This is a genomic window from Nonomuraea spiralis (assembly GCF_014648435.1).
Lineage (GTDB): Bacteria > Actinomycetota > Actinomycetes > Streptosporangiales > Streptosporangiaceae > Nonomuraea > Nonomuraea spiralis.
Window position 1 is genome coordinate 179,661 of sequence record NZ_BMRC01000001.1, and the last position, 56,056, is coordinate 235,716.

A 56,056-nucleotide genomic window follows, 5' to 3' on the forward strand; every position below is an offset into this window, starting at 1 on the left:
CTGACCGTCGCCGTGGCCAGCCGCCGGTAGCCGGTGCCGTCGCGGGCGGTGAACCGTTCCGGCAGCTCGCGCGCCGCCTTCACGGCCGAGGTCGCCGCCTCCTGCGGGGGCGCGGCGTCCCCCGGCAGCAGGGAGAACACGGTCACGGCCGCCGCCACCGCCGCGGCGGCGGCCGTCAGGCCCCTGCGCCGCCGGGTCCGGCGCACGCGGCGGCGGATGTGCTCGTGGCGGGCCGGGTTCGCCGGCGCGGGACCCTCGGCCCGCTCCCGCAGCACGTCACGCAGGTCCTGCACGCTCATCGGTACTCCTTCACGATCGACTCGTCCACGCGCAGCTTGGCCAGCGCCTTGGCGGTCTGGCTCTTGACCGTCCCGTCCTGGCACCCGAGGATCCGCGCCACCTCCTGCACCGTCAGGTCCTCGTAGAAACGCAGCACGATCACCGCGCGCTGCCTGGCGGGCAGCCTGCCCACCGCCTCCCACAGCTCGTCGGGCCCGTGCCGATCGGCCTTGGCGCCCTTCTCGGGCAGGGCGTCGCTCGGCAGCTCCGTACGCCAGCGCCGCCGCCACCACGACGTGTACGTCGTCACGAGCACGCGCCGCACGTACGCCTCGGGCTCGTCGATGCGCGGCCAGGCGAACCACGCCTTGGCCAGGGACTCCTGCAGCAGGTCCTCGGCCGTCCCCCAGTCATGGGTCAGCAGGTACGCGGTCCGCAGCAACCGCTCGGACCGGGAGGCCACGAAGTCGTGGAAGAGCTTTCTGTCAGGCACACCGGTACTGACGCATCGTCGGCGACGTCAGGTTGCCCCGGCGCGCATGATCGTGAAGGGCGCCAGCTCGCCCAGGCCGCGCACCGACAGCCGGTCGACCGCGCGCAGCAGGAAGGCCCGATCGCCCTCCAGCTCCTCGGCCAGCTCGGGGTCGGCCAGGATCGTTCCAGGGAGGGAGAGCGCGGTGAGCCGGCTGGCCAGGTTGACGGTGGTGCCGAACACGTCGCCCATACGCCAGATCACCGGACCGGCGGCCAGGCCGACCCGCAGCTCCGGCATGTCCCGGCCGCGGTGGGTCTCCACCAGGCGCAGCGCGATCTCGGCCGCCACGTGCGACTTGTCGGCCACGAACAACACCGAGTCGCCGAGCGTCTTGACCACCCGCCCGCCCGAGGAGGTCACGATGTCGGCCGAACGCCCCTCGAACCTGTCGACCAGCCTGGCCAGCTCGGTCGCCGTGATCTGCCTGCTGAGCCGGGTGAAGGCCACCAGGTCGGCGAAGCCCACGGCCATGCGTACGGAGCTCATGTCCTGGTCGGCGAGGCGGCCGGCGGCGGCGGCGAGCTGGCGCCGCCAGGCGTAGACCAGCAGCCGCGCCAGGTCGGGCACCACCAGCTCGGCCCGCCGGCGCCAGGCCCGCGGACGTTCGGCCAGCGGCACGCCCGACTGGTCGAGCGCCTCGGCGCCGAGCTCGGCCTGCGACTCGGCGAGCCGGGCCGTCGCCCGCCCGATCGAGCGGGCCATCAGCAGCATGTGCTCCTCGTCGTAGGCGCCGGAGCTGACCATCGAGAGCATGGTCCGCAGCGCCTCGACGTCGGAGTCGGTGAACTCGACCGCGTCGTCGGCCACGTTGGCGAACCCCAGCGCGCGCCACAACCGGCGCGCGCGGTAGACCGGCACGCCCGCCATGTGGGCCACCTGGCTGCTGGTGTAGCGGCGCGGCTCGCGCAGGAACGCCTCCGCAACCCCGTCCCCATCCTCGCGCGACACGCGTGCAACATAACACCCTGTGGCGGGCGTCACTCCAGGAGGGCGCGCAGGGCGGAGCGTTCGGCGTCGGGCAGGTGGACGGCGTAGTAGTCGTACATGGACCGGCGGAGCAGGCGCGCGGCGGCGGCGCCGTCGCCCTCGCGCACGGCGGCCAGCACCTCCTCGTGGTGCCGGATGCTGCGCCGCATCAGCGACCCGCGGTCGGGCGCGTCGGCGATCTTCCCGGCGATCAGGTCCAGCACGACCGAACGGACCACGTCGGTGCAGACCTGGATCAGCTTGTTGCCGCCGGCCGCCACGATCACGTCGTGGAAGGCCACGTCGGCGGCGCTGAAGGCGTCGTGGTCGGAGGCCAGGGCCGCGCGCATGCCGGCGATGGCCGCCTCCATCTCCGCGACCTGCTCCTCGGTGCGCAGCCGCGCGGCCAGCAGCACGGCCGAGGAGTCGAGCACCATCCTGAACTGCACCAGCTCGGCCAGCGACAACTCGGCCACCCGCGCCAGCGTGGTCATCGACTTGTGTAATGCGGCGGGGGAGAACGGCAGCACCTCGGCGCCGTTGGGATCGCCCGGCCGGGAACGTACCAGGCCGCGCGCCTGGAGCACCCGCAGCGCCTCCCGTACCGTGGAGCGCCCCACCGAGAACTGCACCATCAGCTCGCGCTCGCTCGGCAGCCGCGCCCCCGGGCCGAGGGCCCCGCTCTCGATGGCCTCCTCGACCTGTTCCACGACCCGCTCGTAGGCGCGTACGGCCCGCACCGGCTCGAACCGTGCACCCATGGGAAGCCCCCTTGACCCGAGCCGTCACCGACTGGCAATGTGCGTAGCCTACTGGTCAGACCAGTGCACTAGCCAGGAGGCTGTAAGACATGAGGCGAATCGGAATCTGGATCGCCGTGGGCGGTCTCCTGCTGGTCACAGCCGCCTGCGGCGGCGGTTCCGGCGGTTCCGGCACCGGAGGCACCCCCAAGGCGCAGTCCTTGTCCGTCGGATTCGTGGCCGAGCCGGCCAACCTCGACTTCACCGCCACCGAGGGCGCGGCCATCCCGCAGGCGCTGCTCGTCAACGTCTACGAGGGCCTGGTCAAGCTCGACCAGGACGGCACGATCAAGCCGCTGCTCGCCGAGAAGTGGACGGTCTCCGACGACCGCAGGACCTACACCTTCACCCTGCGCAAGGGCGTCACGTTCAACGGCGGCGCGCCGTTCACGGCCGACGACGTCGTGTTCTCCCTCGACCGGGTCAGGACGGACTGGAAGCTCAAGATCAAGGCCCAGTTCGACGTCATCGACAAGGTGGCCAAGACCGACGACACCACGGCCGTCGTCACGCTCAAGCAGCCGAGCAACGGCTTCCTCTACGCCCTCGCCACCCGCCTCGGCGCGATGTTCAGCCGTACCGGGGTGGCCGACCTGGCCAACAAGCCGGTCGGCACGGGGCCGTACACGCTGGGGGCGTGGAAGCGCGGCGAGTCGATCCGGCTCGACGCCAATCCCTCGTACTGGGGCACCAAGCCCGCGTTGTCGGCGATCACGCTGAAGTACTTCAAGGACGCCACGGCGATGAACAACGCGCTGCTGACCGGCGGCATCGACGTGATCTCCAGCGTGCAGGCGCCCGAGTCGCTGCAGCAGTTCGCCGACCCCAACCGGTTCCAGACGGTCGAGGGCACCACCAACGGCGAGGTCGTGTTGTCGATGAACAACGCCCGGCCGCCGTTCGACGACGTCAAGGCCCGCCAGGCGGTCCGGTACGCGATCGACCACAAGGCCCTGCTGGACACCGCCTGGGCCGGACGCGGGCAGCTCATCGGCTCGATGGTGCCGCCCACCGACCCCTGGTACGAGGACCGCACCGGCGACTACCCGTACGACCCGGCCAAGGCCAAGGAACTGCTGGGCGGCAAGACGCTCACCGTCAAGATGCGCATCCCCAACCTGCCGTACGCGGTGGCGAGCGCGCAGGTGGTGAAGTCGCAGCTCGCCCAGGTGGGCATCACGGCCGACATCGAGCCCCTGGAGTTCCCGGCCCGCTGGCTGGATGTGGTCTTCAAGCAGGGCGACTATGACCTTTCCATCATCAACCACGTCGAGCCCCGCGACTTGGGGATTTTTGCCGATAAGTCGTATTACTTCCATTACGACAACCCCGAGTTCGCCAAGCTCCTCGCCTCCGCCGACTCCGGCACCGAGCAGCAGCAGACCGACGACCTCAAGAAGGCCGCCAAACTGCTGTCCGACGACGCCGCCGCCGACTGGCTGTTCCTGTTCCCCAACCTGATCGTGGCGAAGAAGGGCGTCACCGGGCTGCCGAAGAACGCCATCGCGGAGTCCTTCGACTTCACCGGTCTCGCCAAGCAGTGACGCTCTACCTGCTCAAACGGCTGGCGGTGCTGATCGCGAGCACCGCCGTGGCCGCCGTCGCGGTGTTCGCGTTCATGGCCCTGCTGCCCGGCGACCCGGCCGAGATCGCGCTCGGCGTCAACGCCACCCCCGACGCGGTCGCCGCGCTGCGCGCGCAGTACGGCACCGACCGGCCGCCGGTCACGCAGTTCCTCGACTGGTTCGGCGGCCTGGCCCACGGCGACTTCGGCACCTCCTACGTCACCAGCTCGCCGATCGGCCCGCAGATCGGCGACCGGCTCGGCGTGACGGCCGTGCTGGTGCTCGGCGGCATGGTGCTGGCGCTGGTCGTCGCGGTGCCGCTCGGCACGTTCGCCGCCGTGCGCCACCGCAACCCGCTCGGCGCCGCCGTCAGCGCGCTCAGCCAGGCCGGCATCGCCGTCCCCGCCTTCCTCGCGGGCATCCTGCTGGTGTACGTGTTCGCGGTGAAGGCGCAGGCGCTGCCGTCCGGCGGGTACGTCCCGATCGCCGACAGCCCGCAGGAGTGGCTGCGCTCGCTGCTGCTGCCGTGGCTCTCGCTCGGGCTCGTCCAGGGCGCCGTGCTGACCCGCTACGTGCGCAGCGCCGTGCTCGACGTCATGCGCGAGGACTACCTGCGCACCGCCCGCGCCAAGGGCCGCGGCAGCACCGGCGCCCTGTGGCGGCACGGCCTGCGCAACGCCTCGATCCCCGTCGTCACCGTGCTCGGCCTGCAACTGGCCACCCTGCTGATCGGGGCGGTCGTGGTCGAGCGCGTCTTCGTCCTGCCGGGGCTCGGCGACCTGCTGCTCAACGGCGTGGCCGGGCGCGACCTGCTGCTCGTCCAGGGTGTGGTGATGGTGCTGGTGGCCGCCGTCCTGCTGATCAACTTCGTGGTGGACGTGACCTACCACCTGCTCGACCCGAGGCTGCGATGAGAGGCCGGCCGAACGCCTCGCTCCTGACCGGCGGCGTGCTGGTCGGGCTGGTGGCGCTGGCCGCGCTCGTCTCGTTCGTCTGGACGCCGCACGACCCGACCCTCGTCGACGCCGCCCGCAAGCTGCGCGACCCCGGCGGCGGCTACCTGCTCGGGGCCGACAAGTTCGGCCGCGACACCCTCAGCCAGCTCATGGTCGGCGCCCGCACCACCCTCTACGTCGGCGTCGTGGCCGTCGGCATCGCCGCCGTGCTCGGCGTGCCGCTCGGCGTGGTCGCCGGGATGACGCCGCGCGGCTGGCTGTCGGAGCTGATCATGCGGGTCAACGACCTGGTGTTCGCCTTCCCGGCGCTGCTGCTGGCCGTCATGCTGGGCGCGGTCTACGGGGCGGGCACGCTCACCGCGATGATCGCGATCGGGGTGGCCACCGTGCCGGCGTTCGCGCGGGTGGCCCGCGCCGCGACGCTCCAGGTCATGGTGACCGACTACGTCCTCGCCGCGCGCGCCGCCGGCCGCCGCCGTCCGGCGATCGCCGTACGGCACGTGTTGCCGAACATCGCGTCCGTGCTGATCGTGCAGGCGTCGGTGTCGTTCGCGATCGCGATCCTGGCCGAGGCGGCGCTGTCGTTCCTCGGGTTCGGCACCCGGCCGCCGACCCCGTCGTGGGGGCGGATGTTGCAGGAGTCGCAGGAACTGCTCTTCTCGACCCCGCGTCTCGCGCTCTGGCCCGGCCTGGCGATCGCGCTGGCCGTCCTCGGGTTCAACCTGCTCGGCGACGGGCTGCGCGACCACCTCGACCCCAAGCTCAGGAGGCTGCGTGCTGACGGTTGAGGGACTGACCGTACGGGCCGACGGGGTGGAGCTCGTCCACGACGTGTCGTTCGCGATCGCGCCCGGCGAGCGGGTCGGGCTGATCGGCGAGTCCGGGTCCGGCAAGTCGCTGACCGCGTTGTCGCTCATGGGCCTGCTGCCCGAGGGCGTCACCGCCTCGGGCGCGGCCCGGCTCGGCGCGCGCGACCTGGTCGGCGTACCCGAGAAGCGGCTGAAGGACCTGCGAGGGCGCGAGTTGTCGATGGTCTTCCAGGAGCCGATGACCGCGCTCAACCCGCTCATGCGCGTCGGCGCCCAGGTCGCCGAGGTCATGACCCTGCACGGCGTCTCCCGCGCGGAGGCCGGGCGGCGAGCGCTCGCCCTCCTCGAACGCGTCCGGCTGCCCGAGCCGGCCCAGATCGCCCGCGCGTACCCCCACCAGCTCTCCGGCGGCCAGCGGCAGCGCGTCATGCTCGCCATCGCCCTGGCCAACGAGCCCGGCCTGCTCATCTGCGACGAGCCCACCACCGCGCTCGACGTCACCGTGCAGAAGCAGATGCTGGAGCTGATCGCCGAGGTCGCGCCCGCGCTGCTGTTCATCACCCACGACCTGGCGGTCGTCGCCTCCGTCTGCGAACGGGTCATCGTCATGTACGGCGGCCGCGTCGTCGAGACCGGCCCCATCCGCGAGGTCTTCACCCACCCCCGCCACCGCTACACCGAGGGCCTGCTGGCCGCCTCCCGGCTCACCCCGCGCGGCACCAGGCTCCCCACCATCAAGGGCAGCGTGCCGCCCGCGGGCGCCTTCCCCGAGGGCTGCGTGTTCGGCAACCGCTGCCCGCACGCCACCCCGCGATGCGACACCCCGCCGGCGCTGACAGGAGACGGCCATGCCCACGCATGCTGGCACCCCGCCGATTGAACCGCCGTTCGAGCCGCCGGGGGTGGCGCCGGGCGGGCCGCTGATCGAGGCCCGCGCCCTCAGCCGCGTCTACCGCCGCCCCCGCACCTCGCTCACCAGGTCGGGCGCGGCCGTCCACGCGCTGCGGGAGGTGTCGCTGACCGTCCACCGCGGCGAGCGGTTCGGCATCGTCGGCGAGTCCGGCTCCGGCAAGTCCACGCTGCTGCGTCTGCTGTGCGGCCTCGACCGGCCCACCTCCGGCACCGTCGCCTTCGACGGGCGGGAGATCACCGGCCTGCCGGAGCGGCGGCTGCGTTTCCTGCGGGAGAACCTGCAGATCGTCTTCCAGGACCCGATGAGCTCGCTCGACCCCCGCATGCGGGTGCGCGACCTGGTGGCCGAGCCGCTGGTCGCGCTCGGCCTGCCGGTCGGTACGCGGGTGGCCGAGCTGCTGGAGGAGGTCGGCCTGCCCGCCTCGGCCGCCGACCGGTACCCGCACCAGTTCTCCGGCGGGCAGCGGCAGCGCATCGCCATCGCCCGCGCCCTCGCGCCCCGGCCGAAGGTGCTGGTCGCCGACGAGCCCGTGAGCGCCCTGGACGTGTCCGTACGCGGCCAGATCCTCAACCTGCTCGCCGACCTGGTGGACGAGCTGGGCCTCACCCTCGTGTTCGTCTCGCACGACCTGTCGGTGGTACGGCACGTGTGCGAGACCGTGGCCGTCATGAGCGGCGGCGAGATCGTCGAGACCGGCCCGGTGGACGACGTCTGGGCCGCGCCACGCCACCCCTACACCCGCGACCTGCTGCGGGCCGTACCGACCCTGGAGGGATTGTTGTGATCGACGTCGACGCGCGGGGAGTCGTGGAGTTCACGCAGGCCCTGGTGCGCATCCCCAGCACCAACGACCCGGCCCGCGGCCGCAGCGAGCGGCCCGCCGCCGACCTGGTCGAGGCGAAGATGCGCGAATGGGGCTGGGACCCCGTCGTCCACGAGGCCGCCCCCGGCCGGCCCAACGTCGTCGCGGTGGTCGAGGGCGGCGGCGGCGACGGGCCGACGCTGATGTTCGAGGGCCACACCGACGTCGTCACCGAGGGCGACCTGTCCACCTGGACCGTCGACCCGTTCGGCGGCGAGATCCGCGACGGGCGGCTGTGGGGGAGGGGCAGCGCCGACATGAAGTCCGGCCTGGCCGCCACCCTCTACGCCACCCGCGCGCTCCAGCTCGCCGGCCCGTTCCCCGGCCGGATCAAGGTGTGCGCGCTGGCCGACGAGGAGGGCCTGATGATCGGCGCCCACCACTTCGTCTCCGCCGGGCTGGCCGCCGGCGTGGACGGCGCGATCGTCGCCGAGCCCGAGGCCGGGGAGATCTGCGCGGTGGCCAAGGGCGCGCTGCGGCTGCGCGTCGACCTCACCGGCAAGATGGCCCATGGCGCGATGCCGCAGCACGGCCGCAACCCCGTCCAGGCGGTCGGCACGCTGTTGGTCGCCCTGCGCTCCCTCCAGCAGGAGCTCCAGGAACGCCATCCGGCCCACGAGCACCTCGGCGAGGTGTACGTCACCCCGACCGTCGTACGCGCGGGCACCGAGGAACAGGTCAACGTCATCCCCGCCACCGCGTCGGTCTTCGTCGACGTACGGACGATCCCCGGGCTGGAGCACAAGGTCGTGGCCGACCGGGTGGCCGCCCTCGCCGGCGGCGACGGGATCGAGGCGTCGGTGTCGGTCCTGGTGGACCGGCCGCCGGTGGACGTGCCGGTGTCCGACCCGGTGGTGGCCGCCCTGGCCGCGGCGCACCGTACGGTGACGGGGGAGGAGCCGGTCTACGGCGGCGTGCCGGGCTCGACCGACGGGACCGTGCTGACCCATTGGGGCGGCATCCCCTCGGTCGTGTACGGCCCCGGCGGCAAGTGGATCGCCCACCAGGCGGACGAGTACGTCGAGGTGGCGGAGATCGTCCGGTGTACCCGCGTCTTCGCCGAGGCGGCGCGGCGCTTCCTCCACCGGGACTTCTGATGCGCCCCGGGCCGACGAACTCCCTCGTCGACGTCGCCGGGCTGCGCGTCGGGCACGCGCAGCGGGTGGGGGGCGGGTACCGTACCGGCACCACGGTGGTGCTGGCGCCGCCCGAGGGCGTGGTGGCCGGGGTGGACGTACGCGGGGCCGCGCCCGGCACCCGCGAGACCGAGCTGCTCGACCCGCGCAACCTGGTCGAGCGCGTGCACGCCGTGGTGTTGTCGGGCGGCAGCGCGTACGGGCTGAGCGCGGCGTGCGGGGTGATGGAACGGCTGGCCGACGCGGGGATCGGGTTCCCGGTGGCGGGCGGGGTCGTGCCGATCGTACCGGCGGCCGTCATCTACGACCTCGGCCGCGGCGGCGACTTCCGCGCCACCCCCGACGCCACCCTGGGCACCGCTGCCTACGACGCCGCCCACCCCACCATTCCCCCTCTCCAAGGGACGGTCACTCTCCACGGCGGTGCGGCCCGCGCGGGCGGCCCCGCTCCCTTCCGAGGGACGGTCACCAACGGCGGCGCCGCCCGGTTCGCGACCGCGCCCGCCGTGGCCAGCGGGTCCATCGGGGCCGGGACCGGCGCGCTGGCGGGCGGCCTGGCCGGTGGCGTCGGGACCGCCAGCGCCGTCCTGCCCGGCGGCGTCACCGTGGCCGCCCTGGCCGTCGTCAACGCCGCCGGATCCGTCCTCGACCCCGCCGGCGCCACCCTCGCCGGCATCCGTTACGGCCTGCCCGGCGAGTTCGACCACCTCCGCCTCCCGGCCGCCGCCGAGGCCGAAGCGTGGCGCCCGGACAAGGTCACCTCGTTCAACACCACCATCGGCGTGGTCGCCACCGACCTCACCCTCACCAAGGCCCAATGCGGCAAACTGGCCGGGGTGGCCCACGACGGCCTGGCCAGAGCCATCCGCCCGGCCCACACCATGGTCGACGGCGACACCGTGTTCGGCCTGGCCACCTGCGCCCGCCCGGCCCCCGGCCCCGACGGGCTGCAGGACGTCCTGGCCGCCGCGGCCGACGTGTTCAGCCGGGCGGTGGCCCACGCCATGCTCGCCGCCACCGGCCGCGAGGACGCGCCCGCGTACCTCGACGTGTTCCCGAGCGTTCTAGGGGGAGACAGATGACCTGGCCGGACGGGCTGCCCATCGGGGACGGATGGGTCACGACCGAGGACACCACCGAGGTGATCTTCCCCTACGACGGCTCCGTGGTGGCCCGCGCCCCGCTGGGCACCCCGGCCCACGCCGCCCGCGCCCTGGAGGAGGCGCTGACGGCCGCGCCCGCCATGGCCGCGCTGCCCTCGCACGCCCGCCGCGCCGCGCTCATGGCCGCGCACGACGCGCTGGCCGCCCACCGCGAGGAGTTCGAACGGCTGCTGGTCATGGAGACCGGCAAACCGCTGGTCGACTGCCGCGTCGAGGTGGCCAGGACGCTGCTCACCCTGGCCACGTCCGCCGAGGAGGTCGCCAGGCTGCACGGCGAGACCGTGCCACTGGACCTGCTGCCGTCGGGGGAGGGGCTGGTCGGGTTCTGGACGCGGCGGGCGATCGGCGTCGTCGTCGGGATCACCGGCTTCAACTACCCCCTGCTCCTGGCCGCCCACAAGATCGCCCCGGCGGTGGCGGCGGGCTGCCCGGTGATCGTCAAGCCCGCCCCGGCGACGCCCCTGGCCACGCTCCGGCTGGTGCACCTGCTCCGCGAGGGCGGCCTGCCGCCCGCCGGGGTCCAGCTCGTCACCGGGGACGTCGAGGTCGGCCGTACCCTGGTCGAGGACCGGCGGATCGGCGCGGTCTCCTTCACCGGCTCGGCCGCCGCCGGGCATGCCATCGCCCGCGCCGCCGCCCCCACCAAGACGCTGCTCGAACTCGGCTCCAACGCCGCCCTCGTGGTCGCCGCGGACGCCGACCTGGAGGCCGCCGCCGACGCCGTCGTACGCGGCGGCTACTACGCCTCGGGGCAGGCGTGCATCGCGGTGCAGCGGGTGCTGGTGGAGGAGCCCGTACGGGAGGAGTTCCTGGCGCTGCTGGCCGCCCGCGTCAAGGACGTCGCCGTCGGCGACCCGCGCCTGCCCGAGACCCGCGTCGCCCCGCTGATCGACCCCGCCGCCACGGACCGCGTCCTGGAGTGGATCGCCGCGTCGGGGGCCGAGGTGGTCGCGGGCGCGGTGCGCGAGGGGCGGGCGATCGCGCCGACGGTGCTCTCCGGCGTGCCCGACGGCACGGCGGCGTGGGACGAGGAGATCTTCGGCCCGGTGGTGTGCGTACGGTCGGTGCCGGGGCTCGACGCCGCCTTCGAGGCGGTCAACCGCTCCCGCTACGGGCTGCACGCCTCCGTCTTCACCCGCTCGCTGGCCACGGCTTTCACCGCGATCGACCGCATCGAGGCCGGGGGCGTGGTGGTGAACGAGGTACCCGGCTTCCGGGCCGACAACATGCCGTACGGCGGCGTCAAGGATTCGGGCACCGGCCGCGAGGGCCCGAGGTTCGCCATTGAGGAATTGACGGTGACCAGAATGGCGATCATCCGCCCCTGACGATCACTGTAGGGTGGCGCCGGACTGCGAGGAGGCGCGTGCCTTGGCTGAACGGACGGACGAGTCGGCGGTTGCCCCGCGTGGGCGCGGTGGAAGGGCCCTCGTCGTGCTCGCCGCCCTCCTGGGCGTCGCTGTGGCGGGCACGGGCACGGCCTGGTGGCGTGAGCACGAGGAGGCGCGGGCCCAGGAGCGGGTCGCGCTGGCCCACCGGCTGGCGCTGCACGCCGCCGAGCTTCGCGGGGACGATCCGGTCAAGGCTCGCGATCTCGGCCTGGCCGCTCTGGGCGTCCACGCCGACGACCAGACCCGCGGCGGGCTGACGGACACCCTCCTCCTGTGGCGCAGGGACGATCTCTGGCTGCGCGGCCCCGACGGCGCCTGGCACGCCGAGGTGAGTGGCGACGGGCGCCTCGGCCTCGTCGCCGGGACCGAGAAGGCCGAGGTCTGGGATCTCGGCTCCGGGAGAGCGGTCGCGCTGGACGGCCCCGGGGGCGCCGTGGAGTCGCTGGCGCTCTCCTTCGACGGGCGCACCGCGCTGACCGGAGCCGACGACGGCGCCACGACCGTGTGGGATCTCACCGATCCGGCTCACCCGGCCCGGCGGGCGACGTTGCCGGGTGTGGCGGCGAAGGGGCCGCTCGACGACGTCCAGGCCCTGGCGGTGAGCCGGGACGGCCGGGTCGCCGCGGTGGCGGACTTCGCCGGAAACCTGCTGGTGTGGGACCTGGCCGTACGGGACCACCCGGTCCGGCGCTCGGTCACCGTCGTCCACGGCTCCCGGACGGAGGACCTCGAACTGAGCGGTGACGGCGGGACGGCGGTCACCACGACCGACCGAGGCCCGGTGGCGATCTGGAACCTGGCGGATCCGGCGCATCCGGTGAAGACGGCCGAGCTGACCCCCGCGATCTACACCGGCACCGCGGCCGCCCTGAGCGGTGACGGGCGCGTCCTCGTCGTCGCGCGGCGCGACCCGGGGGCGGACTGGCGGAGCCAGGCGGACGTCTGGACGCTCGACGACCCCGCCCGTCCGGCCCGTACCGCCGTCATCGAGCTGCCTCCGGCGGACATGCTCGACGTGGCCCTCACGCCCGACGGCGCGACCGCCCTCCTGGCGGGGTCCAACGGCAGCGGAGCGCTCTGGGACCTGTCCGTTCCCTCGCGGCCCGTACGGCTGGCCGGGTTGCGCGGGTACCCGTCGGAGGTCAGGGGGGTGGCGCTGAGCGACGGCGCCCGCGTCGCGCTGATGGCCGCCCCTGGCAGCACCACCTTCTCCGTCTGGGACCTCGGCGACCTGCGGCAGGTGGCCGCCGACCCCGAGCGGGTCCTGTGCGACGACGGCCCCCGGTCACTGAGCAGGACGGACTGGGACCGCTTCACCGGCGGCGCGGACCCCTCGGATCTCGGTGGCCCCGGCGGCGTGGACCCGTCGGATCTCGGTGGCCCCGGCGGCCGGGACGTGAGCCTCTGCGCCTTCCGGTGAGGGTAACGGTTTGACGAGATGTCTTTACCTTCCGGCATCGGTCACGTTGGATGGCGCGCATGGTGGAGATCACGCGCAGAACGGTGTTCAAGGCAGGTGCGGCAAGCGCTTTCCTCGCGGCCGGCGGCCCGGGGACGGCGGCCCTCGCGGCGGGCGGGCCGGCCGGCGAGGGGCTGGAGCAGCGGGCCATGGCGATGGACCCGCCGGTGTTCCTGCTGGAGAGCGCGGTCCCGCCGCACTTCACGGCGAGCTCCGGCTCCACGTTGTCGATCGGCGACCAGGTCGCCGTCTGCGGGACCAGGTCGCTGCGCTGGGAGCACGCGAGCCGCGACGTGATCACCGTACGGGCGCCGCTGCGCTGGGCCCCGGACCCCTACCGCCTCGGCGACGACCAGGCGTGGCAGGGGCTGGTGGACGCGTTCTGCGTGTGGGTGCACAACGCCGAGCCGGTGGACGACGTGCTCAGGTTCGAGTTCGGCCGGGGTGAGCGTACGGACCTGTGGTTCGAGTTCCGGCTCGGGTTCAGCGGGTGGCGTACGGCGTGGGTGCGGTACGCGTACGACATGCACGGGCGCCCGCACCCCGACATGGACACCCTGCGGATCATCGCCCCCCGCCGCGCCGGGACCCTGCACCTCGACCAGCTCATGCTGAACGTGCCGCTGCGCCCCGACGCCCCCTGCCGTGACCACCAGCTCCCCGGCATCGCCCCCGAGGGCGACGAGTACGACAACCAGCACTGGCAGGCGCTCCACCGCTTCGACCGGCTCCTGGCCACCGTCGAGCCGGACCCGTCGCCCCCGACCGCCGAGGAACTGGCCTCGCTGCGCGCCCTGCACACCCGCTACCACGACGAGTACCTGATCGCCCAGGTCAAGCCGGACGTGCCCGGCCTGACGGCCCAGGTGGCCGCCCTGGAGGGCCGTCCCACGCACGCCTACCAGGCGCAGATCTACCCGGTGGAGATCGCCGCCGAGCTCAAGGCGTTCGTGAACCCGGTCACGCTGCGCGCCTGCACCGACCTGATGAAGACCCTCGCCCAGGCTTACCAGGCCACCCCCGCCGACCGCCCCGCGCTGGCCGCGCTCTACCTGCGCATGGTCGCCCACCTGCGGGAACAGGGCTGGACGAAGGGAAGCTGCCAGGGCACCATCCACCACCTCGGCTACGACGCCCGCGGCCTGTACGACTCCGTCTACCTCATGCGGGACGCCCTGCGCGAGGCGGGGGAGTTCGAGCGGGTACGCGCCGACCTGGAATGGCTGAGCGGACTCGGCCGGATCTTCCGCGGTTTCGGCTTCCGGATGGCCCGCGGCAGCATGATGGACCTGTACAACACCACGGTCCGCGGCATGCTGGCGGCCGTGCTGCTGCGCGACGGCGAGGCCGGGCAGGTGGCCTACCTGCGGGCGCTGCGCGACTGGCTGAACGCCACCCTGCTGCCCACCGACGGCATCCAGGACGGGATCAAGCCGGACGGCACGGCCTTCCACCACGTCGGCTTCTTCCCCGACTACGTGCGCGACGGCTTCAGCGGCCTCGCGCCGCTGGTCTACGTCCTGCACGGCGGCTCGTTCGCGATCTCGGCGCAGGCGTACGGCTGGTTGCGCAAGGCACTGCTCATGCAGCGCGTCTACGCCAACAAGAACCACTGGCCGATCTCGATCAGCGGTCGGAACCCCAGCGGCGCCACCGCGCTGTCGATCGTGCCGTTCGAGTGGCTCGCCCCGATCGACGATGAGATCGCCGCCGCCTTCCTGCGCCTGCTGCCCGGCAACCCGACCCAGCGGCAGAAGGAGCTCGCGGCCCGCCTCGACGCCCGCGGCATCACGCCCGAGCCGGCCCCATCCGGCGCCTGGGCGCTCAACTACGCCGCGCTGGCCGTGCAGCGCCGCGACGAATGGCAGGTCACCGTACGCGGGCACAACCGCTACCTGTGGAGCACCGAGATCTACGTCGGCGCCAACTGGTACGGCCGCTACAACACCTACGGCCAGATCCAGGTCCTGCACCGCGGCTCCCCGGTCACCAACCAGGACAGCGGCTACGCCCAGCCCGGCTGGGACTGGAACCGCCGCCCCGGCACGACGGTCATCCACAAACCGCTCGAAAAGCTCAAGGGCGACCTGACCGGAGCCATCGAGGAGATGCTGCTCACCGACTCCCGCTTCGCCGGAGCCTGCACCATCGACGGACGGAACAGCATGTTCGCCATGGACCTGCACGGACACCCCAAGTACGACGGCAGCCACCGGGCCCGCAAGTCGGTGTTCCTGTTCGACGACCGCGTCGTGGCCCTGGGCACCGGCATCACCAACGACGACACCGCCGACGAGACCGAGACCACCCTCTTTCAGACCCGGCTGCCCGCCAGGAACACACCCACGGTCGTGGACGGCACGGCGGTCACGGCCTTCCCCCACGAACAGCTCGACGGCGGGTCGCGCTGGCTGCTCGACGACAAGGGCATCGGCTACTACCTGGCGTCCGGGCAGAAAGTGGCGCTGACCCGCTCGGCCCAGACCTCCCGCAACAACGCCACCGAAGAGCCCACCGGCGGAGACTTCGCCACAGCCTGGATCAGGCACGGCACCGCGCCATGCGACGGGACGTACGAGTACGCGATGGTGGTGAACGCCACCGCCGAGCGCATGGCCGGCTTCGCCGACGCGATGGGGGACGCCGCGCGGGCGCCGTACCGGGTGCTGCGTGCCGACACCGCCGCCCACGTCGTACGGGACCGCGACACCGGCATCACCGGTTACGCCGTGTTCGAGCGCACTCGTCTGGAAGGTCTGGTACGCGAGGTCGACACGCCTTCGATGCTGCTCGTCCGAGAAGAAGGCGAGACGGTCGTCCTCGCGGTCTGCGATCCGGACCTGCGCCTATACGGCGGCATCGACCACGACCAGTACGAGAAGGGCCGGTACGTCGGGCACTACAGCCCGTGGTCGCGTCCCTGGCTGGCGAGCCCCAGCCACCCGCACCGGCTGCGGGTGACCCTGGACGGACACTGGCGGGCCGACGCCGGCCAGCCGTGCCGGGCCAGGGTCACCGGGCCGCACACGGTCCTGGAGTTCGAGACCGCGCACGGCCGGCCGCTACAGGTACACCTGAAGCCCGCGACGTAACACGGACAGGTGCACCTGAAGCCCGCGAACCGACCCCGGGCGGGGGCCCGAGGGCCCGCCGTCCGGGGGTCACGCGCAGGTCAGCGGGCGTGACGGGTCAGCTCGGCGCGCACCTCGTCCAGGTGGTGCCGGACCACGGGGGCGCCGTCGCGCGCCAGGTTCCGCACCGACCCGGAGTGCCCGTGCCGCAGCTCGCGCCTGATCAGCGTGAGCGTCTGCTCGTGCGCGTCGGCCTGGAGACGCAGCCAGGCCCGGTCGAACCGGTGGCCGGAACGCCTTGCGAGCACCGCGTCCAGGTCGTCGCGCTGCTCGGCCGCGGGCGCGTCCGGCAGATCGACGCGCAGCCGCTGCGCGACCTCGCGCAGCCGGGCGTCCAGCTTGCGGTGGTCACGGATCAGACCCCAGGCGATCTCACGCACGTCCTTGTCGTGCGACCTGCGGAGCGCGGCCTTCCCGGCCGCGATCTCGGCGAGATTGCCGCGGTGAGCCTGCCGCAGGTACGCCCGGTCCCGCGCCGAGGCGTGCGACGCCTGGACGGACGGGGCGGCCGCCGCACCGGGCGCGGCCACCGGCCGGACGGTGGTGGCGGCCTCGGCCGCGGCGGGTGCCGTGGCGGACACGGTCAACGCCAGCACGGCCGCGATTCCCGCGGGTGCTAAGTGGCTCCGTGCTGTTCTCATGAGTCCCTCCCTTCAATGGGACCCGTGCCTGCTGCCCCGGTTCGGTCGGGAGTATTCGCGTCAATTGGGCGGATCGAAACGGCCGTCCACGGCGGTCCAGCCGCCGTCCACGTACAACACCGAGCCCGTCACGAAGCTCGCCGCGTCGCTCGCCAGGTAGACGACCGCGCCCGCCATCTCGGGCGCGGTCGCCCACCGGCCGAGGGCGCTCTTGGCGGCGTACGCGGCGTACCAGTCGGGGTTGTCCTTGATCTGCCTGGTCAGCGGGGTCTCGACGACGCCGGGCGCGATGGCGTTGACGCGCACGCCGTACGGGCCGAACTCGGCCGCCGCCGTCCGCAGCAACTGCACCAGCCCCGCCTTCGTCGCCGAGTAGACGCCCTGTCCCGGTTCGGTCACCGACGCCCGGATCGAGGCGAACCCGATGATCGAGCCGCGTCCCCGCTCCACCATCCCGGCGCCGAACGCCCGTACGACGTCGAACGAGGCCCGCAGGTTCAGCCCCACCACCCGGTCGAACTCCTCGCCGGAGTAGTCGAGCAGCCGCTTGCGCACGTTCGTCGCCGCCGTGAACACCAGCACGTCGGCCGGCTCCTCGGCGGCGGCGGTCCGTACGGCGTCGTCGTCCAGCACGTCGAGCAGCCGCGCGGTGCTCTCGCAGCCGGCGGCGGTCTCCCGCGCGGCGTCCAGGTCCCGGTCCGCGCACACCACGGACGCCCCATGCGCGGCCAGGGCGTACGCCGCCTCCCGGCCGATCCCGCTCCCGGCCCCGATCACCACGGCCCGCCGCCCGTCGAGGCGGAACAGCGCGTCATATCCCGTCATGCAAGGCACACTAGCGACTGGTCAGACCAGTGCACCAGGTTCGCATCGCCCTGATCCGCGCGAGCACGCCGGGTCGGCGGCGCTTTTCTGTGGCGCCTTTCGGTGGCGCGGGATTGTCGGTGGCGCCTGCCAGGATGCGGAGGCATGACGACCATCGCAGGCTTCTGGGACGCCGCGGCCGACTCCTTCGACGACGAGGCCGACCACGGGCTCCGCGATCCCGAGGTCAGGGCCGCCTGGGCGGCGCGGCTGGCCGAGTGGGTGCCCGCCGGGCCGCTCGACGTCCTCGACCTGGGCTGCGGCACGGGCTCGCTGTCGCTGCTCCTGGCCGCCAGGGGCCACCGCCTGACCGGCGTCGACCTCGCCCCCCGCATGGTCGAACGGGCCAGAGCCAAGCTGGCCGGCACCGGCGCCGTGGTGCTGACGGGAGACGCGGCCGACCCGCCGGTCGGTGAGAGTCGCTTCGACGTCGTGATGGCTCGCCACGTTCTGTGGACCATCCCCGACCCGGAGGCGGCGCTGGCCCGTTGGGTGTCGCTGCTGCGTCCGGGCGGGCGGCTGGTGCTGGTGGAGGGCCGCTGGCAGACCTCCGGCGGCCGGCAGCCGAGCTACGTGCCGGGGGAGGAACTGCCATGGATGGGTGGCGTCACCGCCGACACCCTGACCACCGCGCTCCGCTCCCTGGTCGGCACGTACCAGGTGCACCCCCTCCCAGACCCGGCCCTCTGGGGCAAGGAGATCGCCGACGAACGCTACGCGGTGGTGGCCGAGCTGTGAGGACGTCCTGTCCGGAGCGGATGGTGACGGTGTAGGGGGGCACGGCCGACGACGACGTAGAGCACCGCCGGTCCGCGCAAACAGGGGCGCGCGGACCGGGAGCCGGTTGTACGGGCTGTACGGGCTGTACGGAGAGCGTCGGAGGCACGTGGACCGACGGGGCGGGCCGGCCGCGGGGCCGAGGGGCGGGTAGGGGGCGTCGTACGATGGGCGTTCTCGTTGGCGGGAAGGGGCAGGGGCGCGGTGGTGGGCAGGACGTTCGACATTGCCGGTGAGCTGCGCGTACGACGCCTCGGCTACGGCACCGCCCAGCTCACCGGCCCCGGCTACTGGGGTCCGCGCCTGCCGCCCGGCGAGGCGGTCGCGTTGCTGCGCCGAGCCGTGGATCACGGCGTCACGCTCATCGACACGGCCGACAACTACGGCCCGGGAGTCGCCGAGGAACTGGTCGCCCAGGCCCTCCACCCTTACCCCGAGGACCTGGTGCTGGCCACCAAGGGCGGTGTGATCCGTACCGGACCGGATGCGTGGCATCCCGCCGGACGTCCCGAGGATCTGCGTGCCATGTGCGAGGCGAGCCTGCGCCGCCTCCGTACCGAGACCGTCGACCTCTACCAGCTCCACCGCATCGACCCCGCCGTACCGCTCGCCGACCAGCTCGGCACGCTGGCCGAGCTGCGCGAGGAGGGCAAGATCCGGCACATCGGGCTCGACACCGTCACCCCGGAACAGCTCGACGAGGCGCTGACCATCACGAACCTGGCCTCGGTGCAGAACCGGTACAACGTGCTGGACCGGGAGTCGGAGCCGGTGCTGGCGCGGTGCGCGGAGCTGGGCATGGCGTTCCTGCCGTGGTTCCCCCTGGGAAACGGCACGCTGGCCACCAGCCCGGGGACGGCGAGAGTGGACGCCGGGCCAGGCACGGCGAGGACAGACGGCGGGTCGGGCACGGCGCGGGCGGACGCCGGGCCGGGAATCGCGCTGGAGTCGGTCGCGTCGGGGAATCCCCTGGTGCAGGTCGCCGCCCGGTACGGTGCCACCCCCGGGCAGGTCGCCCTGGCCTGGCTGCTGCACCGCTCCCCGGTCATCCTGCCCACCCCCGGCACCGGCTCGCCCGCCCACCTGGAGGAGAACCTGCGCGCGGCGGAGCTCACCCTGACCGCCGACGACCTGACGACCCTGGACACCCTCCCGTCCTGATCCATTCGACGCCCGCCCCGCATCGGCCCGCCCCGCGTCGGCTCGGCGGGGCGATGAGCGGCGGTCGGGAGGGGCCGCGTACGAACCCCCCGACACCTGCCGCCCGCGGTCGCGCCACCCCGTGCTGAACGCGTTCAAAAGACCGGAGTAGGGTCGGAGCCGTGAAGGTGGTCATCCCCGGAGGCACCGGACAGGTCGGCGCGATCCTCGATCGCGCCCTGACCGCCGCCGGCCACGACGTCGTGGTGCTGACCCGGCGGCCGGTACGGGAGCGCGAGGTCGGCTGGGACGGCGAGACCCAGGGCGCGTGGTCGGCGGAGATCGACGGCAGCGACGTCGTGGTCAACCTGGCCGGACGCAGTGTGAACTGCCGCTACACCCCGGCCAACCTACGGGCCATGATGGACTCCCGGGTGCGCTCAACCCGGGCCGTCGGCAGGGCGATCGCGGCCGCCGCGCGCCCTCCCCGGGTGTGGCTGCAGATGAGCACCGCCACGGTCTACGCCCACCGCCTCGACGCGCCCAACGACGAGGCGACCGGCCTGATCGGCGGCGCCGAGCCCGGCGTGCCCGGCTACTGGGCCTACAGCGTCGAGATCGCCAGGGCGTGGGAACGGGAGCAGGAACGGGCCGAGACCCCGCGTACGCGCAAGGTCGCCCTGCGTACCGCCATGGTGATGAGCCCCGATCGCGGCGGCGTCCTCGACGTGCTGCTGCGCCTGGCGCGGCTGGGTCTCGGCGGCCCGGTCGCGGGCGGCGCCCAGTACGTGTCCTGGATCCACGAGCACGACTTCGTCCGCGCCGTCGAGTTCCTGGCCGGGCTGGACGACCTGGCCGGGCAAGACGACCTGGCCCGGCGGGACGACCTGGCTGGGCGGGGCGAGCTGGCTGGGCCGGTGAACCTCGCCGCCCCCGGGCCGCTGCCGCAGGGCGAGTTCATGCGGGCGCTGCGGGCCGCCTGCGGCATGCCGGTGGGCCTGCCCGCGACACGGTGGATGGCCGAGCTGGGCGCGTACGCGCTGCGTTCCGACACCGAGCTGCTGCTCAAGAGCCGCCGGGTCGTCCCCGGCCGGCTGCTGGAGGCGGGCTTCACCTTCGAACACCCCCAATGGCCGGAGGCCGCCGCGGACCTCGTACGCCGGGCGCGCACGGCCCGCGCGAGCCGACCCTAGGGGGACGTGGGGCGAGGTGTCTTGCGTGGATATCGTAAGGTGCCTTACGGTTTCATGCATGATCAGTTACAGTGAGCTGGAAGCCAGGCTCGGCGTCCCCATCGGGGTCGAGGAGGCGAGGTCCAGCTGGGGGGCGCTGGTCGGCGCGGCAGGCGAGGGGCAGGTCACGCTGATCACGCGGGAGCGCTGGGAGTGGGCCGCGCTGGTCCCGCTGTCGAAGGTGCCGGGCATGTTGTCCGGACTGCCCGTCGTGTCGCTGTCCACGGCCAAGGCCAAGCTCGGCGAGCTCGTCCGCCAGGTCGCCACGCCGTACGACGACACCCCGGTGCTGCTGGCCCGCCACCGCACCCCGGTCGCCGCGCTGATCGCGGCCACCCGCCTGCTCGGCCCGGGGACGGTCGAGCAGGCCGCGCCGGCGGCCGACGTGGAGGCGCTGCTGCACAGGGGCTGCACGGTCACCCTGAGCCTCCATCCGACCGGGTCCGGCGTCATCGCCGTCGCCCGTGACCGCGACGGCGGCGAGGTAGCCGTCGGCACCGGTGACGGCGTGGAGGAGGCCCTGCGCGCGCTGGGTTGAGTACCCCCGTACTCAGGCGCGGGCGGGTGGGGCGGCGCAGGCTGGGTGGTCTCCGAGGAGCCGCGACAGGACAGGGAGCCACGCCATGACGTACCCGTACTGGGGGAGATGGGACAGGGCCGGCGTGCTCGCCGGGATCCGCGAGGCCGCGGCGGCCGAGCCGCCCGCCGCGGCCGCGGCGCCGGTCTACGTCCCCGACGACCACACGACCGTGGAGGAGTTCCTGCGCACGCCGGGCGCGCTGACGCTCGCCGAGCGGCAGGTCATCGTCCGGCAGGCGCTCCTGCTGCTGGAGCAGAACTACGCGCACCTGCCGCTCAAGGACGCCCTGTACGGCATCGACCCGCTGCAACGCTTGCGCCTCCTGCTGGCCGCGACGCAACGCCGGAGCGAGGCGACCATGGACCCGGAGCCGCGCTTCCACCGGGAGCTCCTGTCCGTCTTCACCTCGCTGCACGACCTGCACACCACCTACGAACTGCCCGCCCCCTACGCCGACGGCGCCGCCTACCTGCCGTTCAGGATCGAGCAGTACGCCGAGGCCGGCGAGCCGCGCTACCTCGTCGCCGAGATCACCCGGCCGGCCCGCATCCCCGAGGCGGTGCGGGCGACGTTCGTACGGGGGGCCGAGGTCACGCACTGGAACGGCGTGCCGATCGACCGGGCCGTCGATGTGCACGCCGAACGGTTCGCGGGCAGCAACCCGGCCGCCCGCCACGCCAACGGCCTGCGTTCGCTGCCGTTCCGGGTGCTGCGCTACCACCTGCCGCCGGAGGAGGACTTCGTCACGGTCGGGTTCCGCGGGCCCGACGGGCAGCCGGGCGAGCTGCGTACGCCGTGGCTGCTGGCCCGGCGTACGGTGCCCGCGCCGGTCGCCGGGGGCGCCCAGGGGCCGATCGGCGTCGACCACGAGGGCCAGGAGATCGCGGCGCTGATCGAGTCGCTGGTCCCGCGTGCCGCGGCGGCCGCCGCCTCGCCCTCCGGCTACCAGGAACGGGGGCGCTTCCTGTACCGCCAGGTGAGCGCGGGCGGCCGGACGTTCGGGCACGTGCGCGTCAAGGACTTCAAGCTCCAGCCGATCGACACCGACCGGTTCGAGACGGACGAGGAGTTCCTGGAGGCGCTGCGCCGGCACGTGGTCGACTTCCTCACGATCCTGGACGGATTACCGCAGGACGGCCTCGTACTGGATATCCGCGACAACCCCGGCGGGACCATCGTGGCGGGCGAGATCCTGCTGCAACTCCTCACCGCCCGTACGATCAGCCCCGAACCCGCACAGATGGTGACGACCCCGCAGAACCTGCGGCTCGCCCGGTCCGACGCGCGCTTCGGCCGCTGGGAGCCCTCGATCGACCGCGCCGTGGAGAGAGGGGTGCCCTACTCCGACGCCTTCCCGCTCACCTCGCCCGACCTCGCCAACCGCCTGGGCCAGTTCTACCAGGGCCCGGTCGTGCTGATCACCAACGCCCTGTGCTACTCCACGGCCGACATCTTCGCCGCGGGCTTCGCCGACCACGGCATCGGCGTGATCGTCTCCGTCGGCGGCAACACCGGCGCGGGCGGCGCCAACGTGGTCGAGCACCAGGACATCCTGGGGGCGCTGGCGGCGCCGTACGAACCGCTGCCGCGCCGGGCGAACCTGCGGGTCGCGATCCGGCGCACGCTGCGCGTGGGCGAGTCGACCGGCACGCCGCTGGAGGACTACGGGGTCGCGGGCGAGCGCTACCTGATGACCAGGAGGGACCTGCTGGAGGGCAACTCCGACCTGATGGAGCACGTCGCGGGGGTCCTGGCCCGGCAGGGCGCGCACCGGCTCGCGCTGTCGGCCGAACCGGGCGACGCCACCCTGTGGGTGACCGTCGAGTCCGCCGGGATCGACCGCGTCGACCTGTACGTGGACGGCCGCCCCCGCGCCTCGGCCGACGTCACCGGGTCCCCGGCGCGGATCGCCGTGCACGACGTGGTCACAGCGGCCGAGATCCGCGCCGAGGGCTACACCAAGGACGGCACCCTCACCGTAACCGCCACCCACCACCTCACCTGAGCAGCCCCAGCACCACGCTTGAGCCACCGCCACCCCACCTGAGCAGCCCAACACCTCGCTTGAGCCGCCGCCACCTCGCCGTGACCGCCGCCCAAGGCCGCCCCGGCGCAGCCGCTCGCGAGCACGGCGGAGCAGGAGGACGAGTCCGCCCGGCTGCGGTACGCCTGGCGGGCCGTCTCGGTCACCAGCCTCGGCATGTTCCTGACCGGCCTCAACTCCAGCTCGCTCAACGTCGCCCTGCCCGTCGTCGTCGCGCACTTCCACGCCGGGCCTTCCTGGCGAGCTGGGTGCTGCTGGCGTACACGCTGGTCAGCTCGGTCGGCCTGGTGGTGTTCGGGCGGGTGGCCGACCTGTTCGGCAGGCGCGGCACGTACCTGCTGGGGTTCGTGGTGTTCACCGCGGCGAGCCTGGCCGCCGGGTTCTCGCCCTCGATCGAGGTGCTGCTGGCGCTCCGGGTCGCTCAAGCATGCGGCTCGGCCATGATCCTGGCCAACAGCTCGGCCATCCTGGCCGGCGCGTTCCCGCCGGCCCGGCTGGGCCGGGGCATGGCCGTCTACATGGCCGTCATCTCCGTGGCGGGGCTGGTCGGGCCGTCGTTCGGCGGGTTCCTGGCCGGGACGGCGGGCTGGCGGTGGGTGTTCTGGTTCAACGTGCCCGTCGGCGTCGCGGCCGTCGTCTGGGGCGCGATCACCCTCCGGCCGGTGCCGAGGGGCGCGCGCGAGCGGCTGGACCTGCCCGGGATCGTCCTGCTGTTCACCTGGTTGAGCGGACTTCTGCTGGCCCTGTCGCAGGGCAGCGCGCTCGGCTGGCTGAGCCCGTGGGTGGTGGCGGGCGGGGTGGCGTTCGCGGCGGCGGCCCCGGTGTTCGCGCTGGTCGAGTGGCGCAGCCGGACGCCGCTGCTCGACCTGCGGCTGTTCGGGGACCGCGGTTTCGCTGACCTCCCTGGTCGCCGGGGTGCTGGCGGGCCGCTTCCACCCCCGGACGGTGGCGGTGGCCGGATCGGCGGTGAGCGCGGCGGGCATGGCGGTGATGCTGGCCGCGCTGGACCCGTCCGTGCCGTACGCCTGGCTCGGGACGGCGCTCGGCCTGGTCGGCGCGGGCGGCGGGCTGTTCATCACGGCCAACACCACCGCGATCATGATGGACGCCACGCAGGACCGGCTGGGCGTGGTCAACGGCGTACGGCTCATGCTGGTCAACGTCTCGACCGTGATCAGCACCGCCATGTCCCTGGCCATCGTCGCCGCGGCCGTGCCCGCCGCCGAACGCCACCTCGTCTACGCCGCCGACCCCGCCCGGCTGGCCGGCGTCGCGGACGTGCTGCAGGACGGCTACCGGCTGGCGGTCGCCGTCCTGCTGGTGCTCGCCGTGGCGGCCACCGCGGTCACGGCAGTGAGCCGCACCGGAACGCGTCGTACAGGCTGAAGGCCCCTGCGGCGGCCCGGTCCGTCAGCCGGGGCGGCGGAGGGTACGGCGTACGGCCAGGCCGCCGAGGGCCGCCGACGCGAGCACCAGGATCCCCGCCTCGGTCCACTGGAAACGCCAGAACCGGGACGGCGGATGGTAGTACACCGCGTACCGGTGACCCGCGGGAAGCCGTGAGGCCCGGCTCCGCCGGGGGTGGAAGGGCTGGAGTTCCATGTGGGGGTGAGTTTGACGATTAGTGAGGAAATATGGTCATCTCGTGACCATTGTTTCTGATGGGATGAGTTAGACGGGTCCGGGGGGACGCTTCATGCCGCACGCCCTGCTGCGCGTGCTCGCTTCGACATCCATCGCCGCCACCGCTCTGGTTGCTGCCCCACCGGCCGCCTTCGCGCGCGTCCCGGCCTCGGGAAGCGCAGCCGGGGTGCCGGTCTCGGGCAGCGCGCCCGAGACGGTGCCGGTCTCGGGCAGCGCGGCGGGAGGTGTGCCGGTCTCGGCCGGGGTGCACGCGGCGCCCCGGCGCGGGACGGTCCGGCCGGTGCCCGGCGTCGAGGAGCCGCCGCCCGCCGCGGTCGCGGTCCCGTCAGGGCCCTCGCCCGCCATCCGGCCGATCGGGAAGGGACCCGTGGGGCCCGAGCCGCCGGAGGTCACCACGCCCGCAGGGACGGGACTCGCCGACGGGATCGCCGCCCAGGCCGCCCGGCGGCAGGAACGGCAGGGGCTCGGCCGCCAGGCCCCCGACCCGGCCGCCCTCCTGCCCGACACGGCCGATGCCGCCCCGCTGACGCTCCTGCGCCCGTCCGCCGCCGTGGCCAAGGCCTTGGAGGTACTGCGTCTCGACGGCCCCCAGGCCACTCGCTCCCACGGCGGTCGCACCCCGCCGGCGAGCCGGGGGAGTGCGGCGGGTCGTACGCCGTCCGGCGCGCGGGCGAGCGGGCTGACGTACCGGTTGTGCGTGGTCGGAGAGACGGGGACGGTGGCCTGCTCGGCGCGCAGGCCTGTGGCCGTGCCCGTCGCCGCGGACGTCACCGGCGACGGCCTCCCCGACCTGGCGGCCGACCTGGTGCCCACGGCGAGCCCCGCGAACGGGGACGTCGGCCTCGGCTTCGCCGTCAGGAGCCTGTCCGGCGAGCGGGTACGGGCGCTCGTCTGGGCCGAGTACGACGACAAGGTGACCGTCGGGTTCGACGGCCTGCGCAAGGGCGGCTCGCTGTCCGTGCTCGACCGCGGGACGTTCACCGTCGACCTCGCGGGCCGGACGGTCAGGGCGAGCGTCACGCGCAAGGACCCGGGGCCGTCCGCCGCCACCGTGGCCGGGCTGACCGGGCGCACCGCGGTGAGCCTGCGCCAGACCCCCGCCACCGGACGCCTCACCGTGGAGGCCACCCTCGCCGCGCCGGGCCCCGCCAAGTCCGCCGCCACCCCGTCCGCCGCCACCCCGTCCGGCGCCGATCCGGCCCGGCTGGACGTCACCGCCTCCGCACCGGCCAGGCTCGAAGCGCTCGCCCTCACCCGGAACCGCTTCACACAGGCCGTGCTCGACCGCATGCCCACCCGCGCCCAGGTACGCCTGTCCGGCGGCCGGATCCGCTTCACCGCCCCCGCCCCGATCGGCCGCGCCGAGCTGCACACCCACCTCTACCGCGACGGCCGCCTGACCACGGTGACGAGCGCCGAGCTGCGCGACGTGCCCCGCTCCTTCACCGCCGGGTACGCCCTGGCAGGTGGCAGGCAGACCCTGACCGTCGAGTCGGCCCGGCCCGCGCGGACCGGCTCGGCGAGCATCCTCTCCTACGACCGGACCGCGGCCAGGACCGTGTTGCGGGCCGAGCTGAGCGGCCTGCCCGCCCGGGTGCGCATGGAGAACGACCCGGCCCGCCACCGCGTCACGCAGACGGCCAGCTCGCCCATCGGCAGGTTCGCCGCCGTGCTGCAGCGTGCCGGCGGCGCGCTCTCCAGCCCCGGCGGCGGTCACGTCACCATGATCAAGAACGGCGACGCCGTCGGCATCTCCGCGCTGCTGTCCGGGTTGTCGGGATTCGACGTCACGTACGGCGGCGCGCCGCACGTCCGTCTGAAGGTGGGGTCGAGCGGCCGGTCCTTCGTGGGCGCGGCGAGCATCGACGGCACGCACCTGGCGCGGATGGAGGTCTCCAACACGCCCGCCGAGATCGACCTCACCCTCGACCCCGCCGCCAGGAAGGCCGTCTACCGGGCCAGCGGCATGATCGACCGGGTCCGGGCCGCCTACGCGAACGTGCGTACCGGCCCGACGATCGACGGCACGGTCCGCGGCGTGCGCCACGACGTCAGGACCGCCTGGACGCTGGGCGGGCGTTCGTCGGTCGAGGTCACCACGTCCGGCCGGCTGCGCGACGTCCGCCTCTACGCGGCCAGGTCCTACGTCACCACCCTCGGGACCACCGGGAGAGGGGACGACGTACGGGTGGACGCGCAAGGGGTCGGCGAGCGGGCCGAACTGGTCGCCGACGCCGCGGCCGGGACGCTCACCTGGAACTCCGCGGCCCCCGTGGCCAAGGTGTCGGCGCTGGCCCGGATCAGGACCGGCGGACGCGACCTCAGGGCCGCCGCCGACGTGACCGGTGTGCCCGCCCGCTTCGACGCCACCTGGAACGCGGGCTCCTACCGCTTCCGCGGCCTGTCCGGCCCGGTCGGGTCGGCGGCGCTGGCCGTCACCAACCACGACGGCGCCACGTCCCCCACCGGCCCGCACCTGGCCGCCCACTACGACCAGGCCAGCGGCGACCTCGACGCGAGCGTCCTGGTCAAGGGCCTGTCGCGGGTCGAGTTCAGCCCGTCGGGCCAGGGGTTCGCGGCCGGGTTCCGCGCCGCCCGGCAGGAGCTGGCCGTGGACGCCGACCTCGTCCTCGGCGACCTGCGCTTCGGCGTGCTCGGCCGGGTGGGGCCGGTGCCGGGCGACCTGACCGTCGCCGCCACGCCCGAGGGCAGGCTCACGTACTCGGGCTCCCGGCTCGGCGTGACCGCCCGCGCCTGGCTCGGCAGGACCGCCGCGCTGGCCCGGATGCGGGCCGCCCCCGCCGTACGGGACGGCCTGTCGCTGGTGGACGGCGGCTGCCCGGCCGGGGCGCGCGGCTGCGGGCAGGGCCCGTTCTGCGTGCCGGGACGCGGCTGCTACGGCCTCCAGGGCTACCTCGACGTGACCGGCCTGCCGAACCAGGTGACGATCGACCCGGCGGGCGGCACGTTCGCCTTCTCCGGGTTCGCGCCCAGACGCCGGGCCCTCGCCCTCTACCTGGCCAGCGGCGTGATCGCGCCGGTGCCGGTCAAGGCGCGGGCCACGCTGAGCCGGCTGCCCGCGCGCGTCACCCGGTTGTCGCTGGGGCCGTTCGGGGCCGGGCGGGTCGCCTACCGCGTCGAACCGGCCGCCACCCTCGGGGCCCTCGACGTACGGGCCGAGGCGGGCGGGCTGCGCGGCCACGTCGCCCTCGACCCGGTGCCCGCCGCCGTGGACGTACGGGCCGAGTACGGGGCCAGGACCCGCGTGCGGGTCAGCAACTCCGCGCCGGTCGAGCACCTGACCGCCCGGGTTACCCTGCCCGGCCGGGGCACCGGCGAGCTGCGGTTCGCCGACGTGCCTGCGGTGCTCGTCGTGGACGCCGACGCCTCGCCCGCCGGGCTGAGCGTGCCCGCGATCACCTACCGGGGCGGGAGCAGCACGCTGGACGGCCGCCTCGACGTCGAGGGCGGCCTGGTCGATGCCTCCGGACGCCTCGGCGACGTCTCGCTCGCCGTCGAGGACCTGGCCGCCGACACCACGATCAGGCTCAACCCCGACCAGTCGTTCGACCTGGCCTCGAAACCCGGGCCGACGGGCCGGATCGCGGTGCGCGCGGGGTTGCGCGTGGGCCCGGTCGCCAGGCAGCGCGTGGCCGTCTCCAAGGAGGTCCCGTACACCGGGGGCTTCCTCACCTACCAGGTCGGCGGGGACTTCGCGCTGGGCGCCGGCGCGGTGCGCGAGGTGTCGCTGACGGTCCGGCGGGTGTCGTGGTTGCGGGTGCGGCCGGGCAGGATCCCGTTCGGGCTGAAGGCCCCGGCCGGGGCCGGGTTCCTCGCGCCCGGCTTCGAGGGCGCCTACGACCGTCTCGTCCTGGCCGCCAAGGGCGTGGACCTGCGTCCCGACGTCTCCCTGCGGGTCAGGCTGAGCAGGAAGGTCGGCGCGGACGTCTTCACCGACTCGATGCGGCTCACCCGGGTCACCTCGCTCGCGCCGCGCCGCTACGACCAGCGCATGCGCCGCATCGGCGCCCGTCAGGAGATCGCCGCCGCCGGGATCGGGCTGGCCTGCCTCACGGTGGACGCCAAACCCGGCTTCGTCGCAGGCGGCAGGGACGGCTCGATCACCCTGCGCGGCTCCGACGGCCCCCAGATGGTGTCCCTGCTCGACCCGGGCGGGCAGGCGCCTGACTACGCCGTGGACCTGCTGACCCACTTCATGTCGCCGTTCCCCGGCGCCGGCTGGGAGGTGGCGGGTGCGAAGGCCGGCTCCTGCGCTGCGCCCCGCCGGTCCGGTGACCGCTGAACGGGCGGGTCACCACGGCCCCCGGTAGCCGGGCGGCGGCGTGGCCCCCTCGTACGCGGCCACCGGCCGCCCCGCCAGGAACGCCCGCAGCGCCGCCAGGTACGCCGCCCGGCTCCCCGCGTAGGCGAACCCCGCGCCGGGGATCGCCGCGCGGACGTCGGCCGCCGCCGCCCAGCTCTCCGCGTCGCACGGCCCCTTGACGACCAGTACGGGCGCCGTCACCCGGGCCAGCCCCTCCCGGAGCCCGCGCGGCGACGGCCGGTCGGCCAGGCCCGCGTACCCGCCGGAGCCCGCGGCCGGGACCGCCGGGCAGGAATCCGCGGCCCCCCGCGGGAGCCCGGCGGCGCGGGCGTCGAGCTCGGCGTCGCCGGCGAACGTGTGCGCCGCGGCCGGCTCGACCCGCAAGAGTATGTGCACCGCCAGCATCCGGGGGCTCGGCGGGCCGCCGTCCAGCAACGACGCGGTACGGGCCCGGTCGAGCCCGGCGGGGGAGTCGAGCACCGCCCTGGCCACCCGGTCCGGGCCGTCCGAGAGGTAGGCGGCCGCGAGGCGGGCGCCGTCGCCGCGGGCGACCAGGTTCAGGCGCTCCGCGCCGATCGCCTTCCGTACCGCCTCCAGGTCCGCCACGTCCCGCGCCAGCCCGTACGCGGCCGGGTCGGGCAGCCGGGCCGAGCGTCCGGTGCCCACCTGGTCGTAGACGTAGACCGCGTACCCGTCGGCGGCCAGACGGCCGTAGAAGGCCCGGTCGGCCGCCAGGTCCGCGACGCCGGGCCCGCCGGACAGGACCACCACCGGCTCCGGACGGGTGACCCGCTTCGGCGCGACCCGTACGTAGGCCAGCCGCGACCCCGTCGGCAGCAGCCACTCCCGCTGCCCGGCCACCGGCGGCCCCGCGACGGACTGGACCTGCGGCGGCGTCAGCGTCGCGCCCGCGACCCGCCAGACCACCGCCGCCTCCACGGCCAGGATCAGCGCCGCGCGTAACCAGCGCCCCCACACCGCGCGCGGCCGGGGAACGCACAGCAGCAGCCCGAGGAAGAGCACCGCGGCGAACACCGCCAGCCCGGTCACCGTGAAGACCTCGGGCCGCGCGCCCACCATCGCCGTACCGGCCAGCGCCGCCAGCCCGGCCACGGGCGACAGCGCGAGCACCGCGGCGCCCACCACAATCCCGGCGAAAGACCTCACAGGGGGACGCTAGCCCCCGACCGGGGAGGGGAGCGAGCGGCGTGCGCGGGAGCGTCCAGCACCAGGCCGGGATAGAGGTGGGAGGAGGGAACCTCGATGACGTAGTCGCTCACGCGATCACCACTGCCCCGCGGGACGGCTTTCAGCTTCCGCCGAAGTGAGGATGGCGCTTACCTGCACCAATGAGGTGAAATATCAGGGTTCCCTACAGCTAGGAGAGTCCCCCCGTGTCGTTGTTCGACCTGCCGATCGAGCAGTTGCGCAGCTATCTCCCCGACCGCGACGAGCCCGCCGACTTCGACGACTTCTGGTCCCGTACGCTGGCCGAGGCCGGGCGGTTCGACCTGGCGGCCGAGTTCACGCCCTACGACCTGCCGCTGCCCGGCGTCGAGGTGTACGACGTGTCGTTCGCCGGGTGGGGCGGCCACCGGATCCACGGCTGGTTCATCCTGCCGCGCGGCGTCCAGGAGCCGGTGCCCTGCGTGATGCACTACATCGGCTACAGCGGCGGACGCGGGTTCCCCAAGGACCACCTGCTGTGGCCCGCGGCCGGGTACGCGGTGTTCGTGATGGAGACCCGCGGCCACGGCGGCGCGAGCCCGGGCAGCCCCGGCGTGACCGGCGACCCGCACGGCAGCGCCGATGTGCAGGCGCCCGGCATGATGACCCGCGGCATCCTCGACCCCGAGGACTACTACTACCGGCGGGTGTTCACCGACGCGGCCAGGGCGGTCGACGTGGCCGCCGCGCATCCGGCGGTGGACGCCGATCGCATCGTGGTCTCGGGCGGCAGCCAGGGCGGCGCGATCGCGCAGGCCACGGCGGCGCTGCGCCCGGCGGTACGGGCCGCGCTGGTGGACGTGCCGTTCCTGACGCACTTCCGGCGGGCGGTCGAGATCACCGACCGGGACCCGTACCAGGAGCTGGTGCGTTTCCTGGCCTCCCGCAGGGAAGGCGCCGAGCAGGTGTTCCGCACGTTGTCGTACTTCGACGGGCTCAACTTCGCCGCGCGCGGCCGGGTGCCCGTGTTGTACTCGGTGGCGCTCATGGACTACGTCTGCCCGCCCTCCACGGTCTTCGCCGCCCACAACCACTGGCAGGGCCCGAAGGAGATCACCGTCTGGCCGTGGAACGGGCACGAGGGCGGGTCCGGCTACCAGACCGAGGAGCAGGTCCGCTACCTGCACAAGCTGCTGGCCGGCTGATCCGGCGAGGGTCCCGCCGTACCGGCGCGGTCGCCGGTACGGCGGTTCCCGTCACACCGCCTGCGCGGTCACCATGAACGACACGCTCCCCTGCGCGTCGGCACCGGCGTCCAGGGATTTGTCGTCCAGCACGGTCGCGGCCACGGGATCGAGATAGACCCGCGCGCCCTCGGTCTCGACGACCTCGTCCGCCGGCTCCGGCGCGGTGGCCAGAGAGAGGGTGAGCGAATTGTTCCCCTCACCCTGGGACGAGATCCGGATCCCGCCCTGTGCGGGTTCCGGCGCGGACGCGGTCAGATCGCGGATCGCCTGGGCTGCGTTGGCTGTCAGGGTGAGCACTACGGCTCCTCCTCACGGTCGACGTACAGAAGTTGCCTGCCATTCCCCCGATGACGAGGCCCAATCCTCCTCGGCGGTTTTCTTTGCCGAGTCCGCCGCCGCCGTCAGACGGTCCACTTCCCGTCGAGCATGAGGTCGCGTCCGTCGAGCTCGTTGACCTCGCGCCACGCCTGCACCAGCGCCGGCGTGACCCGGAAATAGCTGTACGGGCTGGACAGCTCGCGCGGGTCGAACCCGGTCTTGACCGCGAACGCGTCGCCGACGCCGGCCGGGATCGTGGCGGCCGGCTGGGCCGTCACGGTGCCCTCGATGAGGACGACGTCCCTGGTCAGGCCCAGGCCCAGGCGTACCGTGCCGGTCTCCAGCAGGTTGCGCGCGGTCGGGGTGGCGTCCGCGGTGGCCAGCAGCAGCGTGTGCCCGTCCCACAGGAACGACAGCGGGACCATGTACGGGCCCCCGCCGCCCGCCGTGGCGACCCAGGCGTCCACGTCCTGTTCGAGCCGGTCGAGCGTGTCCTGCTTGCGCTGCTCCGGGGAGCGGGCCGGTGGCGTCATCCTTCTCCTCGCACTCTCGTCCGGTCACGTCGACCGGGTGGCGTCCGTCACCATGATGACGGCTCTCCCCGGAGGAATGCGACATACGACCCTGAACCGCCTCGACCGGCCGGCATCCGGTACGGCGCGCCTGAGGAGGGAGCCGTGATCGCATGGTTACGCTCTGTGTCGGAGAAGTGTCACCATGTCATAGGAAACCTCATGCGTACTCGTCTGACCATGTTGCTGGCCACCGCGGCCGTCGTCGCCCTGTCGGGGTGCGGCGGCGCCCCGACCAACACCGCGGGGCTGGCGCCGCGGACCGACGCTCAGCCGTCCGAGCAGGACAGGACCTGGATGGCGACCATCCACCAGGGCAACCTGGCCGAGATCGCGGCGGGCCGCCTGGCCGAGAAGAAGGGTGCCACCGACCAGGTCAAGTCGATCGGCCGGATGCTCGTCGACGACCACACCCAGCTCGACCAGAAGGTGACCCAGACTGCGAGCCAGCTCGGCATCCAGCTTCCCACCTCGCTCACCGCGGCGCAGGGGGCCATGGTCAAGCGGCTGCAGGAGGCCAAGGGCAAGGACTTCGACAAGGAGTTCGTCGCCAGTATGACCAAGGCGCACAAGGAGGCCATCGAGGCCACCAAGCAGGAGATCTCCAAGGGCTCCTCGCCGGCGGTGGTGGCTCTGGCCAAGGTCGCGTCCCCGTCGCTGCTGGAGCACCTGAAGGCATTGAAGAAGGTGGAGAGCGACTGACTGGGACGCCCGCCGTGCCCGCCGCCACGCCCCGCCGCTGGGGGAGTCGGGCGAGCACGAGGTGCGGGCCCGGCTGTCCAAGGGGCTGTCCCTGCCGGGGCGGCTGCCCGACGTGCTGGGGCCGGCCGTACGCCTGCCCAGCGGGGTCGATCTGCTGCTGTCCACGGGCGCGGGCTGCCTGCCGGTGCCGCGCCGTACCTTCACGTCCGGGCCGTACTCCAGCCTGTCGCCGTACGTGTACGGAACCGGACTGTACCGTCTGGTCGCCCGTCCGGAGGGGGAACGGGTGCCCGCCGATCCCGCGCTGCCGGGGGAGGATCTGACCTTCGACCTGGTGCTCAACAGCCGCCCCTGCCTGGTCCCGCCGGATGGACGGTCCGGCTGCGGCGGGCCGCGTACGAGGGTTCCCGGCAGGGCCGGGGCGCGCGTCCGGCCTAGACCGATTTCTGGCAAAGAGTGCCGGGATTATGTGTGCCAATGCGATGATCTGGGGTATTTGTCCTTTTTGAACCAGGACGAACAATCAGGGGGATCGTCGTGGCTATGCAAACAGAGATCCGGAACCTGCTCGACTGCCATGTGATCGGGTCCGACGGACAGTCGATCGGCAAGGTGGGGCAGGTCTACCTCAGTGACCGCACCGGCGAGCCGGAGTGGGTGACGGTGCGCACGGGGTTCTTCGGCATGAAGCAGACCTTCGTGCCTCTGACCAACGCCCGCCGCTCTGGGGACGAGATCAGGGTCCCCTTCGACAAGGAGATGATCAAGGGCGCACCCAACATCGACGTGGACGGCCGCCTGTCGCTGGAGGAGGAGGCCGAGCTCTACCGGTACTACGGGATGCAGCCGTCCAACATCCCGTCCCAGCGCACGCCCATGGGCGAACGGCAGGCCCGGACCGCCGCCGGGGAGCAGCGGATCGCGGACGAGCGCGGCCGGCGCGGGGGCATGACCGGCCAGACCGGCCAGACCACCGGCCAGACCGGGCAGGCGGGCCGGCCCCGTGGCCGGGACGTGGGTGACCGCGACATCGACATGACCACGTCGGAGGAGCGGCTCCGCATCGGCAAGGAGAGCCGCGAGAGCGGTCACGTGCGCCTGCGCAAGTACGTGGAGACCGAGAACGTCCAGGAGAAGGTGCCGCTCTCGCACGAGGAGGTCGTGATCGAGCGCGAGCCCATCAAGGACGGCGAGCCCGGCACGTACGAGATCGGCGAGGACGAGCAGCAGATCACCCTGCACGAGGAGCGGGCGGTGATCGGCAAGGAGACCAGGCCGGTCGAGCACATCCGGGTGCACAAGGAGCGCGTGCAGCACGAGGAGACCGTCGAGGGCCAGGTCAGGAGGGAACGCCTGGAGGTCGACGAGGACGGCAGCGCGCGCGAGCGCACCCGCAACCGCCGCGGTGACGACCTCCCGCCCAAGCGGTAGGAGGCCGTGCCCGGTCCGCCGCGGGGGCGCCCACGCGCCCCCGCCACACCATGCCCGCCGTCGGAGGCCCCGCCCGCGGGAGCAGGAGCCGGGCCGCCGTGAGAGCGCCCTCCTGAGAGCGCCCGCCCTCAGGAGGCGGGCCCGCCGGTCCCGGCCTCCGCTGGGACCGACCAGCTCGGGCGGGCGTTCAGGGTGGCCGGCTCGAAGCCCGCGAGCTGCTTGTAGTGCAGCGCGATCTTCTCCAGCGTGTCGCGGGGGAGGACCTCGTCGATGTCGGCGAACCCCTCCGGCGCGCGTTCCTGCGCCAGCCGCAGGACGACCTCGGGCCCGTCCTCGCGATTGGCCAGCACGATCTGGTTCGTGACCGGCCGGCGACGGCTCTCGTAGAACTCCAGGCCCTGGCCGGTGGCCAGGGCGTAGGCCAGGACGCGGGCGTCGATGACGGCCTGCGTGCCGCCGTTGGAGCCGGTCGGGTACATCGGGTGCGCGGCGTCTCCCGTCAGCGTCACGGTCTCCGCCGACCAGTACGGCAGCGGGTCGCGGTCGACCAGCGGGTACTCGTACGCCTTGTGGGCCGAGGCGATGAGGCCGGGGATGTCGAGGGCCTCGCAGCGCACGTCGGCCACGTGGTGCAGGAACTTGCCGACCTCGACCTCCCGGTTCCAGTCGCCCCGGGGCGTGGTCTCGGGGGCCCGGTGCTGGATGGCCCAGTTGATCAGTTGTGTGCCGTCGGGGTCGGGCGGGGCGATCGGATAGATGACGATCTTCTGCGTGCCGTCGCCCGCCATGATCATGGACCTGCCGGTCAGGAACGGCTCGGCGCGGGACGTGCCCCGCCACAGCACGTGACCGCCCCACAGCGGCTCGCCCTCCTCGGGGAACAGCGCGGCCCTGACGCCGGAGCGGATGCCGTCGGCGCCGACGAGCAGGTCGGCGTCGTGGTCGAGCCCGGTGACGGGTGAGCCGGTGACGACCGCGTCCGGGCCCAGGCGCTCGCGTACCGCGTCGAGGAGCATGAGCTGCAGGCGGCCGCGGTGGATCGAGTACTGGGGCCAGGCGTAGCCGGCCGCCCGGCCGCGCGGCTCGGACCAGATGCGCTGCCCGCGGCGGGTGATGAAGGTCAGGTCGGCCGTCTCGACGCCGACGCGGGCCAGGCGCTCGCCCAGGCCGAGCTCGATCAGCTCGCGTACGGCGTGCGGCAGCAGGTTGATGCCCACGCCGAGCGGCCGGATGTCGCGGACCGCCTCGCGTACGGTCACGTCGGTGATGCCCGCGGCGTGCAGGCTCAGGGCCGTGGTCAGCCCGGCGATGCCCGCGCCGGCGATGACCACGCGCCTCGGACGTCCGGGTAAGGAGCCGGTCATGAGGGGCCTCCGGGAAGGAGCAGGGCGGAGACGTCGAACGGCGCCTCCAGGTAGCCGTCGCCCTTGAACTGCAGCATGAGGTCGGCCACGCGCTGCAGGCGGGCCTTGTCCACGGTGGTGGAGTAGCCGCCCAGCGTCATCGCGCCGGCGGTGGCCTGGTCGATCTTCGTGTACTTCGGCATCGCGGCCTTGGCCTCGGCCGGGTTCGCGATCGCCAGGTCCACGGCCTTGCGCAGGCCGCGCTGGAAGGCGGCGACCGTCCGCGGGTTGTCGCGGGCGAAGTCCTCAGTGGTCAGGTAGCCCGCCATCGGGAAGTCGGCGGTCGCCCCGGTGAACAGGTCCGACAGGCTGCGGGCGCCGCTCGTCCTGGCCGCGGCCTGCCAGAACGGCTCCGGCAGGACGGCGGCGTCGACGTCGCCGTTGTCCAGGGCGCCGGCCATCTGCGGGAACGGCCGTTCGACGAAGGTGATGTCGGCGGTCGTCAGGCCGGCGGGCTTCAGCAGCGCGCTGACGGCCAGCGTGGCGACGTTGCCGAGGGTGTTGACGCCGATCTTCCTGCCCTTGAGGTCGGCCAGCGCCTTGACGGGCGAGTCCTTCTTCGTCATGAGCACGAAGTTGCCGGGCTTGGCGGCGTAGGCGTCGCCGACGACCTTGAGCCGGCCCACGCCGCGCGAGGAGGCCAGGACCGCCGAGACGTAGTTGCTGTGCAGCACGTCCAGCTTGCCGCTGATCAGGTCATGCAGCGCGGCCGCGCCGCCCTGGATGACGACGGGCTTGACGGTCAGGCCCTCGGCCGCGAAGTAGCCCTTGTCGATGCCGATCTGGATGGGGGCCACCTCGGGGAGGGCCAGCATGCCGAGGTTGAGTACGGGCTTCTCGGGGCCACCGGCCGAGGGGCCGGGGTCCGTCCCGCCGCACCCGGCGGTCAGGGCGGCGACGAGTGCGGCGGCGAATATGAAGGGGGACAAGCGCGTTCGTCGTCGAAGTCCGGGCATGAACGCTCCAAAGAGTGATGACGAGGGCGTGGCGCGTGCCGGGGAAGAATGCGTGCGGAATATCCGGTTCACAATCTCATGCATTTCCGATCGCGCATTATTCGGACGTACCATAATGGGCCGGCAGGCGGCGTTCGAGAATCAGGAAAACCTGATTGAGCAGAAAGCCGAGCACGCCGAGCACGGTGATGGCGGCCCACACTCCGGGCAGGTCGAAGGAGCGCTGCGCGGCCCGGAGCCGGAAGCCGACGCCGTCGGTGGCGAAGAACTCCGCGATCACCATGAGGATCAGCGCGAGCGACAGGCTGAGCCGCAGGCCGGCCAGGATCTTCGGGGCCGCCGACGGCAGGACGACCCGCAGCAGCCGCTGCCTCGCCGGCAGCCGGAAGACCTGAGCGGTGTCGAGGTGCAGCCGGTCCACGTTCCTGGCGCCGTCGGCGGTGTTGATCAGCACCGGCCAGACGATGCCGCAGGCGATGGTCGCCACCTGCATCGACGTGCCGGTCGAGAACAGCGCCAGGAACACCGGCAGCAGCGCGGGCGGCGGCAGCGCCCGGCAGAACTGCACCGCCGGGTCCAGGAACCTGGCCAGCAGCGGCGAGCGGCCCAGGGCAACCCCGGCCGCGACGCCCGCCAGGCCGGCCAGCACCCACCCGGCCAGCAGCCGGCCCAGGCTGGAGGACAGGTCGTCCAGGGCCGTCTGGCTGATCCACAACTCACGCCCGCGCAGCGCGATCGCGGACGGGGGCGGGAAGTAGGGGTGGCGCAGGGCCCGGGTGGCTGCCTCCCAGACGGCCACGACGACGGGCACGGCCCACAACCGCGCTGCGGACCGGATCATCGGGCCGCCCCGGTCAGGGCCGTGTGCCAGCGCAGCAGCCGCCGGGAGGCCTGGGCCAGCAGGGTGTTGGTGAGCACGCCGAGCACGCCCGCCCACAGGGTGGCGGCGATGGTCAGCCGGAGCCCGTCCGGGCTGCTCTCGGCCACGATGACGAAGTGCCCGATCCCGCTGGTGCCGGCCAGCAGCTCGGTGCTGACGGCCAGGATGAGGGCGATGGCCGCGGCCACCCGTACGCCGGTCGCGACGAAGGGGGCCGCGCTCGGCAGGCTGATCCGCCACAGGATCGGCAGGGGGCCGAACCCGAAGGCCCGCATCGTCTCCTTGGCCAGCGGGTCGACCTCGCGCAGCCCGTACATGGTGTTGAGCAGGATGGGCCACGCGGCGGCGTACATGATCATCGCGACCTCGGTCTCCAGCCGGCCGGTGAAGACGAACGCGGCCAGCGGGATGAGCGCCACTGACGGGATGGGCCGCAGGAACTCCAGCACCGGGCGCAGGGCCCGTTCGACCGGCGGCAGGCTGCCCAGCAGCAGCCCGGCGGGCACGGCCACGGCCACGGCGGCGAGCAGGCCGAGCGCCCAGGCGCCGGACGTGGCCAGCACGTCGGCCAGGAAGGCGGGGTCGGCGGCCAGCCCGGCGGCGGTGACCAGGACCGCCGAGGCGAGCGGGAGCCGCGACTCCGGGACGAGACCGAGACGGCCGGCCGCCTCGGCGGCGCACAACAGCGCGGCGGTCCCCGCCACGCCGCAGACGACGGCGCTGCCGAAGAGACGGGCGGGGATCAGGCGCACGGCGACGCCTGGGCGGACAGGAGGGCGCGTAAGGGGAACGGCGGCAATGTCGGCTCTCCGGAACGTGGGCCCGGCCATTCACCACCGCTTCAGGCCGGAGGGCGGGCAGGAAGGGAACGGAAATCACCCTAACCGAGCCGGACGTTTCCGCCCGGCCGGGAAACTCCGCTTCTCGACAACGGCCTTGCCCGTTTGCCGAATGCGGAGTCACATTCCGTTGTTCCCGGCAATTTCGGCCCGCCGTTTAATAGGGCCGCCCGCGTTTCACCGGCCGTAGAGTTCGAGTTCGTTCAGCATGCTGCAGGAGTCGCCGATCTCGGCGTCGCAGTCGCGGGTGGGCTCGGTGACGATCATGACGTGCGCGCCGGTGCGGTCCACGGTGTGGTAGCGCATGGCGTAGTCGGTCCGGTCCTCGATGGTGACGGCGGGGCGGCCCCAGGAACGGCCGTCGGCGGAGACGTACACGCGGGCGCTCGCGGGGTGGCCGGGGCGCAGGCTGATGCCGATCCGGTTGATCGCGTACGGGCGGTCGAGGTGCAGGACGTACCGGCCGGGTCCGGCGGCGACCGCGCCGGACCAGTAGTCGGTGCTGCCGTCGAAGGCGCCCGCCGGGCCCGTACGCGGGTGGGCCGGGGTGGTCCAGCGCATGTCCGTGTCGACCTTGAGCGCGCCGCCGCGCTGCAGGGCGGCCAGGTCGAGCAGGCCGGGGCCGGGGGTGACGACGGTGAACAGGCGGCGTTTGATCGCGTACCAGCCGCCGTTCTCGAACTTGCCGTGGGCCGGGCAGGCCGTCTCGTTGAGCAGGCCGTCCGAGTTCACGCCGGGCAGCTTGCAGTTGTCGAACACCTGGATCAGCCGGTGCGGGCCGACCGCGGCGATGGCGGTGTACCCGGACGAGCCGTGCACGTCCCGTACGCCGTCGCTGTTGCGGTACGTCACCGTCTGCCGCCGCCACTCCTCGCCGATCCCGTCGGGGGCGATCGCCAGCCAGTTGTGCGGACGCCCGGCGCTGAGCACGAGCACGCCGTCCGGCATCAGCAGCAGCCGCGGCGCCACACCGCGCACCAGGCAGTCCTGCCCCTCGATGCGCAACGGCTGGACCGGCGACCAGGTGCGCCCCCCGTCGGAGGACCGGCTCTGGTGCAGCGTGGAGGGCGGCACGCCGTCCCTGCGCAACACCGCCAGCAGGGTGCCGTCGAGCGTCTGGGCGAGGGCGCCCTCGTTGTAGACGTAGGGCGGGTCGGGAGGGGTGATCACACCGCGCCTGGCGAACGTCCGGCCGCCGTCCTCGCTGGCGAACACCTCCGGCTGGTACGAGCCGGTCCCGCCCTGGCGGATGTACGCCGTGAACAGGATCGTGCCGTCGGCGAGCTGGATCGGCAGGCCGTGGGCGGCGCCGCCGTCGGCCTGCTCGTCGGGGGAGGTCACCGTCGCCTCCCGGCGCACCCAGCCCTCGTCGTCGGGCGAGCGTGAGGTGAGCACGCCCAGCGTGGCGGTGCCGGGCCCGGTGCGCCGCAGGTAGTACTCAAGGGCGAGCAGCCCGCCGTCGCGCAGCTCGATCGGCGCCTCCCGCAGCGGGGTCCGGTTGCTCGGGCCGAACGTGACGCCGCCGTCCTCGGAGACCGCCGCCTCGTTGGTGAGGGTGACGACCCTGTCCACGTTCGTGGTGTAGGTGACGAGGAGCTTCCTGACCGGCGCGCCGTCGCGGCCGACCGTGTCGAGCGCGGCCACGCTGGGGAACCCGGCGAAGTCGAGCCGCTGCTGCGACGACGGTTCGCGCTCGTCGGGCGCCGGATACGGATAGATCCACCGTGGTGAGACATCAGTGTCGGTCAGGTAAGGCCCGTCCGGGACCGACTTGCCGGTGAACTCCGGCAGCCGGCAGAACGTCTCACCGGTCCGCGCGACCCCGTGGACCGCGGGCAGACCGGCGGCCAGGACCACCACCGCCAGCGCGGCTCTGGGCACCGCCACCGGGCGCTCCTCTCCCTCGTCGTCACTCCGGGCCGCCGTCCCGGACCGGGCCGGCGGCTCTCTCTCATCTCTGTTCCCACATGTGGCGTTCATCTACAGGGGTCCCTGCGTTCACCTGCGCCTCATGCTTGCCAACTTTGAATCCAATATGTATTCGTTAAGTGAGAGTTGACAGGAGTGGGGGTACTTACGAGGATCAGGGCGGCACGATTAAGTGCCAATTTACGCGGGGTCTGGAGGTGGCCTCAGATGAGCATCGAGCCCAGGGCGCGAGTCGCCCCCGAGCGCGTGCTGCCGGTCTTGACGGGCCCGGTGCCGATGGCGCCGGAGACAGCGGCACAACAGAAGGTCGTCCAGCGCATCTGCGCCAGGGTGGCGCCCCAAGAGGTGGAGGTCGGCGTCGGCGAACTGCCGCCGGGCGGCCTCCAGGTGTGGATCGAGGCCCCGGTCCACGTCGATCCGCGCGAGTCATGGGTGCTCCACCACCGCATGGCCCGCGAGGTCGGTCTCGTCGGCTGGCACTGCGAGGCCGACAGCGACCGGCTGCTGGTGCTCGGCTGGAGCGCCGCCTGCCTGCACAACCGCATCCGCCTGCTGCAGAGCGGCCTCGACCGGCTCTCCTCCTTCGAGCACACCGCGCAGCGGGCCGTGCAGCTCGAAGGGGAGGACCCGCGGGGCCGGCCGGCGGCCGACGTCGCCGCCGCGGCCTGCGCCGCGGTCGGGCGGCGGCTGCGCTGGCCGGAGCGGCTGGCCGAACTCGACGGGTTCGACCGCAGCTCGGGCCTGCCCCACCTGCAACTGCTCCTGGCGCAGGTGATCGGCCTGGAGTCGAAGGTGTCCTCGGCCTGCGAGGACCACCTGATCATGGCCCGCGTGCTGGCGCGGGCCGTGTGCGAGCACTACGCCGCCCACGGCGACCTGCCCAGGGCACAGCGCGAGGTGCTGGCCGAGAACCGCCGGTGGGTGCACGCCAGCACGTTCATCCGCGGCACGGCCACCGTACGGCCGGCCGGCGCGCCCCGCCCGCACATGGGGCTGGCCGAGCGCCGGATCGCCGCAAGCGTCATCAACCACGGCGTGCCGAGGGCGACCCCCGCGGCCGTCACCCCCCGCACCGGTCACCAGGAGGGCACGTGACGACCCAGGTGCCGCTCCACGGCGGGCGGCTGCACGCACAACCCTTACGAACCCTGTAGGAGAGCTCCCGTCATGCGAACCCCACCGCATCTGCCCGCGCTCGTCCGGCACGAGTCACACGACACCGAACGCCCCCGCGCCCGCCGCCACCCCTACGGCCCGCACGAGGTGCCCGTGCAGGCCGCGCCGCGCGGCTCACTCGACTTCCCCGTCCACGCGGCCGTCCCGCCGGCGCCCCCCGAGGCGCACACGGAGCGGCGACTGCGCGAGATCAGGGAGATGTCCACCCAGGCCATCGGCTCCATCGACGACCTCCTCCAGCACACCGCCTGACGTGATATCGCATCCCCCGAGGAGAGCCATGCAGGGACTATCGCGAGTGGAACTGCGGCCGCGTGACGTGGGCGCCCACCGACCGCGTTCGCTGGCGGGCACCGAGACCCCGCACACCCTGGACGAGGTCCGCGCCCTCGTCCGCCGGGCCATGGTGAGCAAGAGCCGCCTCTACCCGGTCAGCACCGGCAGGAACTGGGGCATGGGCTCCGCCCTCCCGGTCACCGAGGACAACGTCGTCGTCGACCTCAGCCAGATGAACCGCATCCGCGGCCTCGACCTGGAGACCGGCCACGCCGTCATCGAGCCGGGCGTGACCCAGGCCCAGCTCGCCGAGGCGCTGCGGGACACGCCGTGGATGCTCAACGTCACGGCCTCCTGCGCCGACACCTCCGTCATCGGCAACGCCCTCGAACGCGGCGACGGCTGCTTCCGCTCGCGGGTGCACGACGTGGCCGGCATCGAGGCCGTGCTCGCCGACGGCAGCGTGATCACCACCGGCGGGCTCGACCCCACCGGCGTCTACCACGGACGGGTGGCCGGGCCCGACCTGACGGCCGCGTTCGTCCAGCACAACGTGGGCGTCGTCACCGCCATGGCCGTCTCGCTGGTGCCGCGCCCGGAGACGATCGGACTCGTGCACGCCCGCATCCCGCGCGACCAGATCGGCGCCGCGATCGGCGCGATGACCGGGTTCCTGCGCCGCGGCAACCCCGCCGACGGGCTCATGCGGATCCGCGAGCTCTCCCTCGCGCCCGCCCGCGACAACGGCTGGCTGCTGCCGCAGGGCGTCGACACCGGCCGGTTCACCGTCCTCGGGCCGCTGCTCGGCAGCAACGCCGCCGTCGAGCTGGCCGAGGAACTGCTGCGCAAGGCGTTCGTCGAGGTCGGGGGCGGGGAGACGCTGCGCGTGCTCGACGCCGCCGCGGTCGGCCCCGACGACCCGCTGCACACCAGGGCGCTCACCGCGCAGGGCATCCCGACCTGCAAGGGCGTACGCAACGCGCTCGGCGTCACCTCGTGCGACCAGATCGACGCCGGCCGCATGGGCTTCCTCGTGCTGCTGCCGCTGATGCCCCTGCACGCCGCGAGGACCGAACGCATCCTGGAGGCCCTCCAGGGCGCCGTCGACACCCACGGCATCGCCCTGATGGTCGAGTGGAACCTGGTCAGCCCCCACATGGCCAACGCCGTCATCCAGATCTTCTTCGACGGCGGCGACCCCGACGCCGCCCACCGCGCCCACCAGCTCCGCAACGACGCGAGCTGCCTGCTGCGCGGCCACGGCTGCGCCATCTACCGCTCCGACATCGACCACGCCGCCGCCGACGTCTGGTCCGAGACCAGCACCGCCAGCCTCGGCATGCTCCACCGGCTCAAGACCGCCCTCGACCCGGACGGCCTGCTCTCTCCCGGCCGCTACGGCGCCTGAACTTCCGAGACACCTCCGCGCCGGTCGCACCACCGGAGTGTGCCGGCCGGCGTGGAACCTGAGGCTTTTCTGCGAGGAGGACCGAGTGCGTGAGACACCAGTGGCCGTCAGGGGAACCGGCGTGACCCGCCGTCACGCCGTCATGCTGCGGCTGGTCGGCGCGGGTGTGATGCTGACCGTGATGGCCGACACCACGGCCACCACCCTGGCCGTCGGCGTGCTGCGTTACACCCCCGCGGGCGCCGGCATGCCGCTCGGCGACCTGGTCTGGCTGACCAGCGCCGCCTTCATCCCGATCGCCGCGCTGCTGGCCACGGCCGGACGCTGGGCCGACCTGTTCGGCCGCCGCCGGGTGCTGGCGTTCGGGCTGGTGGTGTTCGTGGCCGGCGGGGTCGCCACCGTGGCCGCGTCGTCCTGGTCGTTCGTGCTGGCCGCGCGGGCGGTGCAGGGCGCGGGCGCGGCGGCGATGATCCCGGCCAGTCTGGGCCTGCTGCTCGGGGAGCTGCCCGAGTCGCAGCGCCGGGGCGCGATCGCCCTGTGGAGCTCGGCCTCCGGGCTCGGCTGCCTGCTCATGCAGGCCGGCGGCGGCTGGCTGGCCGCCACCGTCGACTGGCGCGCCCTGTTCGTGCCCGACGTCGTCATCGGCATCGCGCTCCTGATCGCCTGCGCCGCGCTTCCCTCGGGCAAGCGCGGTACGGCCAAGGGCGTGCCGGACGTGCTCGGCGCGTGGCTGCTGGCCGCCGGGATCGCGGTGATCGTACTGGCCATCTCCAAGGCCATGGCCTGGGGCATGGACGTCGTGTGGCTGGCCGTCGCCGCCTTCGCGCTGCTCGGCGGGGCCCTGGCCCAGGCCCGGCACCACCGCATGCCCGCGATCGACCTGGCCCTGTGGCGGCAGCGCAAGTTCGTCTGGGGCTGGCTGGCCACCTGGTTCTTCGGCGCCCTGTCGTACGGGCTGCTCACCGTGCAGCCGCTGTACCTGCTCCACCTCGGCTACCCGATGCTGGAAGTGGCCATGTGGCTCACGCCCACCTCGGTGGCCGTCGTGGTGACCAGCTACGTAGCCGGCAAGCTGCTCAAGCACATCGGCGCGTACGGCCTCATCTACGCCGGCTCGCTGCTCTGCGGCGGCGCGTGCGTGCTCGCGCTGACCCAGTCCGGGCCGACCGTGTGGGGCCTGATCGCCAGCGTCGTGGTCGGCATGGGCGTCGGCGCCCTGGCGCCGGGCACCTCCGTGGCCACCACCCTGGCCGCCCACCCCAGCCAGTACGCGTCCGCCGTCGGCGCGGCCACCATGGCCCGCATGGTCGGCGGGGCCGTCGGCATCGCCGTGGTGTCCCTCGTCATCGACCACCCGTTCATCCTGACCGGCCCGCTGGCCGGGCTGGCCGGCGCGCTCGCCATGTGCGTGGCCATCTCGGTGTTCATCGGGGCCATCGCACTCACCAAGATCACCCGGCTGCGGACCGACCCGGGCGACGACATGATCAAGGTGCCGCGCCGGCTGCTGCTGGAGCTGCGCATGACCCTCGCCACCGTCGCGGCGGAGGCCGACGCGCTGCTGCCTGTCGAGACCCGCACGACCCCCAGGGATCACATCCCGAGGCCCCGGGCTGCCGAGAGCTCGGAGACCTACGGAACCACGCACGTCTAGTTCAACTTCGAGAAGGGCTCTCGTCATGGCAACCACATCGTGCGACGTGGCAATCGTCGGCGCCGGGCTCGGCGGCTGCTTCCTCGCACTGCTGCTGCGCCGCCGCGGTCAGCGCGTCGTCGTCATCGAGCAGGGACCCTCGATCCCGAGCGCGGGCGCCGACTTCCTCAAGCCCCCCGGCCTGCGGGTGCTGGCCCGGCACGGGCTGGCCGAGCTCGTCGAGCGCCACGGCCTGCGGCGCGACCTCATCCGCTACTACCACGACGGCGAGCCGATCAGGGAGTGCCGTTTCCCCGACGGCGGCTTCCTCATCCGCCCCTACCGGGAGCTGGTCGAGCTCATCTACGCCTGCTGCGCGATGGAGGGCGTCGAGTTCTGCTTCGACGCCGCCATCGAACGCGTCGAGCGCGAGGGCGACCGCATCGAGCTGCTGACGCTGTCGGACGGCAGCCGGCTGCGCGCCGACGTGGTCGTGGGCGCCGACGGCACCAAGTCGGCCATCCGCCGGGCGCTGGACATCGACCAGGTAGCCATGCCGTACGACCGGCTGCTGATGCGGGTGGCCACCGTGCCGCTCAGCGCCAGCGTCGCCCAGCTCAACCGGCTCTACTTCAGCTCCGGCGGCTGGCTCGCCTACCTCTACCCGCTCGACAGGGACCAGGCGCGGGTGTTCGTCGGGCTGCCCCCCGAGCAGGACGACGCGGTCTTCGGCGGGGGCGGCGCGAGCCTGGTCGACCTGCTGAGGGGCTTCGTCAGCGACAGCACCGACGCCTTCGGCTCCCTCCCCGCCGCCGCCTGGCACCCGATCAAGGTCTCCTCGCTGCGAGTGGGGGCCTACCACAAGGGCAACGCCGCGCTGCTCGGCTCGGCCGCCTTCGCCTGCCACCCCATGACCGGCATGGGCATGAGCTACACCCTGTACGACGCCGAGATCCTCGCCGACGTCATCTCCGCGGCCGGTGGCGACCAGGCCCTGCTGGACAAGCTGCTCCAGGCCCGCTACGAGCCGCGCCGGCAGGCGCACCGCCAGCTCATCGACTACGGCGACGCGCTGGCGACCACGTTCCACGACCGGCGGGCGTACCTGCGGGCCTTCCGCGCCGACCTGCACATCTACGGCGACGAGGCGGCCCCGCGCACGACGCCCGCGCTGCAGCCGATCTGATCCCTCCGCCTCCGGAGGTCCCGGCGTCCCCGCCGCCCGCCGTTCCGCCGGGTCAGGGCCGGGCGGGCGGGGCGGCCGGGCCCCGGTAGGGCAGGGTCTGGCTGTAGACGATGTTGGTCGTGGTGCTGCCGAACCCGGCCAGCTCGTCGATGACCCGTTCGAGATGGGGCATCGAGCCGGCCGCGACTTTCAGCGTGTAGCAGTCCTCGCCGGTGGTACGCAGGCATTCCAGGATCTCCGGGCGCTCGCCGAGCAGGCGGCGCAGCGGCTCGTGGCGGCTGCCGGGATACTTCAGGCGGACGACGGCCAGCACGCCGAACCCGACCTTGGCCAGGTCGATCTCGGCCCGGTAGCCGGTGATGACCCCCAAGGACTCCAGCCGCCTGACCCGCTCGGTGGTCGCCGAGGCGCTGAGGTTGACCCGGCGGCCCAGCTCGGTGAGCGGCACCCGGCCGTCCCGCTGGAGCTCCACCAGGATCGTCCAGTCGGTGTCGTCGAGATCCTCGGTCATCGGGTGAATATACCGGCAGATCCACGGCGATCGCCGCCATACGCCGTGACCTCGGTCTTCAGCCGGGCGGGCGGTCCTGGGTAGCGTTCGGTGTCATGAGAATCGGCGTGAACGTACCGAACTTCGGGCCGGGGACCGACCCGGACGTGCTGCGGCGGTGGGCGCGTACGGCGGAGGCCCTCGGCTACGACCTGCTGACGATCTCCGACCACCTGGCGGTGACGCCCGACGTCGCCGAGCAGTACCCGGTGCCCTTCTACGAGCCGTTCACCACGCTCGCCTGGCTGGCCGGCGTCACCGACCGGATCAGGCTCGGCACCTCGGTGCTCATCGTGCCGTACCGGCATCCCCTGCTCATGGCGCGGATGGCGGCCAACCTCGACCGGTTCAGCGGCGGCCGGCTGGTGCTCGGCGTCGGCGTGGGCTGGGCCCGCCAGGAGTTCGAGGCGCTCGGCGTGCCGTTCGAGCGGCGCGGGCGGCTGACCGACGACCACCTCCTGGCCATGCGCGCCGCCTGGGCCGACGGCGACGACTACCGCGCCGGGCCGATCCCCTTCTGGGTCGGCGGGAACGGCGAGGCCGGCCTGCGCCGCGCCGTACGGCTCGGCCAGGCGTGGCACCCCCTGCGCAACACCCTCCCATGGTTGCGGGAGGCGGCCGGCCGGCTGGCGGACGTCGCCGCCGAGCTGGGCCGCCCGGCGCCCGCGTTCGCGCCCCGCATCGTCCTGCGGCTGACCGCCGAGCCGGTCACCGGCCCCGGCAGGCGCGCAGGCGAGGGCACACTTGGCCAGATCGTGGCCGACCTCGACGAGCTGCGGCGGCTCGGCGCCGACACCGTCGTGCTCGACCCGTTCGACGGCGACCCGGCCGATACGCTGCACCCCCAGACGGCCTGGCGCGCGCTCGCCACCGTGGCCGACCACTGGGACCTCGACCCGTACGACCCCAAGGAGGACGACGAATGACCCCCGACGACGAGACCTTCCTGCGCCGGGCCATCGAGCTGGCCGCCGGAGCCCGCGCGAGCGGCGAGGCCCCCTTCGGCTCGCTGCTGGTCGGCCCGGACGGCGACGTACTGGCCGAGGCGCACAACACGGTCACCGGCGACCGCGACATCTCCGCGCACCCCGAGCTGAAGCTGGCCCGCTGGGCCGCCCGCGAGCTGGACGCCGGCACCGCGGCGGCCACCACCATGTACACGAGCTGCCAGCCGTGCGGCATGTGCGCGGGCGCCATCGAACGCTCCGGCCTCGGCCGCGTGGTGTACGCGCTGTCCGACGAGCAGCTCGCCGGCCTCAAACCCGGCGGCGGCTGGCCGCACGTGCCGCAGGAGGGCCCGGCGCTGTACGCCGAGGCGAGCGTGCCGGTCGAGGGCTACTACCGCTGAGCCCGGCCGCCGATGGTAGGGCCTGCACCACCGTGAGGACGGGTGACAGCGGGGGTCCGCCGGACCGCCGCCACCGCGATGCTGAGGAGTGATCACGTCCACCTCACCAGCATCGGAGAGAACCTTGACCGTGGTGGAAACCCCTCGCGTCGCGCCCCGGGGGAGCGACTTCGCGCGGCTGTCGCGCCGCATCGCCCAGGCGGGGCTGATGGAGCGGCGGCCCGCCTACTACGTGATCAGGATCGGCCTGGTGGCCACCCTGTTCGCCGGCGGGTGGGCGCTGTTCGCCGCGGTCGGCGACTCCTGGTGGCAGCTCGGCGTCGCGGCGCTGCTGGCCGTCGCCTTCGCCCAGGTCACACTGCTGGCCCACGACCTGGCGCACGGCCAGGTGTTCCGGTCGCGCCGCCGCAGCAGGATCGCCGGGCTGCTGGTCGGCAACGTGACCGTCGGCCTCAGCTACGGCTGGTGGATGGACAAGCACACCCGCCACCACGCCAACCCCAACCACGAGGAGCACGACCCGGACGTCGCGCCCGACATCCTCGTGTGGTCCCGGCGGCAGGCCGAGGCCAGCCGCGGGCTGCCGCGTTTCATCGGCCGGTGGCAGGCGTTCCTGTTCTTCCCCCTGCTCACGCTGGAGGGGCTGAACCTGAAGGTGGCCGGGTTCCGGGCGCTGCGCAGGGTGAAGGGCGGCCGGACCGAGGGGCTGCTGCTCGTCCTGCACAACCTGGCCTACCTGTGCGGCGTGTTCCTGGTGTTGCCGCCGGGCAAGGCGCTGGTCTTCCTCGCCGTGCACCAGGCCTGCTACGGCGTCTACCTGGGCTGCACGTTCGCGCCCAACCACAAGGGCATGCCGGTGCTCACCGCCGAGGACTCCCTCGACTTCCTCCGCCGCCAGGTGCTGACCTCCAGGAACGTACGCGGCGGGCGGCTGATGAACGTCGCGCTCGGCGGCCTCAACTACCAGATCGAGCACCACCTGTTCCCCGGCATGCCGTCGGCCAACCTGCGCCGGGCCCGGCCCATCGTGCGCGAGTACTGCCGCGAGCTCGGCGTCCCGTACGTCGAATGCGGGCTCGTCGAGTCGTGGGCCCAGGCCATGCGCCACCTGCACGCCGTCGGCGCGCCGCTGCGCGAGGTCAGGACATGACCACCAGCTCCAGGCCCGCCTGATCCTCCCGGATCCGGTGGCCCGCCCGGGCCAGGACCGTCCGCAGCGCGAGCAGCACGACGCTGCGGATGGTCTCGTCCGCCACCGGGTGGCCGGCCGCCTCGCCGCCCGCCCAGGACCAGGCGACGACCACCCCGCGAGCCGGGTCGAACCGGACGCCCAGGCCGCCGTCGATCGGCAGCACGGACGGCTCGACATTGAAACCCGCGTCGGTCAACTCCTGACGGACCGTCAGTTCCAGGTCCGTGCCATCGCCTCGGGCGAAGTCCATCAGAGTCAGTTGCCCTCGCCGGGGCGCGCCGAACCTGCGCTTCGGAACTGTAGCGGTTGTGTAAGGATGGCGGCTGTGTCCGCCGCGTCCGTATGGCTGCGCCTGTCGCGGGCCGTCGTGTTCGCGACGGTCTGCGGCGCCGTGTCCGCGGGCGGCCACCTGCTCGCGGGCGGCGGGGCCGTCCCGCTCTGGGGCGGCGCGCTCGGAGTGCTCACCGCGCTCGCCGCCGCCCTGCTGGTCAGCGGGCGCGAGCGCGGCCCCGCGGCGGTCCTGGCCGCGACCACGCTCACCCAGCTCGTGCTGCACCAGCTCTTCGAACGCCTCGCGCCGGCCACCGGCGTCGCCCCCGGCCACGGCCATCCCGCGCCCGCCATGACGCTGGTCCACCTCACCGTGGCGGCGCTGACCGCCTGGTGGCTGCACCGCGGCGAACGCGCGTTGTGGCTCATGATCCGCCTGTGCGCCGCGCCGCCCCCGATCACCGGCCTGCTGCTCCTCGCGCCGGTCGAGGTGACGATCCCGCCGCGGCGTCCCCCGGCCCACGCCGACGTCCCCGCTCCGATGGGCAGGACCGCCTGCCGCACGCTCACCCGACGAGGACCACCCCAGCGGCTCCGCCTCCGCTGAAGTCCGCGCGTCCGGCCTGGACGCGTTCCTCGTCCGTACCGTGCCCGGACGGCGCCCCGGCGCCGGTCCGGCCGTCCGCATCGGAGTCCTCATGAAGTCCTCCTGGCCCGTCCGCCTGGCCTCGCTCGCCTGCGCGGCCCTCCTGGCGCTGCTGCCGGCCACCGCCGCGCTCGCCCACGACACGCTGAAGAGCAGCTCACCCGCCAAGAACGCCCAGGTCTCCGCGATCGAGCGGATCGAGCTGGAGTTCAACGCCCACGTCCAGTTCCCCTTCGTCGTGCTGCACGACGCGGCAGGCAAGGCGGTCGAGGTCGGCAAACCCCGGGCCGACGGGCCCACGGTGGTCGCCGACGTGCCCCGGCAGCCCGCCCCCGGCGCGTACGTGATCGCCTGGCGGGTGGTGTCGTCGGACGGGCACCCCATCGAGGGCGAAATCCCGTTCGTCGTGAAAGGATCATCTTCTCAACCGGCAGAGGCGCCCTCGGCCGCCGAGGAGCCGCCCGCCGCGGCGGCGGGCGTCCCCGGCTGGATCTGGGGCGGGCTGGCGGTGCTCGTCGTGCTGGGCGCGTTCCTCCTGATCAGGGGCGCGCGCCGCGGCCCTGACCGGGAGGACGCTGATGCTGGTTGAGCGGGCCAGGCAGCTCGCGCGGCAGTGGGTGCTCGACGAGGGCGTCGCGCTGCCCGGATTCGGCGGGGCGTTCCTGACCGGGTCCGCGCTGTGGGCCGATCCGGCCACGGAGCTGACCCCCACCTCCGACGTGGACGTGATGGTGGTCGCCGACCCGCCGCCCAGGATCGGCAAGTTCCGCTACCAGGGCGTCCTGCTGGAGGTCTCCGGCGTCCCCGCCATCGGCTCCACCCACGAGGTGCTGAGCGACTACCACCTGGCCGGCAGCTTCCACCTGCCCTGCGTACTGGCCGACCCCACCGGGCGGCTGGGCGAGATCCAGCGCCTGGTGGCCCGCGACTTCGCCGAGCGGCCCTGGATCATGGCCCGCTGCACGCAGGCGATGGACCGCGTGCGCGGCTGGATCAACTCCATTGACGAGAACGCGCCCGTCCCCGAGCAGGTGGCCGCGTGGCTGTTCGGCACCGGCGTGACCACGCACGTCCTGCTGGTCGCCGGGCTGCGCAACCCGACCGTACGCCGCCGGTACGCCGCCGTGCGCGACCTGCTGGCCGGGCACGGCCGGCTCGACTGGCACGAGCACCTGCTCGACCTGCTCGGCTGCGCGCGGATGACCGCCGAGCGGGTGGAGCGGCACCTGGCGGCGCTGGAGGAGGTCTTCGACGCGACGGCCGGGCTGAAGGCGCCCTCCTACCGTTTCGACTCCGACATCACGCCCGAGGCGCGGCCGGTCGCCATCGACGGCAGCCGCGAGCTCGTCGCCGCCGGGCTGCACCGGGAGGCGGTCTTCTGGCTGGTCGCCACGTACGCGCGCTGCCTGGACAAACGCGCCGTCGCCGGGGCCGCACCCGGTTACGAGGAGGGCTTCGAGGAGCTGCTGGCCGACCTCGGCGCGGCCACGTTCGCCGACCGGCGGCGCCGCGGCGACCACGTGCTGGCCGCGCTGCCCAGCCTGTGGCAGACGGCCATGGCGCTGTGCTGACCGGCCCCGGCTCGGGTCCTGGTCAGGTCCGGCGCAGCGATCGGGTGAGACCGGTGGCGATGGTCGTGGCCAGCACCCAGCCGGCCACGATGAGCCCCCAGGCCAGCCATTGCGCGCCGCCCTGCGGGTTGTAGGCCTTCTCCTGCCCGAAGTCGATGATCGGCAGCAGCAGGTCGAGGGTGTAGACCAGCGGGTGGAACGGCGGCGCCTCGCCCGGCTTCAGCGGCGGCGGCCGGTCGAGCCCGAACACGACCGTGCCTGCGGCCAGCAGCGCGAGCAGCCAGCCCGCGGCGCGCAGGGGGCGGAAGCCGTAGCCCACGGTGGTGTCCTGGAGGTGGCCCCAGAAGCGGGCGTACCAGGGGAGGCCGGCACGCCGCCGCCGCTGGCCGGCCAGCAGGGTCTCGCGGGCGTCGGCGTCGCCGCCGAGCCGCCGGTACATCGCGGCGAGCTGCTCGTACGCGCCCGGCAGGTAGCCGTCCGGGTCGGTACGCAGCCACCGCAACCGCCGCGCGGCCGGCAACATCGGGTCGAGCACCTCGTACGACAGCCCGTCCATGCGCATCGACCGCGGCCATCCGGCGGGGTCGTCACGCAGGACGCCGATGCGCGCGTAACGTAACTCCACCACGCCCTCGACCGGCGCGGCCGTGCGCAGCGCCAGCTCGGGGGCCGTCAGCCGCCAGCACTTCAGCGCCACCTCGCCGGGCGCCTCCAGGGTGGCGTCGTCGAAGCACAGGCGGCTGCCGACCTGGGCGCTGGTCAGCCTGATGCGGCCCCGGGCGGAGAAACCCTCGCACAGGTTGAGCACCTTGCCCACCGAAAGGCCGTTGGCCGACAGCGCCGGCCCGCCGGGGTTGACCATGGTCGCGCCCTCGAAGTGGGCCGGGCCGGTCACCGTGGCGTCGAGCAGGGTGACCTCGCCCTCGGTGCGCAGCCCCTGCCAGGCGAGCAGCGAGCCGTTCACGGTGACCCCGTCGGCGGCGAGCACCACGCCGCCGGGGGCGCTCAGCCGCGCGCCCTCCAGGCCGAGGGTGCCGCCGATGACCGCGCGGTTCAGGCGGACCTGGCCGTCGGCGCGGAGGTTGGCCAGGAAGAGCCCCGCCTCGGCGTTGAGCCCGGTGGCGCGCAGCGCGAGCCCGCCCGGCCGGCGGATGCGCGAGCCGCGCAGCGTGAGCGGCCCGGTCACCCGGGCGAACCGCACGCTCACCTCGCCGTCGGCCTCCATCTTCCGTGCGAACAGCCCGACCTGGACGATCACGTTGGACGCCTCCAGGGCCGTGCCGCCCGGCGTGTTCAGCCGGGCCCGGTCGAGTTCGACCGCCCCGCCGATCCGGGCCGAGGACAGGACGAGCGTGCCGTCGCAGGCGAAGCCGTCCTGGGCGCGCAGGTGGCCGGCCACGTCGAGGTGCTCGCCGTTGAAGGCTGTGCCGGACGGGTGGCTCAGGCGGGCGCCGTTGAGCACGAGGTTGCCGCTGATCCGGCCGCCGGGCAGCCGCACCTCGCCGGTGACGCGGCTGCCCGCCAGGCGCAGGTTGCCCTCGACCTGGACGTTCGAGGCGATCAGGCCGGGCAGCAGCGAGCCGCTGAAGCTGAGGAAACGTGTACGGGCCTGGTAGAGGTCGGGGCTGTGGTCGAAGGCGCAGCCCTGGAAGGTGATCGGGAAGGCCAGCTCGGCGAACGCCAGGTGCAGCACGCCCGTGATCCGCGCCCCGGCCAGGGTGAGCCCAGGCTTGGCGGCGGGCTCGTCGAACCCGCCGAGCAGCAGCCCGGCCAGCACCTCGGCCCGGACCGTACGCTCGGGCCCCCAGGAGGCGGCGGTCGCGGGGTCGTCGGCGGCGGGGTCGCCCGCGCGCAGGTCGACCTCGCGGCCGTGCGCGAGCGCGGCGGCCACGGCCCGCTCGGCGTCGTTGAGATCGGCGATCGGCACCCCGCCATCATCCCGGACCGCGCCCCGGCACCGGACCCCCGGACCGGCAGCGGACCCCGGACCGGCAGCGGCTTCGGGCCGGAAGCGGGCCGGGTTACGAGCGGACCTCCAGGCCCAGCGTCTCGGCGAGGACCGTGGCCTGGAAGGGGTCGATGACCGCCTTCTTGAGCGTGACCGTCTGCGGGTCGAGCGTGCTCAGGTCGCTGCCGCGCAGGTCGCACCCGGTGAGGTCGGCGCCGTGCAACCAGGCCCCCGACAGGTCGGCCCGGCGCAGCTCGGCCCCTTCGAGCCGGGCCCCGGTCAGGTCGGCCTCGCGCAGGCGTACGCCCTGGAAGGCGCTGCCGCGCAGGTCGGCGCCGGGCAGCCCGGCGTAGGACCAGTCGCCGCCCTCGACCTTCAGCAGCCCGAAGGAGCAGCCGTCGAACATGCTGCCCGTCAGCTTGCATCCCCTGAACGTGGCGTCGAACAGCGAGCACCGGCTGAAGGTGCAGTTCAGGAACTGCGCGTCCTCGTGCGTGGACACGTTGAGCCGCACGTTCCTGAACGTGCACTCCTCGAACGACGATCCCTGGTCGACCAGCTCGGTCATGTCGACGCCCTGGAACAGGACCCGGTGAAAACGCTCACCCGCGATCTCCAGCCTGTCCCAGTCGTCGGCGTGGATCGTCGTCTCGATCGGGGGTGCGGGCACCCCGTGCTTGCGGTCTGCCATACGAACAAACTAGCGGATCACGCCTTGTTCGCGATGGCCGTGATGAGCGGCTGGACGAGTTTGGCCGCCAGCGGCCCGAACGCCGCCAGGATCAGCACGTACGCGGCCGCCAGGGCCCCGAGGTCGGGATGGGCTCCCGCCCCCACCGCCAGGCCCGCGATGACGATGTTGAACTCACCGCGCGGGATCAGGGCGATGCCCGCCCGCGCCTGACCGGCCTTGCCGATGCCCGCCCGTCTGGCCGCGTACGCGCCCGTCAGGAGCTTGGTCACCATGCTGACCAGGGCCAGCAGCGCGGCCAGCCCCGCCACGGGAAGGATCTTCGCCGGGTCGGTCTGGAACCCGAAGAACACGAAGAACACCGCCGCGAACAGGTCGCGCAGCGGCGCGAGCAGCGCCTGCGCGTCGTGCGCGAGCTGCCCCGACAACGCGATCCCGACCAGGAACGCGCCGACCGCCGCCGACACCTGGAGCTGCTGCGCCAGCCCGGCCACCAGCAGCGCCAGCCCGACCACCTTCAGCAGCAGCACCTCGGAGTTGGGGCTCGACACGAACGCCTCGATGAAGCGCCCGAACCGCAGCGCCACGACCAGCACCACGCTGACCGTGCCGAGCGCGATCCCGACCGAGATCGCCCCGCTGACCAGGCTCAGGCCCGCCAGCAACGTCGTGAGGACCGGCAGGTAGACCGCCATCGTCAGGTCCTCGAACACCAGCAGGGACAACACCGTCGGTGTCTCCCTGTTACCGATCCACCCGAGGTCGGACAGCACCTTGGCGGTGATCCCGGAGGAGGTGGCGTACGTGACGCCCGCCATGGCGACGGCCGCGACCGGGCCCCAGCCCAGCAGCAGCGCGCAGATCGCCCCGGGGGCGGCGTTGAGCACGAGGTCGACGATGCCGGCCCGCGCGTTGCTCGTCAGGCTCGTGACCAGTTCGTCGGCGTTGTACTCCAGGCCGAGCGTCAGCAGCAACAGGACGACGCCCAGTTCGGCGCCGACCGAGATGAACTCCTCGCTGGTGGCCAGCGGCAGCACGCCGCCCGTCCCGAAGGCCAGACCGGCGATCAGATAGAGGGGGATGGGTGAGATGCCGACGCGCAGCGCCAGCGCCCCCAAAACTCCCAGACCTAGAAGAACAGCACCGAATTCGAGAAAGATGACCGCGGTTTCGTGCACCCGCGGTCCTACCCGTCAGCCAGGATGGCGGCGACGTCCGCGGTGCTGTCCGCACTTCCGACGACGACCACGACGTCCCCTTCGCCGAAGACGAAGTCAGGGCCGGGGCTGGCGAACACCTGGCCGCCGCGTACGACGGCGACGATCGAGGCGCTGGTACGTGTCCTGACCCGGGCCTCGCCCATGGCGCGTCCGGCGTAGGGGGAGCCGGGCGGGATCGGGAGCTGGACGCTGACCAGGCCCTCGACCTGCTGGTGCAGCTGGTTGAGGCGCTGCACGATCCGGGGGGCGCCGAGGAGTTCGGCCAGGGCGTCGGCCTCCTCGTCGT

Annotated in this window: 54 protein-coding genes and 1 pseudogene (2 of these 55 only partly in view); 32 read left to right on the forward strand and 23 right to left on the reverse strand. The window is 73.4% G+C overall.

Features of this window, described 5'->3' with window-relative positions; translation table 11 throughout:
- The 4 genes in view from IEZ27_RS00830 to IEZ27_RS00845 are tightly spaced (at most 29 nt apart) and all read right to left on the reverse strand, a layout consistent with a single transcriptional unit that may run on beyond the window.
- Positions 1–299, reverse strand: the start of a protein-coding gene (locus IEZ27_RS00830) for a hypothetical protein (protein ID WP_189645412.1). 724 nt of this gene lie to the left of the window's left edge; only the first 299 of its 1,023 coding nucleotides appear in the window; the start codon lies at positions 297–299; the stop codon falls past the left edge of the window.
- Positions 296–772: a SigE family RNA polymerase sigma factor gene (locus IEZ27_RS00835; protein ID WP_189645413.1), complete on the reverse strand. Its 477-nt coding sequence runs from the start codon at positions 770–772 to the stop codon at positions 296–298. Before IEZ27_RS00835 ends, IEZ27_RS00830 begins: the two co-directional genes overlap by 4 nt.
- Before the next feature lie 27 nt (positions 773–799).
- Positions 800–1,762, reverse strand: a complete 963-nt coding sequence (locus tag IEZ27_RS00840; RefSeq protein ID WP_229823021.1) for an adenylate/guanylate cyclase domain-containing protein — start codon at positions 1,760–1,762, stop codon at positions 800–802.
- A gap of 29 nt (positions 1,763–1,791) precedes the next feature.
- Positions 1,792–2,541, reverse strand: a complete 750-nt coding sequence (locus tag IEZ27_RS00845) for a FadR/GntR family transcriptional regulator (protein ID WP_189645414.1) — start codon at positions 2,539–2,541, stop codon at positions 1,792–1,794.
- 89 nt (positions 2,542–2,630) lie between these two features.
- Here IEZ27_RS00845 and IEZ27_RS00850 point away from each other — a divergent pair, with 89 nt between their 5' ends.
- From IEZ27_RS00850 to IEZ27_RS00895, 10 genes are all read left to right on the forward strand, one after another.
- Positions 2,631–4,124, forward strand: a complete 1,494-nt coding sequence (locus tag IEZ27_RS00850; RefSeq protein ID WP_189645415.1) for an ABC transporter substrate-binding protein — start codon at positions 2,631–2,633, stop codon at positions 4,122–4,124.
- Positions 4,121–5,059: an ABC transporter permease gene (locus IEZ27_RS00855; RefSeq protein ID WP_125637643.1), complete on the forward strand. Its 939-nt coding sequence runs from the start codon at positions 4,121–4,123 to the stop codon at positions 5,057–5,059. The genes IEZ27_RS00850 and IEZ27_RS00855 overlap by 4 nt, the downstream gene beginning before the upstream one ends.
- Complete coding sequence (locus tag IEZ27_RS00860; protein WP_189645416.1) at positions 5,056–5,889, forward strand: ABC transporter permease; 834 nt, start codon at positions 5,056–5,058, stop codon at positions 5,887–5,889. Before IEZ27_RS00855 ends, IEZ27_RS00860 begins: the two co-directional genes overlap by 4 nt.
- Positions 5,876–6,790: an ABC transporter ATP-binding protein gene (locus tag IEZ27_RS00865; protein WP_189645417.1), complete on the forward strand. Its 915-nt coding sequence runs from the start codon at positions 5,876–5,878 to the stop codon at positions 6,788–6,790. The genes IEZ27_RS00860 and IEZ27_RS00865 overlap by 14 nt, the downstream gene beginning before the upstream one ends.
- Positions 6,759–7,607, forward strand: coding sequence for an ATP-binding cassette domain-containing protein (locus tag IEZ27_RS00870; protein WP_189645418.1), 849 nt, complete (start codon positions 6,759–6,761; stop codon positions 7,605–7,607). Before IEZ27_RS00865 ends, IEZ27_RS00870 begins: the two co-directional genes overlap by 32 nt.
- Positions 7,604–8,782: a M20 family metallopeptidase gene (locus tag IEZ27_RS00875; RefSeq protein ID WP_229823023.1), complete on the forward strand. Its 1,179-nt coding sequence runs from the start codon at positions 7,604–7,606 to the stop codon at positions 8,780–8,782. Before IEZ27_RS00870 ends, IEZ27_RS00875 begins: the two co-directional genes overlap by 4 nt.
- A complete protein-coding gene (locus tag IEZ27_RS00880) occupies positions 8,782–9,903 on the forward strand; it encodes a P1 family peptidase (protein WP_189645419.1) in 1,122 nt (373 codons plus the stop codon). The genes IEZ27_RS00875 and IEZ27_RS00880 overlap by 1 nt, the downstream gene beginning before the upstream one ends.
- Positions 9,900–11,312 (forward strand): aldehyde dehydrogenase family protein, encoded by a 1,413-nt coding sequence (locus IEZ27_RS00885; RefSeq protein WP_189645420.1) that lies wholly within the window; start codon positions 9,900–9,902, stop codon positions 11,310–11,312. Before IEZ27_RS00880 ends, IEZ27_RS00885 begins: the two co-directional genes overlap by 4 nt.
- Before the next feature lie 106 nt (positions 11,313–11,418).
- A complete protein-coding gene (locus IEZ27_RS00890) occupies positions 11,419–12,795 on the forward strand; it encodes a WD40 repeat domain-containing protein (RefSeq protein ID WP_189645421.1) in 1,377 nt (458 codons plus the stop codon).
- 59 nt (positions 12,796–12,854) lie between these two features.
- The gene (locus IEZ27_RS00895; protein WP_189645422.1) at positions 12,855–15,926 is read left to right on the forward strand and encodes a chondroitinase family polysaccharide lyase; all 3,072 of its coding nucleotides are present in this window, start codon (positions 12,855–12,857) and stop codon (positions 15,924–15,926) included.
- 80 nt (positions 15,927–16,006) lie between these two features.
- Here the strand turns inward: IEZ27_RS00895 and IEZ27_RS00900 are convergent, their stop codons facing one another.
- Together IEZ27_RS00900 and IEZ27_RS00905 are read right to left on the reverse strand one after the other, a co-directional pair.
- On the reverse strand, positions 16,007–16,606 hold the full coding sequence (locus tag IEZ27_RS00900) for a DUF4142 domain-containing protein (protein ID WP_189645423.1): 600 nt from the start codon (positions 16,604–16,606) through the stop codon (positions 16,007–16,009).
- 60 nt (positions 16,607–16,666) lie between these two features.
- The gene (locus IEZ27_RS00905) at positions 16,667–17,431 is read right to left on the reverse strand and encodes an SDR family NAD(P)-dependent oxidoreductase (RefSeq protein WP_189645424.1); all 765 of its coding nucleotides are present in this window, start codon (positions 17,429–17,431) and stop codon (positions 16,667–16,669) included.
- Positions 17,432–17,575: 144 nt separating this feature from the next.
- Between IEZ27_RS00905 and IEZ27_RS00910 the strand changes: the two genes are divergently transcribed.
- The 5 genes from IEZ27_RS00910 (at position 17,576) to IEZ27_RS00930 (ending at position 23,204) form a co-directional block, all read left to right on the forward strand.
- On the forward strand, positions 17,576–18,208 hold the full coding sequence (locus IEZ27_RS00910) for a class I SAM-dependent methyltransferase (protein WP_189645425.1): 633 nt from the start codon (positions 17,576–17,578) through the stop codon (positions 18,206–18,208).
- A 246-nt stretch (positions 18,209–18,454) separates the two neighbouring features.
- Positions 18,455–19,408 (forward strand): aldo/keto reductase, encoded by a 954-nt coding sequence (locus IEZ27_RS00915; RefSeq protein ID WP_229823025.1) that lies wholly within the window; start codon positions 18,455–18,457, stop codon positions 19,406–19,408.
- Between the two features lie 161 nt (positions 19,409–19,569).
- Positions 19,570–20,580, forward strand: coding sequence for a DUF1731 domain-containing protein (locus IEZ27_RS54840; RefSeq protein WP_189645426.1), 1,011 nt, complete (start codon positions 19,570–19,572; stop codon positions 20,578–20,580).
- 58 nt (positions 20,581–20,638) lie between these two features.
- A complete protein-coding gene (locus IEZ27_RS00925) occupies positions 20,639–21,157 on the forward strand; it encodes a type II toxin-antitoxin system prevent-host-death family antitoxin (RefSeq protein WP_189645427.1) in 519 nt (172 codons plus the stop codon).
- Between the two features lie 85 nt (positions 21,158–21,242).
- Entirely contained in the window at positions 21,243–23,204 is a 1,962-nt protein-coding gene (locus tag IEZ27_RS00930; protein WP_189645428.1) for a S41 family peptidase, read from the forward strand.
- A 226-nt stretch (positions 23,205–23,430) separates the two neighbouring features.
- Here IEZ27_RS00930 and IEZ27_RS00935 read toward each other — a convergent pair whose 3' ends face one another.
- Positions 23,431–23,601, reverse strand: coding sequence for a hypothetical protein (locus IEZ27_RS00935; RefSeq protein WP_189645429.1), 171 nt, complete (start codon positions 23,599–23,601; stop codon positions 23,431–23,433).
- Here IEZ27_RS00935 and IEZ27_RS55415 point away from each other — a divergent pair.
- Positions 23,534–23,857: pseudogene (locus IEZ27_RS55415) on the forward strand (MFS transporter); the annotation flags it as partial. The gene IEZ27_RS00935 and the pseudogene IEZ27_RS55415 sit on opposite strands and share 68 nt — an antisense overlap.
- Here IEZ27_RS55415 and IEZ27_RS00940 read toward each other — a convergent pair.
- A complete protein-coding gene (locus IEZ27_RS00940) occupies positions 23,758–23,961 on the reverse strand; it encodes a hypothetical protein (RefSeq protein WP_189645430.1) in 204 nt (67 codons plus the stop codon). The pseudogene IEZ27_RS55415 and the gene IEZ27_RS00940 overlap by 100 nt on opposite strands.
- 197 nt (positions 23,962–24,158) lie before the next feature.
- Here IEZ27_RS00940 and IEZ27_RS00945 point away from each other — a divergent pair, with 197 nt between their 5' ends.
- A complete protein-coding gene (locus tag IEZ27_RS00945) occupies positions 24,159–24,629 on the forward strand; it encodes a hypothetical protein (protein WP_189645431.1) in 471 nt (156 codons plus the stop codon).
- 24 nt (positions 24,630–24,653) lie between these two features.
- Here the strand turns inward: IEZ27_RS00945 and IEZ27_RS00950 are convergent, their stop codons facing one another.
- Complete coding sequence (locus IEZ27_RS00950; protein WP_189645432.1) at positions 24,654–24,845, reverse strand: hypothetical protein; 192 nt, start codon at positions 24,843–24,845, stop codon at positions 24,654–24,656.
- Between the two features lie 94 nt (positions 24,846–24,939).
- On the opposite strand from IEZ27_RS00950, the gene IEZ27_RS00955 reads away from it, so the two are divergent.
- The gene (locus IEZ27_RS00955; protein ID WP_189645433.1) at positions 24,940–29,190 is read left to right on the forward strand and encodes a hypothetical protein; all 4,251 of its coding nucleotides are present in this window, start codon (positions 24,940–24,942) and stop codon (positions 29,188–29,190) included.
- 9 nt (positions 29,191–29,199) lie between these two features.
- Here IEZ27_RS00955 and IEZ27_RS00960 read toward each other — a convergent pair whose 3' ends face one another.
- Positions 29,200–30,378 (reverse strand): alpha/beta fold hydrolase, encoded by a 1,179-nt coding sequence (locus tag IEZ27_RS00960; protein ID WP_189645434.1) that lies wholly within the window; start codon positions 30,376–30,378, stop codon positions 29,200–29,202.
- A 227-nt stretch (positions 30,379–30,605) separates the two neighbouring features.
- Between IEZ27_RS00960 and IEZ27_RS00965 the strand changes: the two genes are divergently transcribed.
- A complete protein-coding gene (locus IEZ27_RS00965; protein WP_189645435.1) occupies positions 30,606–31,583 on the forward strand; it encodes an acetylxylan esterase in 978 nt (325 codons plus the stop codon).
- A gap of 51 nt (positions 31,584–31,634) precedes the next feature.
- On the opposite strand, the gene IEZ27_RS00970 is transcribed toward IEZ27_RS00965, so the two are convergent.
- The gene (locus IEZ27_RS00970) at positions 31,635–31,922 is read right to left on the reverse strand and encodes a HesB/IscA family protein (RefSeq protein WP_125637623.1); all 288 of its coding nucleotides are present in this window, start codon (positions 31,920–31,922) and stop codon (positions 31,635–31,637) included.
- 104 nt (positions 31,923–32,026) lie between these two features.
- The gene (locus tag IEZ27_RS00975; RefSeq protein WP_189645436.1) at positions 32,027–32,476 is read right to left on the reverse strand and encodes a pyridoxamine 5'-phosphate oxidase family protein; all 450 of its coding nucleotides are present in this window, start codon (positions 32,474–32,476) and stop codon (positions 32,027–32,029) included.
- 201 nt (positions 32,477–32,677) lie between these two features.
- On the opposite strand from IEZ27_RS00975, the gene IEZ27_RS00980 reads away from it, so the two are divergent.
- Together IEZ27_RS00980 and IEZ27_RS00985 are read left to right on the forward strand one after the other, a co-directional pair.
- Positions 32,678–33,217, forward strand: a complete 540-nt coding sequence (locus IEZ27_RS00980; RefSeq protein ID WP_189645437.1) for a DUF4142 domain-containing protein — start codon at positions 32,678–32,680, stop codon at positions 33,215–33,217.
- A gap of 543 nt (positions 33,218–33,760) precedes the next feature.
- Positions 33,761–34,648: a DUF2382 domain-containing protein gene (locus tag IEZ27_RS00985; protein WP_189645438.1), complete on the forward strand. Its 888-nt coding sequence runs from the start codon at positions 33,761–33,763 to the stop codon at positions 34,646–34,648.
- Positions 34,649–34,776: 128 nt separating this feature from the next.
- Here IEZ27_RS00985 and IEZ27_RS00990 read toward each other — a convergent pair whose 3' ends face one another.
- The 5 genes from IEZ27_RS00990 to IEZ27_RS01010 all read right to left on the reverse strand — a co-directional run bounded on the left by IEZ27_RS00990 (position 34,777) and on the right by IEZ27_RS01010 (position 40,613).
- A complete protein-coding gene (locus tag IEZ27_RS00990; RefSeq protein ID WP_189645439.1) occupies positions 34,777–36,012 on the reverse strand; it encodes a flavin-dependent oxidoreductase in 1,236 nt (411 codons plus the stop codon).
- Positions 36,009–36,980, reverse strand: a complete 972-nt coding sequence (locus tag IEZ27_RS00995; RefSeq protein WP_189645440.1) for an ABC transporter substrate-binding protein — start codon at positions 36,978–36,980, stop codon at positions 36,009–36,011. Before IEZ27_RS00995 ends, IEZ27_RS00990 begins: the two co-directional genes overlap by 4 nt.
- Before the next feature lie 124 nt (positions 36,981–37,104).
- Positions 37,105–37,848, reverse strand: a complete 744-nt coding sequence (locus IEZ27_RS01000) for an ABC transporter permease (RefSeq protein WP_189645441.1) — start codon at positions 37,846–37,848, stop codon at positions 37,105–37,107.
- Positions 37,845–38,639 carry an ABC transporter permease gene (locus IEZ27_RS01005; protein WP_229823027.1) on the reverse strand — a complete coding sequence of 265 codons (795 nt, stop codon included), beginning with the start codon at positions 38,637–38,639 and terminating at the stop codon, positions 37,845–37,847. The genes IEZ27_RS01000 and IEZ27_RS01005 overlap by 4 nt, the downstream gene beginning before the upstream one ends.
- A gap of 264 nt (positions 38,640–38,903) precedes the next feature.
- Positions 38,904–40,613, reverse strand: a complete 1,710-nt coding sequence (locus tag IEZ27_RS01010) for an exo-alpha-sialidase (protein ID WP_189645443.1) — start codon at positions 40,611–40,613, stop codon at positions 38,904–38,906.
- A gap of 249 nt (positions 40,614–40,862) precedes the next feature.
- Between IEZ27_RS01010 and IEZ27_RS01015 the strand changes: the two genes are divergently transcribed.
- The 5 genes from IEZ27_RS01015 to IEZ27_RS01035 all read left to right on the forward strand — a co-directional run bounded on the left by IEZ27_RS01015 (position 40,863) and on the right by IEZ27_RS01035 (position 46,334).
- Positions 40,863–41,750 carry a hypothetical protein gene (locus tag IEZ27_RS01015; RefSeq protein WP_125637613.1) on the forward strand — a complete coding sequence of 296 codons (888 nt, stop codon included), beginning with the start codon at positions 40,863–40,865 and terminating at the stop codon, positions 41,748–41,750.
- 72 nt (positions 41,751–41,822) lie between these two features.
- Positions 41,823–42,083, forward strand: a complete 261-nt coding sequence (locus tag IEZ27_RS01020; protein WP_189645444.1) for a hypothetical protein — start codon at positions 41,823–41,825, stop codon at positions 42,081–42,083.
- A gap of 28 nt (positions 42,084–42,111) precedes the next feature.
- Entirely contained in the window at positions 42,112–43,515 is a 1,404-nt protein-coding gene (locus IEZ27_RS01025; protein WP_189645445.1) for an FAD-binding oxidoreductase, read from the forward strand.
- Between the two features lie 85 nt (positions 43,516–43,600).
- Positions 43,601–45,169 carry an MFS transporter gene (locus tag IEZ27_RS01030; RefSeq protein ID WP_189645446.1) on the forward strand — a complete coding sequence of 523 codons (1,569 nt, stop codon included), beginning with the start codon at positions 43,601–43,603 and terminating at the stop codon, positions 45,167–45,169.
- A gap of 25 nt (positions 45,170–45,194) precedes the next feature.
- A complete protein-coding gene (locus tag IEZ27_RS01035; RefSeq protein WP_189645447.1) occupies positions 45,195–46,334 on the forward strand; it encodes an FAD-dependent oxidoreductase in 1,140 nt (379 codons plus the stop codon).
- A 52-nt stretch (positions 46,335–46,386) separates the two neighbouring features.
- Here the strand turns inward: IEZ27_RS01035 and IEZ27_RS01040 are convergent, their stop codons facing one another.
- A complete protein-coding gene (locus IEZ27_RS01040) occupies positions 46,387–46,845 on the reverse strand; it encodes an Lrp/AsnC family transcriptional regulator (protein WP_189645448.1) in 459 nt (152 codons plus the stop codon).
- A 95-nt stretch (positions 46,846–46,940) separates the two neighbouring features.
- Here IEZ27_RS01040 and IEZ27_RS01045 point away from each other — a divergent pair, with 95 nt between their 5' ends.
- The 3 genes from IEZ27_RS01045 to IEZ27_RS01055 all read left to right on the forward strand — a co-directional run bounded on the left by IEZ27_RS01045 (position 46,941) and on the right by IEZ27_RS01055 (position 49,382).
- Positions 46,941–47,810 carry an LLM class flavin-dependent oxidoreductase gene (locus IEZ27_RS01045; protein WP_189645449.1) on the forward strand — a complete coding sequence of 290 codons (870 nt, stop codon included), beginning with the start codon at positions 46,941–46,943 and terminating at the stop codon, positions 47,808–47,810.
- Complete coding sequence (locus tag IEZ27_RS01050) at positions 47,807–48,232, forward strand: nucleoside deaminase (RefSeq protein WP_189645450.1); 426 nt, start codon at positions 47,807–47,809, stop codon at positions 48,230–48,232. The genes IEZ27_RS01045 and IEZ27_RS01050 overlap by 4 nt, the downstream gene beginning before the upstream one ends.
- 208 nt (positions 48,233–48,440) lie before the next feature.
- Positions 48,441–49,382, forward strand: a complete 942-nt coding sequence (locus tag IEZ27_RS01055; protein WP_189645912.1) for a fatty acid desaturase family protein — start codon at positions 48,441–48,443, stop codon at positions 49,380–49,382.
- On the opposite strand, the gene IEZ27_RS01060 is transcribed toward IEZ27_RS01055, so the two are convergent.
- On the reverse strand, positions 49,372–49,674 hold the full coding sequence (locus IEZ27_RS01060) for a hypothetical protein (RefSeq protein WP_189645451.1): 303 nt from the start codon (positions 49,672–49,674) through the stop codon (positions 49,372–49,374). The two genes, IEZ27_RS01055 and IEZ27_RS01060, sit on opposite strands and share 11 nt — an antisense overlap.
- Positions 49,675–49,749: 75 nt before the next feature.
- Between IEZ27_RS01060 and IEZ27_RS01065 the strand changes: the two genes are divergently transcribed.
- From IEZ27_RS01065 to IEZ27_RS01075, 3 genes are all read left to right on the forward strand, one after another.
- Positions 49,750–50,301 (forward strand): hypothetical protein, encoded by a 552-nt coding sequence (locus IEZ27_RS01065; protein ID WP_189645452.1) that lies wholly within the window; start codon positions 49,750–49,752, stop codon positions 50,299–50,301.
- A gap of 91 nt (positions 50,302–50,392) precedes the next feature.
- Complete coding sequence (locus IEZ27_RS01070; RefSeq protein ID WP_189645453.1) at positions 50,393–50,929, forward strand: copper resistance CopC family protein; 537 nt, start codon at positions 50,393–50,395, stop codon at positions 50,927–50,929.
- The gene (locus IEZ27_RS01075) at positions 50,919–51,911 is read left to right on the forward strand and encodes a hypothetical protein (protein ID WP_189645454.1); all 993 of its coding nucleotides are present in this window, start codon (positions 50,919–50,921) and stop codon (positions 51,909–51,911) included. Before IEZ27_RS01070 ends, IEZ27_RS01075 begins: the two co-directional genes overlap by 11 nt.
- Positions 51,912–51,933: 22 nt before the next feature.
- On the opposite strand, the gene IEZ27_RS01080 is transcribed toward IEZ27_RS01075, so the two are convergent.
- The 4 genes from IEZ27_RS01080 to IEZ27_RS01095 all read right to left on the reverse strand — a co-directional run.
- Positions 51,934–53,838 (reverse strand): hypothetical protein, encoded by a 1,905-nt coding sequence (locus IEZ27_RS01080; RefSeq protein WP_189645455.1) that lies wholly within the window; start codon positions 53,836–53,838, stop codon positions 51,934–51,936.
- Positions 53,839–53,932: 94 nt separating this feature from the next.
- Complete coding sequence (locus tag IEZ27_RS01085; protein ID WP_189645456.1) at positions 53,933–54,550, reverse strand: pentapeptide repeat-containing protein; 618 nt, start codon at positions 54,548–54,550, stop codon at positions 53,933–53,935.
- A 17-nt stretch (positions 54,551–54,567) separates the two neighbouring features.
- Entirely contained in the window at positions 54,568–55,728 is a 1,161-nt protein-coding gene (locus tag IEZ27_RS01090; protein ID WP_125637599.1) for a cation:proton antiporter, read from the reverse strand.
- Positions 55,729–55,736: 8 nt separating this feature from the next.
- Positions 55,737–56,056, reverse strand: the 3' portion of a protein-coding gene (locus tag IEZ27_RS01095; protein WP_125637598.1) for a cation:proton antiporter regulatory subunit. Its footprint extends 163 nt past the window's final position; 320 of the gene's 483 nt are visible here — the last part of the coding sequence; its start codon lies off the right edge, out of view; its stop codon occupies positions 55,737–55,739.

Excerpts from the sequence above, each read along its gene's own strand:
- IEZ27_RS00845 (WP_189645414.1), bottom strand. The coding sequence starts at position 2,541 with ATGGGTGCACGGTTCGAGCCGGTGCGGGCCGTACGCGCCTACGAGCGG.
- IEZ27_RS00850 (WP_189645415.1), top strand. The coding sequence starts at position 2,631 with ATGAGGCGAATCGGAATCTGGATCGCCGTGGGCGGTCTCCTGCTGGTC.
- IEZ27_RS00860 (WP_189645416.1), top strand. The coding sequence starts at position 5,056 with ATGAGAGGCCGGCCGAACGCCTCGCTCCTGACCGGCGGCGTGCTGGTC.
- IEZ27_RS00870 (WP_189645418.1), top strand. The coding sequence starts at position 6,759 with ATGCCCACGCATGCTGGCACCCCGCCGATTGAACCGCCGTTCGAGCCG.
- IEZ27_RS00880 (WP_189645419.1), top strand. The coding sequence starts at position 8,782 with ATGCGCCCCGGGCCGACGAACTCCCTCGTCGACGTCGCCGGGCTGCGC.
- IEZ27_RS00885 (WP_189645420.1), top strand. The coding sequence starts at position 9,900 with ATGACCTGGCCGGACGGGCTGCCCATCGGGGACGGATGGGTCACGACC.
- IEZ27_RS00895 (WP_189645422.1), top strand. The coding sequence starts at position 12,855 with ATGGTGGAGATCACGCGCAGAACGGTGTTCAAGGCAGGTGCGGCAAGC.
- IEZ27_RS00900 (WP_189645423.1), bottom strand. The coding sequence starts at position 16,606 with ATGAGAACAGCACGGAGCCACTTAGCACCCGCGGGAATCGCGGCCGTG.
- IEZ27_RS00905 (WP_189645424.1), bottom strand. The coding sequence starts at position 17,431 with ATGACGGGATATGACGCGCTGTTCCGCCTCGACGGGCGGCGGGCCGTG.
- IEZ27_RS00910 (WP_189645425.1), top strand. The coding sequence starts at position 17,576 with ATGACGACCATCGCAGGCTTCTGGGACGCCGCGGCCGACTCCTTCGAC.
- IEZ27_RS00925 (WP_189645427.1), top strand. The coding sequence starts at position 20,639 with ATGATCAGTTACAGTGAGCTGGAAGCCAGGCTCGGCGTCCCCATCGGG.
- IEZ27_RS00930 (WP_189645428.1), top strand. The coding sequence starts at position 21,243 with ATGACGTACCCGTACTGGGGGAGATGGGACAGGGCCGGCGTGCTCGCC.
- IEZ27_RS00950 (WP_189645432.1), bottom strand. The coding sequence starts at position 24,845 with ATGGAACTCCAGCCCTTCCACCCCCGGCGGAGCCGGGCCTCACGGCTT.
- IEZ27_RS00955 (WP_189645433.1), top strand. The coding sequence starts at position 24,940 with ATGCCGCACGCCCTGCTGCGCGTGCTCGCTTCGACATCCATCGCCGCC.
- IEZ27_RS00975 (WP_189645436.1), bottom strand. The coding sequence starts at position 32,476 with ATGACGCCACCGGCCCGCTCCCCGGAGCAGCGCAAGCAGGACACGCTC.
- IEZ27_RS00980 (WP_189645437.1), top strand. The coding sequence starts at position 32,678 with ATGCGTACTCGTCTGACCATGTTGCTGGCCACCGCGGCCGTCGTCGCC.
- IEZ27_RS00985 (WP_189645438.1), top strand. The coding sequence starts at position 33,761 with ATGCAAACAGAGATCCGGAACCTGCTCGACTGCCATGTGATCGGGTCC.
- IEZ27_RS00990 (WP_189645439.1), bottom strand. The coding sequence starts at position 36,012 with ATGACCGGCTCCTTACCCGGACGTCCGAGGCGCGTGGTCATCGCCGGC.
- IEZ27_RS01000 (WP_189645441.1), bottom strand. The coding sequence starts at position 37,848 with ATGATCCGGTCCGCAGCGCGGTTGTGGGCCGTGCCCGTCGTCGTGGCC.
- IEZ27_RS01015 (WP_125637613.1), top strand. The coding sequence starts at position 40,863 with ATGAGCATCGAGCCCAGGGCGCGAGTCGCCCCCGAGCGCGTGCTGCCG.
- IEZ27_RS01020 (WP_189645444.1), top strand. The coding sequence starts at position 41,823 with ATGCGAACCCCACCGCATCTGCCCGCGCTCGTCCGGCACGAGTCACAC.
- IEZ27_RS01025 (WP_189645445.1), top strand. The coding sequence starts at position 42,112 with ATGCAGGGACTATCGCGAGTGGAACTGCGGCCGCGTGACGTGGGCGCC.
- IEZ27_RS01035 (WP_189645447.1), top strand. The coding sequence starts at position 45,195 with ATGGCAACCACATCGTGCGACGTGGCAATCGTCGGCGCCGGGCTCGGC.
- IEZ27_RS01040 (WP_189645448.1), bottom strand. The coding sequence starts at position 46,845 with ATGACCGAGGATCTCGACGACACCGACTGGACGATCCTGGTGGAGCTC.
- IEZ27_RS01045 (WP_189645449.1), top strand. The coding sequence starts at position 46,941 with ATGAGAATCGGCGTGAACGTACCGAACTTCGGGCCGGGGACCGACCCG.
- IEZ27_RS01050 (WP_189645450.1), top strand. The coding sequence starts at position 47,807 with ATGACCCCCGACGACGAGACCTTCCTGCGCCGGGCCATCGAGCTGGCC.
- IEZ27_RS01055 (WP_189645912.1), top strand. The coding sequence starts at position 48,441 with ATGGAGCGGCGGCCCGCCTACTACGTGATCAGGATCGGCCTGGTGGCC.
- IEZ27_RS01060 (WP_189645451.1), bottom strand. The coding sequence starts at position 49,674 with ATGGACTTCGCCCGAGGCGATGGCACGGACCTGGAACTGACGGTCCGT.
- IEZ27_RS01070 (WP_189645453.1), top strand. The coding sequence starts at position 50,393 with ATGAAGTCCTCCTGGCCCGTCCGCCTGGCCTCGCTCGCCTGCGCGGCC.
- IEZ27_RS01075 (WP_189645454.1), top strand. The coding sequence starts at position 50,919 with ATGCTGGTTGAGCGGGCCAGGCAGCTCGCGCGGCAGTGGGTGCTCGAC.
- IEZ27_RS01085 (WP_189645456.1), bottom strand. The coding sequence starts at position 54,550 with ATGGCAGACCGCAAGCACGGGGTGCCCGCACCCCCGATCGAGACGACG.